The 57,671-nt window shown below is 72.3% G+C and carries 43 protein-coding genes, 1 pseudogene and 1 riboswitch (2 of these 45 only partly in view); of the genes and pseudogenes, 17 read left to right on the top strand and 27 right to left on the bottom strand.

Annotated features, from left to right (window positions below):
• Positions 1-50: the start of a cobalamin B12-binding domain-containing protein gene (locus ABZ386_RS27940; RefSeq protein WP_031119938.1), read on the bottom strand. It extends 370 nt beyond the left edge of the window; 50 of the gene's 420 nt are visible here — the first part of the coding sequence; its start codon is at positions 48-50; the stop codon falls past the left edge of the window.
• A gap of 542 nt (positions 51-592) precedes the next feature.
• Here ABZ386_RS27940 and ABZ386_RS27935 point away from each other — a divergent pair.
• Both ABZ386_RS27935 and ABZ386_RS27930 read left to right on the top strand, forming a co-directional pair.
• The gene (locus ABZ386_RS27935; protein WP_351337401.1) at positions 593-1,459 is read left to right on the top strand and encodes an alpha/beta fold hydrolase; all 867 of its coding nucleotides are present in this window, start codon (positions 593-595) and stop codon (positions 1,457-1,459) included.
• Positions 1,460-1,755: 296 nt separating this feature from the next.
• Positions 1,756-3,354, top strand: a complete 1,599-nt coding sequence (locus tag ABZ386_RS27930) for a peptidoglycan DD-metalloendopeptidase family protein (RefSeq protein WP_358966305.1) — start codon at positions 1,756-1,758, stop codon at positions 3,352-3,354.
• Between the two features lie 58 nt (positions 3,355-3,412).
• On the opposite strand, the gene pcrA is transcribed toward ABZ386_RS27930, so the two are convergent.
• Positions 3,413-5,914, bottom strand: a complete 2,502-nt coding sequence (gene pcrA, locus ABZ386_RS27925; RefSeq protein WP_351337408.1) for a DNA helicase PcrA — start codon at positions 5,912-5,914, stop codon at positions 3,413-3,415.
• Between the two features lie 312 nt (positions 5,915-6,226).
• Positions 6,227-6,397: riboswitch (cyclic di-AMP (ydaO/yuaA leader) on the top strand.
• An 8-nt stretch (positions 6,398-6,405) separates the two neighbouring features.
• Here pcrA and ABZ386_RS27920 point away from each other — a divergent pair.
• Together ABZ386_RS27920 and ABZ386_RS27915 are read left to right on the top strand one after the other, a co-directional pair.
• On the top strand, positions 6,406-7,572 hold the full coding sequence (locus ABZ386_RS27920; protein ID WP_358966302.1) for an NlpC/P60 family protein: 1,167 nt from the start codon (positions 6,406-6,408) through the stop codon (positions 7,570-7,572).
• A gap of 77 nt (positions 7,573-7,649) precedes the next feature.
• The gene (locus tag ABZ386_RS27915) at positions 7,650-8,594 is read left to right on the top strand and encodes a hypothetical protein (protein ID WP_358966299.1); all 945 of its coding nucleotides are present in this window, start codon (positions 7,650-7,652) and stop codon (positions 8,592-8,594) included.
• Here ABZ386_RS27915 and ABZ386_RS27910 read toward each other — a convergent pair.
• Positions 8,572-8,925 carry a hypothetical protein gene (locus ABZ386_RS27910; protein ID WP_031119944.1) on the bottom strand — a complete coding sequence of 118 codons (354 nt, stop codon included), beginning with the start codon at positions 8,923-8,925 and terminating at the stop codon, positions 8,572-8,574. The two genes, ABZ386_RS27915 and ABZ386_RS27910, sit on opposite strands and share 23 nt — an antisense overlap.
• A 423-nt stretch (positions 8,926-9,348) precedes the next feature.
• Here ABZ386_RS27910 and ABZ386_RS27905 point away from each other — a divergent pair, with 423 nt between their 5' ends.
• Positions 9,349-10,416 (top strand): NlpC/P60 family protein, encoded by a 1,068-nt coding sequence (locus ABZ386_RS27905; RefSeq protein WP_358966296.1) that lies wholly within the window; start codon positions 9,349-9,351, stop codon positions 10,414-10,416.
• Positions 10,417-10,456: 40 nt separating this feature from the next.
• Here the strand turns inward: ABZ386_RS27905 and ABZ386_RS27900 are convergent, their stop codons facing one another.
• Both ABZ386_RS27900 and ABZ386_RS27895 read right to left on the bottom strand, forming a co-directional pair.
• Positions 10,457-11,197 (bottom strand): response regulator transcription factor, encoded by a 741-nt coding sequence (locus ABZ386_RS27900; protein WP_114254843.1) that lies wholly within the window; start codon positions 11,195-11,197, stop codon positions 10,457-10,459.
• On the bottom strand, positions 11,194-12,486 hold the full coding sequence (locus tag ABZ386_RS27895) for a PspC domain-containing protein (RefSeq protein ID WP_351337422.1): 1,293 nt from the start codon (positions 12,484-12,486) through the stop codon (positions 11,194-11,196). The genes ABZ386_RS27900 and ABZ386_RS27895 overlap by 4 nt, the downstream gene beginning before the upstream one ends.
• Before the next feature lie 178 nt (positions 12,487-12,664).
• On the opposite strand from ABZ386_RS27895, the gene ABZ386_RS27890 reads away from it, so the two are divergent.
• Together ABZ386_RS27890 and ABZ386_RS27885 are read left to right on the top strand one after the other, a co-directional pair.
• Positions 12,665-14,266 carry a PspC domain-containing protein gene (locus ABZ386_RS27890; protein ID WP_358966294.1) on the top strand — a complete coding sequence of 534 codons (1,602 nt, stop codon included), beginning with the start codon at positions 12,665-12,667 and terminating at the stop codon, positions 14,264-14,266.
• Complete coding sequence (locus tag ABZ386_RS27885) at positions 14,253-14,495, top strand: hypothetical protein (RefSeq protein ID WP_351337428.1); 243 nt, start codon at positions 14,253-14,255, stop codon at positions 14,493-14,495. Before ABZ386_RS27890 ends, ABZ386_RS27885 begins: the two co-directional genes overlap by 14 nt.
• A gap of 40 nt (positions 14,496-14,535) precedes the next feature.
• On the opposite strand, the gene ABZ386_RS27880 is transcribed toward ABZ386_RS27885, so the two are convergent.
• Both ABZ386_RS27880 and ABZ386_RS27875 read right to left on the bottom strand, forming a co-directional pair.
• A complete protein-coding gene (locus tag ABZ386_RS27880) occupies positions 14,536-15,066 on the bottom strand; it encodes a DoxX family protein (protein WP_114254839.1) in 531 nt (176 codons plus the stop codon).
• Positions 15,067-15,438: 372 nt separating this feature from the next.
• A pseudogene (locus ABZ386_RS27875) lies at positions 15,439-16,674 on the bottom strand (hypothetical protein); the annotation flags it as partial.
• Between the two features lie 373 nt (positions 16,675-17,047).
• On the opposite strand from ABZ386_RS27875, the gene ABZ386_RS27870 reads away from it, so the two are divergent.
• Entirely contained in the window at positions 17,048-17,965 is a 918-nt protein-coding gene (locus ABZ386_RS27870; protein WP_358966292.1) for a DUF4429 domain-containing protein, read from the top strand.
• Between the two features lie 18 nt (positions 17,966-17,983).
• Here the strand turns inward: ABZ386_RS27870 and ABZ386_RS27865 are convergent, their stop codons facing one another.
• Complete coding sequence (locus ABZ386_RS27865; protein WP_114254837.1) at positions 17,984-18,778, bottom strand: class II aldolase/adducin family protein; 795 nt, start codon at positions 18,776-18,778, stop codon at positions 17,984-17,986.
• Between the two features lie 190 nt (positions 18,779-18,968).
• On the opposite strand from ABZ386_RS27865, the gene ABZ386_RS27860 reads away from it, so the two are divergent.
• The gene (locus ABZ386_RS27860; protein WP_351337438.1) at positions 18,969-19,442 is read left to right on the top strand and encodes a pyridoxamine 5'-phosphate oxidase family protein; all 474 of its coding nucleotides are present in this window, start codon (positions 18,969-18,971) and stop codon (positions 19,440-19,442) included.
• Between the two features lie 3 nt (positions 19,443-19,445).
• Here the strand turns inward: ABZ386_RS27860 and guaA are convergent, their stop codons facing one another.
• Positions 19,446-21,026 (bottom strand): glutamine-hydrolyzing GMP synthase, encoded by a 1,581-nt coding sequence (gene guaA / locus ABZ386_RS27855; protein WP_356501439.1) that lies wholly within the window; start codon positions 21,024-21,026, stop codon positions 19,446-19,448.
• Between the two features lie 330 nt (positions 21,027-21,356).
• Between guaA and ABZ386_RS27850 the strand changes: the two genes are divergently transcribed.
• Positions 21,357-21,638 (top strand): chorismate mutase, encoded by a 282-nt coding sequence (locus ABZ386_RS27850; protein WP_351337444.1) that lies wholly within the window; start codon positions 21,357-21,359, stop codon positions 21,636-21,638.
• 542 nt (positions 21,639-22,180) lie between these two features.
• Here ABZ386_RS27850 and ABZ386_RS27845 read toward each other — a convergent pair.
• Positions 22,181-23,320: a hypothetical protein gene (locus ABZ386_RS27845; RefSeq protein ID WP_358966289.1), complete on the bottom strand. Its 1,140-nt coding sequence runs from the start codon at positions 23,318-23,320 to the stop codon at positions 22,181-22,183.
• A 214-nt stretch (positions 23,321-23,534) separates the two neighbouring features.
• On the opposite strand from ABZ386_RS27845, the gene ABZ386_RS27840 reads away from it, so the two are divergent.
• Positions 23,535-24,515 carry an LAETG motif-containing sortase-dependent surface protein gene (locus ABZ386_RS27840; protein ID WP_351337449.1) on the top strand — a complete coding sequence of 327 codons (981 nt, stop codon included), beginning with the start codon at positions 23,535-23,537 and terminating at the stop codon, positions 24,513-24,515.
• Positions 24,516-24,620: 105 nt separating this feature from the next.
• On the opposite strand, the gene ABZ386_RS27835 is transcribed toward ABZ386_RS27840, so the two are convergent.
• From ABZ386_RS27835 to ABZ386_RS27805, 7 genes are all read right to left on the bottom strand, one after another.
• Positions 24,621-26,408: a GMC family oxidoreductase gene (locus ABZ386_RS27835; RefSeq protein ID WP_356614458.1), complete on the bottom strand. Its 1,788-nt coding sequence runs from the start codon at positions 26,406-26,408 to the stop codon at positions 24,621-24,623.
• A 17-nt stretch (positions 26,409-26,425) separates the two neighbouring features.
• Entirely contained in the window at positions 26,426-28,063 is a 1,638-nt protein-coding gene (locus tag ABZ386_RS27830) for a succinic semialdehyde dehydrogenase (RefSeq protein ID WP_355718734.1), read from the bottom strand.
• A gap of 137 nt (positions 28,064-28,200) precedes the next feature.
• Complete coding sequence (locus ABZ386_RS27825) at positions 28,201-29,967, bottom strand: serine/threonine-protein kinase (RefSeq protein ID WP_358966285.1); 1,767 nt, start codon at positions 29,965-29,967, stop codon at positions 28,201-28,203.
• 88 nt (positions 29,968-30,055) lie between these two features.
• Positions 30,056-31,234 (bottom strand): serine/threonine-protein kinase, encoded by a 1,179-nt coding sequence (locus ABZ386_RS27820; RefSeq protein ID WP_356671392.1) that lies wholly within the window; start codon positions 31,232-31,234, stop codon positions 30,056-30,058.
• Positions 31,235-31,326: 92 nt separating this feature from the next.
• The gene (locus ABZ386_RS27815) at positions 31,327-33,036 is read right to left on the bottom strand and encodes a serine/threonine-protein kinase (RefSeq protein ID WP_356501427.1); all 1,710 of its coding nucleotides are present in this window, start codon (positions 33,034-33,036) and stop codon (positions 31,327-31,329) included.
• A gap of 167 nt (positions 33,037-33,203) precedes the next feature.
• The gene (locus tag ABZ386_RS27810) at positions 33,204-35,774 is read right to left on the bottom strand and encodes a protein kinase (RefSeq protein WP_358966281.1); all 2,571 of its coding nucleotides are present in this window, start codon (positions 35,772-35,774) and stop codon (positions 33,204-33,206) included.
• Positions 35,775-35,927: 153 nt separating this feature from the next.
• The gene (locus tag ABZ386_RS27805; protein WP_358966278.1) at positions 35,928-38,015 is read right to left on the bottom strand and encodes a serine/threonine-protein kinase; all 2,088 of its coding nucleotides are present in this window, start codon (positions 38,013-38,015) and stop codon (positions 35,928-35,930) included.
• 170 nt (positions 38,016-38,185) lie between these two features.
• On the opposite strand from ABZ386_RS27805, the gene ABZ386_RS27800 reads away from it, so the two are divergent.
• Positions 38,186-39,229, top strand: a complete 1,044-nt coding sequence (locus ABZ386_RS27800; protein WP_355722282.1) for a serine hydrolase domain-containing protein — start codon at positions 38,186-38,188, stop codon at positions 39,227-39,229.
• A gap of 78 nt (positions 39,230-39,307) precedes the next feature.
• Here the strand turns inward: ABZ386_RS27800 and ABZ386_RS27795 are convergent, their stop codons facing one another.
• Positions 39,308-41,014, bottom strand: a complete 1,707-nt coding sequence (locus tag ABZ386_RS27795) for a glycerol-3-phosphate dehydrogenase/oxidase (protein WP_114254826.1) — start codon at positions 41,012-41,014, stop codon at positions 39,308-39,310.
• 271 nt (positions 41,015-41,285) lie between these two features.
• Between ABZ386_RS27795 and ABZ386_RS27790 the strand changes: the two genes are divergently transcribed.
• Complete coding sequence (locus ABZ386_RS27790; protein WP_358966275.1) at positions 41,286-42,494, top strand: nucleotide sugar dehydrogenase; 1,209 nt, start codon at positions 41,286-41,288, stop codon at positions 42,492-42,494.
• 448 nt (positions 42,495-42,942) lie between these two features.
• Here the strand turns inward: ABZ386_RS27790 and ABZ386_RS27785 are convergent, their stop codons facing one another.
• The 4 genes from ABZ386_RS27785 to ABZ386_RS27770 all read right to left on the bottom strand — a co-directional run bounded on the left by ABZ386_RS27785 (position 42,943) and on the right by ABZ386_RS27770 (position 47,523).
• Positions 42,943-44,067 (bottom strand): GuaB3 family IMP dehydrogenase-related protein, encoded by a 1,125-nt coding sequence (locus tag ABZ386_RS27785; RefSeq protein WP_114254824.1) that lies wholly within the window; start codon positions 44,065-44,067, stop codon positions 42,943-42,945.
• Positions 44,068-44,184: 117 nt separating this feature from the next.
• Entirely contained in the window at positions 44,185-45,687 is a 1,503-nt protein-coding gene (gene guaB / locus ABZ386_RS27780; RefSeq protein ID WP_114254823.1) for an IMP dehydrogenase, read from the bottom strand.
• A 149-nt stretch (positions 45,688-45,836) separates the two neighbouring features.
• Positions 45,837-46,424: a sigma-70 family RNA polymerase sigma factor gene (locus ABZ386_RS27775; RefSeq protein WP_010036508.1), complete on the bottom strand. Its 588-nt coding sequence runs from the start codon at positions 46,422-46,424 to the stop codon at positions 45,837-45,839.
• Positions 46,425-46,911: 487 nt separating this feature from the next.
• The gene (locus tag ABZ386_RS27770) at positions 46,912-47,523 is read right to left on the bottom strand and encodes a response regulator transcription factor (protein ID WP_003948568.1); all 612 of its coding nucleotides are present in this window, start codon (positions 47,521-47,523) and stop codon (positions 46,912-46,914) included.
• Between the two features lie 380 nt (positions 47,524-47,903).
• Here ABZ386_RS27770 and ABZ386_RS27765 point away from each other — a divergent pair, with 380 nt between their 5' ends.
• Entirely contained in the window at positions 47,904-48,233 is a 330-nt protein-coding gene (locus ABZ386_RS27765; RefSeq protein ID WP_031119978.1) for a WhiB family transcriptional regulator, read from the top strand.
• A gap of 94 nt (positions 48,234-48,327) precedes the next feature.
• Here ABZ386_RS27765 and ABZ386_RS27760 read toward each other — a convergent pair whose 3' ends face one another.
• A complete protein-coding gene (locus ABZ386_RS27760; protein ID WP_351337484.1) occupies positions 48,328-49,224 on the bottom strand; it encodes a LysR family transcriptional regulator in 897 nt (298 codons plus the stop codon).
• Between the two features lie 91 nt (positions 49,225-49,315).
• On the opposite strand from ABZ386_RS27760, the gene ABZ386_RS27755 reads away from it, so the two are divergent.
• Both ABZ386_RS27755 and ABZ386_RS27750 read left to right on the top strand, forming a co-directional pair.
• Positions 49,316-49,984, top strand: a complete 669-nt coding sequence (locus ABZ386_RS27755; protein ID WP_351337487.1) for an MOSC domain-containing protein — start codon at positions 49,316-49,318, stop codon at positions 49,982-49,984.
• A gap of 94 nt (positions 49,985-50,078) precedes the next feature.
• Positions 50,079-50,852, top strand: a complete 774-nt coding sequence (locus ABZ386_RS27750) for an SDR family oxidoreductase (protein WP_031119981.1) — start codon at positions 50,079-50,081, stop codon at positions 50,850-50,852.
• On the opposite strand, the gene ABZ386_RS27745 is transcribed toward ABZ386_RS27750, so the two are convergent.
• The gene (locus tag ABZ386_RS27745) at positions 50,821-54,366 is read right to left on the bottom strand and encodes a hypothetical protein (RefSeq protein ID WP_351337491.1); all 3,546 of its coding nucleotides are present in this window, start codon (positions 54,364-54,366) and stop codon (positions 50,821-50,823) included. The genes ABZ386_RS27750 and ABZ386_RS27745 overlap by 32 nt on opposite strands.
• A 94-nt stretch (positions 54,367-54,460) precedes the next feature.
• Here ABZ386_RS27745 and ABZ386_RS27740 point away from each other — a divergent pair, with 94 nt between their 5' ends.
• Positions 54,461-55,168, top strand: coding sequence for an ester cyclase (locus tag ABZ386_RS27740; RefSeq protein WP_355715509.1), 708 nt, complete (start codon positions 54,461-54,463; stop codon positions 55,166-55,168).
• Between the two features lie 72 nt (positions 55,169-55,240).
• On the opposite strand, the gene groL is transcribed toward ABZ386_RS27740, so the two are convergent.
• The 3 genes from groL to ABZ386_RS27725 all read right to left on the bottom strand — a co-directional run.
• Positions 55,241-56,866, bottom strand: a complete 1,626-nt coding sequence (gene groL, locus ABZ386_RS27735) for a chaperonin GroEL (protein ID WP_351337496.1) — start codon at positions 56,864-56,866, stop codon at positions 55,241-55,243.
• A gap of 116 nt (positions 56,867-56,982) precedes the next feature.
• Positions 56,983-57,291, bottom strand: coding sequence for a co-chaperone GroES (gene groES / locus ABZ386_RS27730; protein WP_031119986.1), 309 nt, complete (start codon positions 57,289-57,291; stop codon positions 56,983-56,985).
• A gap of 212 nt (positions 57,292-57,503) precedes the next feature.
• Positions 57,504-57,671: the end of a polysaccharide deacetylase family protein gene (locus ABZ386_RS27725; protein WP_351337500.1), read on the bottom strand. Its footprint extends 549 nt past the window's final position; 168 of the gene's 717 nt are visible here — the last part of the coding sequence; the start codon falls outside the window, past its right edge — the gene reads right to left on this strand; it ends in the stop codon at positions 57,504-57,506.

Raw genomic sequence — 57,671 nt, 5'->3', positions numbered from 1 at the left:
AGCCCCGGCTTGGCCACCACTACGCGGATCGGACCGGCTGCCACACCCATCACTGCCTCCATGAAGCGTCTACATCCATCCGTTCCGACAAGTACCGCACACATCGGACACGCCGTACATGCCGCACACACCGCACAGGTCCGCCACGAACCACCGGGGCAAGTGAACGAACGTTATCTCCAGGATCCCGTAACCGGCAGTTTCGCAGTGCGGACCGAGGGGGAAATCACACGATGGGACAAGCGCAAGGGGAGCCGCAAGGAGGTCGCCGTACCGCCGCGCCACCCACCACGCACCGCGGCGGTACGGCACTTCGGCGAAGGCAGACAGGGCACGCACGGCACGCAGGACCAGCACCGCACGCACAGCACGCAGGGCAGGCACGGCACAACGGCGGGGAGCCCCGTCACCTCACCGACGACGGAACTCGTCGCACCACCGGCGTCACCCACGCCACATGCCGCGCACAGCCCTCGCAGCTCACGCGGCTCACGCCGCCCGCGCGGTCATCGCCGGCCGTCTTCGCAGCAGCTTTCCACGAGAGCACACGGGGGGCGGAGCCGTTCTCCCGCGTGCCGACAGGAGGTCGGCCATGAAGGTCACCAGGGCGGCTCTGCCCTTTCTTCCGTTCTGCCAGCGCCTGGTGCCGAGCCGTCTGGCGGGACTCTCCATGGCCCTGCTGAAGGCCACCGCCCTGGAGATCGCCATCCTGGCCGGGCACCTCCTCCTCTACCCCTCCGGCATCACCCAGGAGCGACGAGCCCCCGTCCCGCCCCTGCCCACCGGGGACGGCGCCGCCCAACTGCCCACCCAGGCCAAGCCCCCCGTCGTCCTGCTGCACGGCTTCATCGACAACCGCTCGGTCTTCGTCCTGCTGCGCCGCAGCCTCGCCCAGCACGGCAGGCAGCAAATCGAGTCCCTCAACTACTCACCGCTGACCTGCGACATACGCGCCGCGGCCGCGCTGCTGGGCCGGCACATAGAGGAGGTCTGCGAGCGCACCGGCGCCCGGCAGGTCGACGTCGTCGGGCACAGCCTCGGCGGTCTGATAGCGCGTTACTACGTGCAGCGACTCGGCGGCGACACGCGCGTCCGGACGCTCGTGACACTCGGCACGCCGCACTCCGGCACCCGAGTCGCGCCACTGGCCGACGCGCACCCCATCGTGCGCCAGATGCGCCCCGGCTCACCGGTGCTCGAGGAGCTCACTCGGCCCGCCCCTGGCTGCCGTACGCACTTCGTCAGCTTCTGGAGCGACCTGGACCACGTGATGGACCCGCTGGAGACGGCCTGCATCGACCATCCCGATCTGTCGGCGCAGAACGTGCGGGTGACCGGCATCGGCCACCTCGCCCTGCCCGTGCACCCCGCCGTCGCCAACGGGATACGGCAGGTCCTCGACACGGCCCACCCGGGTGAACCGTCCGCCGGGCGCGCCGACGGCCTCACGGTGGCCTGACACCGGCCGGGTCCGCTCGCCGCTTCCACCACCCGGTCGGGCGACAGTCGGCGCCGGCCCGTCACACACGGCTCACAGACTCGTCATACAGGTGACGCACCGCATCGAAGCACTCACCAACATCGAACAAACCTCGAACACAGAGCCAAACTCGCGTCCGCAGTCCGCCAAAACACGGCCGAATGCCCGTTTCCTGCGCGCGTGAAACCTGCCGAAGATTGTCGTGCCCGCGTACCGCCGGGTACAGTCGCCGCACTGCTCTGGCAGCCCCTGTTGTCGAGGCGAAAGAGAAGTTGGTGAACGACCGTCACCCGTCGGGGACCATGACCCCGGCTCCGGCTTCCGACGCCGCCTCGGCGCACTACGCGTCGTACGGCACCCAGGAAGCCCAGTACGGCGACTTCACCACGTACGGCGACTACGGCGCCACCGGTTTTGACCCCGGTACGGACGGCTCCGGTTTCCCCGCCACCGGGCACGCCACCGCGAGCTTCGCCACGGACCCCCTCTTCGGCGACATGCCGGGCAGCGGCCAGGACACGGGCACGTACGACACCGGCCACTGGCCCACGGGCGGGCACGAGAACCCGCACTACGACGCCTACGCGGCCCAGCACCACGCCGCCTACGACACCGGCGTCTACGACACGACCTCCTGGACGGCCGAGCAGCAGCCGCTGTCGGTCATCCCGCCGCAGGCCACGTCCCCCGACAGCACGGGACAGTGGGACGCCGGCGCCTGGCTCCAGCCCGACCAGTCGGGCAACCCCGCCGACCAGACCCAGCAGTGGGAATGGGGCACGCAGGCCTTCGACACCGGCGCCTACGACGCCACGCAGTGGAACACCGACGGCGCGGCCACCGCCCCGGCCCCCGACGGCTACGAGCACCACGGCGAGTCCCCCGACGGCTACGAGCACCACGGCGAGTCCCCCGACGGCTACGAGCACCACGGCGAGCCCTTCGACCAGCGCGAGACCGCGACGTTCGAGCAGGTCGCCTACGACGAGTCCGCCGGGGCCGCCTACCACGACCCCGCCGCGGACGGCGGTGAACCGGCCGCCACCGGTGAACTCCCCACCGTCACCCCCCTCCTGGACGGCCAGGAAGAGGTCGCTCCGGCCTCGGGCTCACGCGCCGCCTCGCGCGCCGGGTCCCGTTCCCGCCGCCGTACGCCTCCCAAGCGCTCGGCGCTGCTGACCATCGCGGTGCCCTCGGCGTGTGTGATGGGCGTCGCCGGGATCGCCGCCGCCTCCGTCGGCAGCCTCACCGACGACGGTGCGGCGGAGGCGCACACGACCGCGGCGGACGCGCAGCCGGTGAAGCCGGCCGCCGCCAACAACAAGCTGGACACGCAGTTGCAGAGCCTCGCCGCCGGCGCCGACGACTTCGCCGACCGGGCCAGCCGGACGCAGGAGCGCATCGACCTCAAGGCCCAGCAGGCGGCCGAGCGGAAGCGGGCGGCTGAGGAGGCGGCCCGCAAGGAGCGGCTGCGGCCGAAGTTCGCCCTGCCGGTCGCACAGCACGGACTCAGCGCCTACTACGGCCAGTCCGGCATCAACTGGATGTCCCTGCACACGGGCATCGACTTCCCGGTGTCGTACGGCACGACCGTGATGGCCGCGACCGACGGCACCGTGCGCACGCAGTGGAACAGCGCCTACGGCAACATGATGATCGTGACCGCCAAGGACGGCACGGAGACGTGGTACTGCCACCTCTCCACGTACACGGTGCCCTCCGGTACGACCGTCAAGGCCGGCGATCCGATCGCGCGCTCCGGCAACTCCGGCAACTCGACCGGCCCGCACCTGCACTTCGAGGTGCGCCCGGCCGGTGGCTCGCCGATCGACCCGCTCCCGTGGCTGCGCAGCCACGGCATCAACCCGACGTAACGTCCCGGCAGCCCCCGCCGGTTGAGCAGACGGGGGCCCACGAGGTCACTTCACGGCGCTACAGCTTCTCCACCGGCGCGTACCGCAGCAGCAGCCGCTTCGGCTTCGTGTCGCCGAAGTCGATCGTGGCCTCGGCGTTCGCGCCCGTGCCCTTGACCGCGACGACGGTCCCGAGCCCGAACTGGTCGTGGGTGACCCGGTCCCCCACGGCCAGCGACACCACCGGCTTCTCGGCGGCGCGGCGCGTGGCGAAACCGGACGCGCCCGACGCCGACGACCGCGAGCGGGACGAGGACAGCGAGGACGCCACCGCCGAGACCGGCCCGGAGGAGGCGGGAGCGGTCGCCCCCGTCCGCTTCCACTCCACGTGGGCCGCGGGGATCTCCTCCAGGAACCGGGAGGGCGGGTTGTACGACGGCTGGCCCCAGGCGCTGCGCAGCGTGGACCGGGTGAGATACAGCCGCTCCCGGGCGCGCGTGATGCCGACGTAGGCCAGGCGCCGCTCCTCCTCCAGCTCCTTGGTCTGGCCGAGGGCGCGCATGTGCGGGAAGACGCCGTCCTCCATGCCGGTGAGGAAGACGACCGGGAATTCCAGGCCCTTGGCGGTGTGCAGGGTCATCAGCGTGATGACGCCGTCGCCGTCCTCCTCGTCGGGGATCTGGTCGGAGTCGGCGACCAGCGCGACCTGCTCGAGGAAGTCGGCCAGGGTGCCCCCCGTGGCGGTGGCCCCCGGGGTCTCCGCCTCCGCGCCGCGCTCCTGCTCGAACTCCATGGCGACGGCGGCGAGTTCCTGGAGGTTCTCGATCCTGGTCTCGTCCTGCGGGTCGGTGGAGGCCTGCAACTCCGCGAGGTAGCCGGTGCGCTCGAGGACGGCCTCCAGCACCGTGGCCGGTCCGGCGCCGGACTCGACGATGGTCCGCAGGTCCTCCATCAGCGTGTTGAACCGCTTGACGGCGTTGGTGGAGCGCGCGGCCATGCCGTACGCCTCGTCGACGCGCTTGAGCGCCTGCGGGAAGCTGATCTTCTCCCGCTGGGCGAGGGCGTCGATCATCGCCTCGGCGCGGTCGCCGATGCCCCGCTTGGGGACGTTGAGGATCCGGCGCAGCGGCACCGAGTCCTCCGGGTTGGCCAGGACGCGCAGGTAGGCCAGGACGTCCCGGACCTCCTTGCGCTCGTAGAAGCGGACGCCGCCGACGACCTTGTAGGGCAGGCCGACGCGGATGAAGACCTCTTCGAAGACACGGGACTGGGCGTTGGTGCGGTAAAAGACGGCGACGTCGCCGGCCTTGGCCTCGCCCGCGTCCGTGAGGCGGTCTATCTCGTCGGCGACGAACTGCGCCTCGTCGTGCTCGGTGTCGGCGACGTAGCCGGTGATCCGCGCGCCGGTGCCCGCGTTGGTCCACAGGTTCTTGGGGCGGCGGGACTCGTTGCGCTCGATGACCGCGTTGGCCGCGCTGAGGATCGTCTGCGTGGAGCGGTAGTTCTGCTCCAGCAGGATCGTCGTCGCGTCCGGGTAGTCCTCCTCGAACTGGAGGATGTTGCGGATCGTCGCGCCGCGGAAGGCGTAGATCGACTGGTCGGCGTCGCCCACCACGCACAGCTCGGCGGGCGGGATCTCGGCCTCGGGCGGCACGTCGACGGGGTGCTCGGTGGTGCCGACCAGCTCGCGGACCAGGGCGTACTGGGCGTGGTTGGTGTCCTGGTACTCGTCGACCAGCACGTGCCGGAAGCGGCGGCGGTAGTGCTCGGCGACGTCCGGGAAGGCGCGGAGCAGGTTGACCGTCGTCATGATCAGGTCGTCGAAGTCGAGGGCGTTCGCCTCGCGCAGCCGCGACTGGTACATCGCGTAGGCCTGGGCGAGGGTCTTCTCGAAGCCGTCGGAGGCCTGGGCGGCGAAGTCCTCCTCGTCGATCAGCTCGTTCTTCAGGTTGCTGATCTTGGCGCTGAAGGACTTGGGCGGGAAACGCTTGGGGTCGAGGTCCAGGTCGCGGCAGACCAGGGCCATCAGACGCTTGGAGTCGGCGGCGTCGTAGATCGAGAACGAGGACGTGAAGCCGAGCTTCTTGCTCTCCCGGCGCAGGATGCGCACGCACGCGCTGTGGAAGGTCATCACCCACATGGCGTTGGCGCGCGGACCGACGAGCTGCTCGACGCGCTCCTTCATCTCCCCGGCGGCCTTGTTGGTGAAGGTGATCGCGAGGATCTGGCCCGGGTGCACGCCGCGCTCGGCGAGCAGGTGGGCGATGCGGTGCGTGAGCACACGGGTCTTGCCGGAGCCGGCGCCGGCCACGATGAGCAGCGGGGAGCCGGAGTGGACGACGGCGGCGCGCTGGTTGTCGTTCAGCCCCTCCAGGAGGGCGGCCGTGTCCACGACCGGGCGTGGGGCGCCGTCGCGGTAGTAGGCGTCCCGGTCCGGCGGCACGTCGAACTTCCCGCCGAACAGATCGTCCGGAATCGACTCCGGAGCGTGATCGTCCTCGGGCGGCGGCGGGGGCTCGTCCGCGGGGCCCCGCTGGGCCTGGAGGTCCGCCAGGAAGCTGTCGTCAAAGAGGCTGCTCATCGCTCTCCGAGTCTAGGGCGCCCCACTGACAGCCCGCCGCCGCCCTGAGAACATCGCCCCGACCCGGGCCCCCGCCGACCACCCGGGGGCGCGTTGTCACCCTCCAGCGTGGCGTGATCACACCCCGCGACGGCATCACAATCGCGGATAACCCGTGACCAATCCCCCTTGATCGCCCACTCTCGGCGACGCCCATGAATAAGGTCACGAAAATGTATCGGGCATATCACCCATCAACCTTCACAGGAGCCACACGAGTTGGCTACGGTGCGAACGGGCCGCATGACCCCCACCGGCGAACGTCGCCGGGCCGCGCGGCCTCCGCCGAGTCCGGCGCGCCGCCGAGCAGCCGGAGCCGGGGACCCACCGAGACCTTGGGGTGAATCGGCCCGACTCCCCTAGCGGAGCAGGCCGTAGGGCAACCCTTCCGAGATACCCGCCCGAACCCGACAGCTAACCCGGTAGGCGGAGCATGGAAGGAGTCGCCTCCCTTGGCGTCGCACCGCAAGTCGCGTCCTACGGGTACGCGCGTGGCAGGCATACGGACCCCCGCCCTCGCAACGGCGGCCCTCACCTCCGTGGCCCTGCTGTCCCAGTCGGCCAACGCAGCCCCCGAGGCCGACGAGAAGCCCAGCCTGGAGGAAGTCGAGAAGAAGGTCGGCGACCTGTACCGCCAGGCCGAGTCGGCGACCGACAAGTACAACGCGGCCAAGGAGAAGACCGCGAAGCAGCGCAAGCGCGTCGACACCCTCCTCGACGACGTCGCCCAGCGCACCCAGAAGCTCAACGAGGCGCGGGAGGAGCTGGGTTCCTTCGCCGCCGCCCAGTACCGCACCGGCGCCTCCGCCCCGGACACGGCGACGTTCCTGCTCGCGGACACCCCGCAGGACTACTTCGACCAGACGCAGCTGATGGACCGGATGACCGGCCGTCAGAAGGTCGCGGTCGACGACTACGTCACCCAGCAGTCCGAGACGATGAAGAAGCGCCAGGAGGCCACGGAGAGCCTCACGACGCTCACCGAGTCCCAGGGCGACCTGAAGACCGCCAAGGCCACCGTCCAGCGGAAGCTCGCCGACGCACGCCAGCTGCTGTCGCAGCTGACCGCCGAGGAGAAGGCGCGACTGGCGGCGATCGAGAAGCAGAAGCAGCAGGAGGCCGCCCGCAAGGCCGCCGAGCTGGCCCGGAAGCAGGCCGCCCAGCAGCAGGCCCAGGACCAGGCTCCCCAGCAGCAGGAGAGCGGCTCCCCGGCGCCGGGCTCCGGCACCTCCTCGACCGCCCCGGCCGACTCCTCGTACGCCACCAAGGCCGAGAAGGCCCTCGCCTTCGCCCGCGCCCAGATCGGCAAGCCGTACGTGTGGGGCGCCGTCGGTCCCGGCTCCTACGACTGCTCCGGCCTCACCCAGGCCGCGTGGAAGGCCGCCGGGGTGACCCTGCCGCGCACGACCTACGACCAGGTGACCGCCGGCACCACGGTCCCCCTCTCCCAGGCCCAGCCCGGTGACCTGGTCTTCTTCTACGACGACGTCACCCATGTGGGCATGTACATCGGCAACGGCATGATGATCCACGCCCCGAAGCCCGGCACCTACGTGCGCGAGGAGTCGATCTACTACGACGGCGAGTCGGCGATCCACAGCGTGGTGCGGCCCGCCTGAGAAGTCCTGGACGTTTTTGAGGGGCACGCGCGCGTGCCCCTCTCGTCCTGTGCGCGGCGCTCTCTAGCATCGGGGCCATGTCCGACCCCTCCCCGTATGTCACCTTGTGGGCGACCTACGCCCTGACGACCGGCACCTTGTCGGTCGGTCTCGACTCGGCGGGGTACGAGGTTCTGTCCCGGATCGCCCTCGCCCTGGCCTGCGCGGGCTGGCTGGGGGCGGTCGCGCACGCCCTGCTGCGGCTGCCTCGGCCGGCCTGGCGGAGGGCATCGGCGGCGGCGCTCACCTGGGTGGCCGCGACCGCCGTCACCGGCACCGGCTTCTCCGCGGCCGGCCTGCAGCGCCCGGCCGCGGCGCTGCTGGCGCTCGCCGCGCCGCTCTGGGCCGTGCTGCTCGTCGCGGCGGCCAGGGAGCGGCACGGGACCGTGTTCCTGCGCTGCGTGGCCACCCAGGGCCTCGCCGTGCTCGGTGCCACGCTCGCCGCCGCCGAGTCGGTGGCCTGGCTCGCGCACGCGGCCCTGACGCTGTTCTGGCTGGGGCTCGTGCTCTACTGCCTCGCCCTGTTCCGCTTCGAGCCGCGGCAGGTGGCCGAGGGGCCCGGGGACCACTGGCTCCTGGGCGGGGCGCTCGCCGTCTCGGCGCTGGCCGGGGCGAGGCTCCTCAGCGCCGGCAGCGGCCGTCTGTACCTGTGGAACGACGAGGACCACGACGTCCTCGGCAGGGTCACCGTCACGCTGCTCGTGCTCACCGCGGTCTGCTGCGTGGCCCTGTTCACGGCGGAGCTCTTCTGGCCCCGGCGCCGTTACGACGGGCGGCGCTGGGCGACCGTGTTCGGCGCGGTCGGGACGGCGACGGCCGCCCTGGCGGTCGCCGCCGCCTTCGACGCCCCCTGGCTCGACGTCCTCGGGGAGGCACTGCTGTGGATCGCGGTGGCCGCGTGGCTGGGATGCACGGCCTGGACGGTCATCTCGACCCGGGCCGGCGCGCGGACGGGACGGGTCAGGTCCAGAGCACGGCGATGAAGACGTTCGCCGCGGTCAGCAGCCCGACCAGGCCGAACAGGCCCTTGTCCACCTTCTCGTCGTCGCGTTTGACGTAGACCAGGCCGAGGATCACGATCAGCAGGGCCAGCTTCACGCCGATCTTGATGTTGTTCACGGACTGGTCGTCGGCCTGGTTGAGGCCGACCAGGATCACACCGGTGACCAGCATCGTCAGCGCGCCGTGCAGCATCGCGGGGGTGTACCGGGCGGTGCCCGCGCCCATCGCCTTCATCTGGGTGAGGAAGCCGCCCAGGAGCGCGGCGATGCCGATGATGTGGAGGCCGACGAAGAGGTGGATGAGTACGTCCATGAGGCCGGAGCCTAATGAGGGCCCCGGCGCCTCCCGACACCGGCCCATCGATGCATATATGCGGCCCCATAGCACCCCATCACCGTCACTCGGGCACGAATCGACGCATCGGTCATCACGCTGAGTTAAGTCGACGACGCCGAGACCGGATCACGGTCGCATACGGTCACCGCCGGTCCTCTCGGGACAGTTCCGCGCACCTGCCCCCGCCCCGGCACGGCGAGGTTTAGCGTCCTCCACCAGGTGACCGGCTCCCCACCGCCGCCCGGGCCAGGGGCGGCAGTCGGGCACCACCGCCGAGAAGGTCCGGCGGCGGTCCGCTCCCCCCTGTGCGGGCCGTCGCCGGACGCGCAGGCCGCCCGTCCGCTCCCCCAGGCGGCCGTACGCACCCAGCGGCGGTCGAGGAAAGGACGTGGCCTGAAGGTGGCAGCGCACCGCAAGCCCCGACAGCGCTCGGCGAGCGGCAACACGGCCCGTACGGCCGCCACGATCGCACTCGCCAGCGCGGCGACCGCGACGGGCCTCGACGGGACCGGACACGCCGAACCACAGCTCACCCCCGGCCAGGTCAAGGCCAAGGTGGACAAGCTGTACCAGGAGGCGGAGGTCGCCACCGAGAAGTACAACGGCGCGAAGGAGAAGGCCGAGGCGGCGGGGCAGCGCCTGAAGGACCTCCAGGACCAGGCCGCCCGCGCGAAGGAACGGCTCAACTCGGCCCGCGAGGATCTGGGTTCGGTCGCCGCAGCGCAGTACCGCGCCGGCGGCCTCGACCCCGCCCTGCAGCTCGCCCTGTCCGACGACCCGGACCGCTACCTCGAGAACGCCGAGTTCGTCGAGCGGGCCGGCAACCGGCAGAAGGCCGCCGTCGGGCGCGTACGCAAGCAGCTCCGGGAGATCGAGCAGCTACGCGGGGCCGCCCACATCGAGCTGACGTCCCTGAAGTCGCGGCAGACGGAGCTGAAGCGGCACAAGAAGACCATCACCGGCAAGCTGGGCTCCGCGCGGCAGCTGCTGTCCCGGCTCGACGCGCAGGAACGTTCCAGGCTCGCAGAAGCGCCGGGCACCGAGCGCGCCTCACGCTCCTCGACGGGCCCGCGCGACCGCCTGGCCTCCCCCGGATCCGCCACCGCCCAGGCACCCAACGCCCGCGCGGCCGCCGCCGTGTCCTACGCCTACCAGAAGCTCGGCAGCCCCTACGTCTGGGGCGCGACCGGCCCGAACGCCTTCGACTGCTCGGGCCTCGTCCAGGCCGCGTACCGCGCCGCAGGCGTCTCCCTGCCCCGCACGACGTACTCCCAGATCGACGCCGGCCGCCGCGTCTCCCGCTCCGAACTCCTCCCCGGTGACCTGGTGTTCTTCTACGCCGGCATCAGCCATGTCGGCATCTACGTGGGCAACGGCCGGATGATCCACGCCCCCAACCCCTCCGCGCCGGTCCGGGTCGCCCCGCTCGACGAGATGCCGTACGCGGGTGCCACCCGGGTGGTCTGAGCCGGTCGGGCCACGCCCGGGTGGCCCGACCGCGCCGGCGTCACACCAGCCGGCGAGCCGTCGCCCAGCGCGTCAGCTCGTGCCGGTTGGAGAGCTGGAGCTTGCGGAGGACCGCCGAGACGTGCGACTCGACCGTCTTCACGGAGATGAACAGCTGCTTGGCGATCTCCTTGTACGCGTATCCCCGGGCGATGAGCCGCAGCACCTCGCGCTCGCGCTGGGTCAGGCGGTCCAGGTCCTCGTCGACCGGCGGCGCGTCCGTGGAGGCGAAGGCGTCCAGGACGAACCCGGCCAGCCGCGGCGAGAAGACCGCGTCGCCCTCCTGGACACGGAAGATGGAGTCCACGAGGTCCGTGCCCGTGATCGTCTTGGTGACGTACCCACGGGCCCCTCCCCGGATCACTCCGATCACGTCCTCCGCCGCGTCCGACACGGACAGCGCCAGGAAGCGGACCGGCTGCTCGGAGTCGGCCATCAACGCGGCGCAGCGGCGCAGCACCTCCACCCCGCCGCCGCCCGGCAGGTGCACGTCGAGCAGGACCACCTCGGGCCGGGTCGCGGTGATGACCGTGACCGCCTGGTCGACGTCCGCGGCCTCGCCGACGACCTCCACACCGGTCTGCTCGGTCTGCCCGATCTCGGCCTGGACGCCCGTACGGAACATGCGGTGGTCGTCGACGAGGACCACGCGCACGCGACGCCCGGTGCCGCCACCCGACTCCGCGGGCCCGGCCGCCTCCGCCGATCCCGCCGTACCGTTCGCCTCGGTGGGGTCGCTCATGACGTCTTCTCCGCCCTCTCCATCTCCAGCTCGACCTCCGTGCCGCCGTCGGGCACCGCGCGCAGTCGCGCCGTACCGCCGTTGCGCTCCATGCGGCCGATGATCGATTCTCTGACACCCATCCGGTCGGCGGGTATCGAGTCGAGGTCGAAGCCGGGGCCGCGGTCCCGGACGGACACGAAGACCGTCTTCCCCTCGACCTCGGCGAAGACCTGTACGGCTCCGCCCTCGCCACCGTACTTGGCGGCGTTCACCATTGCTTCGCGCGCGGCCTGCATCTGCGCGCCGATCCTCTCGTCGAGCGGGCAGTCGCCCACGACCACGACCTCGATGGGCACACCGTGCTTGTCCTCCACCTCGGCCGCGTTGCGCCGCACCGCGTCGGCGAGGGTCGTGGGTTCGTCGGCCTCGTCCTTGCCGGTGCCCTCCGGCTTGTAGAGCCAGGTGCGCAGGTCGCGCTCCTGGGCGCGGGCGAGGCGGCGCACCTCGTTCGCGTTCTCCGCGTTGCGCTGGATCAGGGTGAGGGTGTGCAGCACCGAGTCGTGCACATGGGCGGCGACCTCCGCGCGCTCCTGGGCCCGGATGCGCATCAGGCGCTCCTCGGAGAGGTCCTGCGTCATGCGGACGAGATACGGACCCGCCAGCAGCGTTATCCCCACGAGGACCGCGAGGGCCGCCTGCAGGACCGAACCGAGATGAGCGGCGGAGCCCTGCAGGACGAAGATGCCGGACACGCCGGCCGTCACCAGCAGCACCCCGCCCACCGAGCGCAGCAGCGTGACCGTGCGCCGGCGGCGGCCGACCTCGGCCCAGCGGGCCCGGCGGGCGTTGTCCGCCTGCCGCCAGACCAATGCGACGCCCGCGCCGACGAGGACGGTCGGCCAGAGGTAGGCCCTGGCGCCGCCGCTGAGGTTCACGTTGCCCACGAAGACCATGGCCACCACGACCATGAGGAGCAGGGCCACTATCTGGCCCTTGTCGGGCCTGCGCGTGACGAGTCTGCGCCGGCCGTCGGGCGAGGTCTCCGTCGTGACGAGGGAGGGCGGCTTCTGCGCCTCGACCCCGCCGACGCCGAGCGGGACGAAGAACCAGAACGCGGCGTACAGCAGCGCACCGAGGCCGTCGGCCATGAACAGGCCGATGAAGACGAGCCGTACCCAGATCACGGGCAGCCCGAGATGACCGGCGAGGCCCCGCGCCACCCCGCCCAGCCAGCGTCCGTCGCTGCTGCGGTAGAGCTTGCGCGGCGGCCGCGGTTCGGCGAGTGGCGCTGCTGCGGCTTCCGACATGCCATTGATGGTCACATGTGCGGCAGGCCGGAGCATCAGGGTCGACCCCGGAGACTCCCCTGATCTCCGCGGACCGGTCCGTCGAACGCTTCCCGAGCCATCCCTCAGGGCCGATATCAGGGTCCGGCCAGGGTCGTTCCGACTGCCGCCGCGACGCCGCGCCCGTCACCATGGACCCATGACCGATCACGAGCACGCCGCGACGGGTCCGGGACCCGGCTCCGGCCCGCGCCCCGCACCGGGCGCGGGGCCGCAGGATGCCGCGCCCGCCGCGGGCGCCGCACCCGCCGGCTCCTCCGCGCCCCCGGGCGCGCCCGGCCACGCGGACGCGGAAGAACAGGGAGGAGCACCCGCCGCACCCGAAGCACCCGGAACACCCAGAACACTGGGAACACCTGGAACATCAGGAACATCCAGCGCACCCGGAACATCCAGCGCCCCCGGAACACCCGGCGCACCCGAAGCAGCCCCTGACGCGGCCGACCCCGCCGCCGAACCGGCTCCGGCCGGCCCTCCTCACCGATTCCGCCGCGACCGCCGCCACAAGACCCTGGCCGGCGTCTGCGCCGGACTCGGGCGGCAGTGCGACATGGACCCGGTGATCTTCCGGATCACCCTCGCCGTGCTCTCCGCCACCGGCGGCCTCGGCCTCCTCTTCTACGGCTTCGCCTGGCTCTTCGTCCCGTACGACGACGAAGAGAACGAGGTGCGCAAGCTCCTCACCGGCCGCGTCGACGGCCAGGCTCTGACGGCCGTGCTGTTCGCGCTGGTCGGCTGCGGCGTGTTCCTGACCATGCTGAGCAACGGCGGGGTGCTGACCTTCGCCGTCGTCCTCTCCCTCCTCCTCGCGGGTGCCGGCTACTGGTCGCGCCAGCGCGGCGCCCCCAGTCCCGACCCCCTCGCCGCCCAGGCGGCCGCCGACGCCCCGCCGGAGCCCCAGGCCCCGCCGGTGCCCGCCGCCTTCCCCTCCTGGTGGCGCGACCCCATCGTCAAGGACGGCACCCACATCGGCGGCACGGGCTACCTCTGGGGTCCCCGTGACTCCCGCGACCTCGACGTGGCGGCGGCCATCAACATCAGCCTCGGCACCCAGCCCGGCGCCCGCGAGGACCTACCCGCCCCGCACACCAGGCCGCCCAAGCCGCGCGGCCCCCGCTGGATCGGCGGCTGGGTCTTCCTCCTGGCCCTGCTCGCGGGTGCCCTGGGCACGAACCAGACCTGGGACGGGCACCCGCTCGGCACCAGCCTGCAGACGGGCCTGTCCTGCGCGCTCGCCGTCCTGGGCCTGGGCATAGCGGTCAGCGCCTTCCTGGGACGGACGGGGGCGGGCTCCATCTTCCTGGCGATCATCACGGCAGGCCTGCTCGCCGGCTCTGCGGCCATGCCCAAGGACATCGGCACGCACTGGACGCGCACGACCTGGCAACCCACCGCGGTGGCGGACGTGCGGCAGCAGTACGAGCTGGGCGCCGGCGTCGGCACCCTGGACCTGACCCGGCTGGACGTGCCCGAGAGACAGACCGTCACGACGCGTGCCGACGTGGGCGTGGGCCAGGTCAAGGTGCTCGTACCGGAGGGCGTGACGGTGCGGCTCAGCGTCGACGTGGGCGTGGGCGACCTCCAGTTGCCGGGCGACGACAAGAAGGACGTGGACGTGAAGCCGGGCCAGCACAAGCAAATAACCCTCTCCCCCGCCGAGGGAGTCAAGAAGTCCGGCACCATCGACCTGGACCTCCAGGTTGGCATGGGACAGGCGGAGGTGACCCGTGCTGCGTCATGAATTCCAACCCGGGAAGCTGGTCGCCGGCACCGTCCTCACCCTGGTCGGCGTCCTCTACGCCGGTGACGCGGGCGGCGCCTGGGAGACCCCCTGGTTCGTGGCGATACCCCTCGTCGCGGGCGGACTGTGCCTGGCGGGCGCGGTGGCGCTCGTGACGGGCCTCGTACGCCGCCGCCGCACGACGGGCCGCACCACGACGGACGGGCCGGGCTCAGACCTGGCGGTGTAACGGCGAGGCACTACCCCGCCCACCGCACCAGCCCGTCGCGCTACCGGTACCCCGCCCTCCGCTGCCGTCGCCGGGCCCGCAAGGCGGCGTCCAGGGACAGCAGCGGGGCCCCCGCCAGGACGAGGGGGATCCAGGCCATGAGGTAGGCGAGGTCGTTGCCGTAGTAGTACGGATCGGAGGCCCAGCTCACGGTCAGCCACAGGCTGAGGGAGATCAGCGCTCCGCCGAGTGCGGCCAGCCGGGCGAACAGGCCGAGGAGGGTGCCGATGCCGACGGCCAGTTCTCCGAAGGCGATGGCGTAGCCGAAGCCGACGGGGTTCTTCAGGGAGAGGTCGACCAGGGCGGGGATGGCGGAGGAGTCGCGGACGGCACGCATCATGTCGCCGATCGATCCGGACCCGGCTTCCTTCATGAAGGCGCTGTCGGTGATCTTGTCCAGGCCGGCGTAGATGAAGGTGACGCCGAGGAAGACGCGGAGGGGAAGGAGGGCGTAGCGGACGGCCGTGTCCCGCCAGTCACCTCCGCCGCCGAAGTGGGGGGTGTGCGTGTCCGTTCTCGTACTGTGAGTCATCGCTGCTAGCCGCCTCTCGCCCGCCGGTGCCGAGACCCCCTCAACAGACCATACGTACGACAAACCGACCCGGCTCAATCCTGCGCGCGCGGCTTTTTCCCGACCTGCCGAGCCGAACGACCGCCGATGGCGGGTGCCGCAACCACGCGCGGCCCGCACCCGCCGGACGACGCGAGGGGACGTGTCGGGGGGTGTCCGCCCGCAGCGGTTGGCGCGTCAGCGAACGGTTAGTCGGTTCGCAAGTCGATCGCGCCGTTCCGAGGACGGACACCCCCCGGCGCGGCCCCGACCCACCCCCGGCGGCAGGCGCTACCGGCCGAAGCTCCCACCGGCACCCGCCACCCGCTCCCCCCGCCACTCCAGCTCCCCCTGTCACTCCGTCACATCCACCACATACCGATTCGTCTCCACCCCCGCCGCAGTAACCACCTGCACCTCCACCCGCCCCGGCTCCACATCCGCCGGCACCGGCACGGTCAGCAACGTGTCCGTCGGATTGCGGAAACCGCCCGGCACCGGCACCAGAGGCACATGAACATGCACGGCACCCACCCGCACGACCATCCGAGCCAGCCGGTCGGCCGCCTGCGCCCCCGGCGGTACGAACCCCGCACCCCGGATCTCGATGTCGTCACCCGTACGGATCGGCGCGTCCAGGTCCCCCGCCTCCCGCGCCCGAACGACGGAGAGGATGACCGGCCGGCCGCCCTCCGCGTACTTGCCCGCCAGGTACGTCGCCGCCGACACCAGCACCACCACCGCCAGCCCCCACGGCAGATCCGGCAACTGGTCCGGCCGCCTGGCCAGCCTCACCGCCGCGAAGACCAGGGCGACCCCGCTGATCACGACGTACTGGATATCCGCGAAGGTGCCCCGCCCGGAGTCGTCGGTCAGCAGGTCGGCCGCGCGCGGCCGGTCGGCCCGTACCTTCTGCAGCCGCTGCCCCAGGACCCGCAGCCCGACCACCCGCCGCACGAGGACGGCGATCCCGCACACCACGGCGAGCACGGTCACGACTCCGGCGCCGCGGGCGAGTTCCAGCCCGGAGATCAGCGCGTCCCGCTCCCGGTGCCGGGAGGCGGCGGCGAGCCGCCCGGCCAGCACGAGCACCGAGTACGCCACGAAGAGCACCCAAGCCGCGGCGACCGTACGGGAGGTGGACAGCCGGTTGTCCTCACCGATCACGGGCGCCAGCGCACCGCCCTTCGCCCGGTGGAACCACGACGCCGCGGTCAGCGCACCGGCCACCACCAGCGCCGCGGCCAGCCCGGCCGTGCGCGCCGACGTCCAGCCCGCGCCGACCGCGGTGAGGGCCTGCCCGAGCAGCAACAGCACGACGACGGCCCACACGACGCCCGCCGTGCGGCGCCACAGGCCGGTCAGCCAGGCCTGGCCTTCGGCCCGTCCGCGTTCGGCGACGAGTTCCGCGGACTGCGCGAGTTCCTCCGAGACCCACTGGCGGGAGGCCGAGGCGGAGTGGGCCACGGCGGCCGGCAACCCCTGCCCGGCCGCGAACTCGTCCCGCCGGCGCAGGAACGCGGCGACGGCGCGCCGATGCCCCTCGCGCGCCCCGTGGGGGCAGTCCCCGCAGGCGCACCCACCCCCATGGGGTTCACCCGGTCCGGCCCCGTGACCACCCCCGTGACCACCACCGTGACCACCCGCGTAACCCCCCGCGCGGCCACCGGAATAGCCACCCGCGTACCCGCCCCTGTACCCGCCCTCATACGCACCGGCACGCGCACCCGCGTACACACCCGCGTCCCCGCCGCCCTGCCCCGTCTCGCGCACCGTCACGCCCGACGCCCGCCTTCCCGCGACCCAACCACCGCCGGCCTTCCGGACCCCGGAAACACCGCTGTGCAACTCCCGTGCGACGACAGCGAATTGTGCCCTATACCACCCGGTCCGCGTCCGCCCGCTCTGGTCAACACGGGTGAAGTTCGGCGCGTCGTGTTGACCTGGCTGGGAGAATTCCCCTATGGCCGAGATCATCCAGCGTGACGGGACCTGGGCCTTCGACGGCAGCACGATCCGGATCACGCCCGGTCTGCACCGCTCCGTGCCGCTGTTCCGGCAGACGTACGGAGAGGTCGCGGTGCCGCTGGAGGCGGTGGCGGGGGTCGTCCTGGAACCCGAACGCAGGCGCGGACGGCTCCGGTTGCGGCTGCGCGAGGGCGCCGATCCCCTGCTCCAGGCGACGGGCGGCCGGCTGCCGGACGCGGCCGATCCGTACCGGCTGTCGGTGGAGGTCGACCGGACGGGGGTGGCCGAGTACGTCGCCGAGGAGATCCGCCGCGCGCTGCTCCTGGACCGGATACCGACGGAACCGGTGAAGGCGTATCTGCTGCCCGGCCCGCCGGTTCCCGTCTCGGTGCGCTCCTCGGACGGGACGGTCTCCTTCGACGGCTCACAGGTGCGGATCGACTGGAGCGACACCTCCGAGCGGGTCAAGCGCGCCACCGGCCCGCGGATCATCGACCTGGGCGACCTGGTGCGGGTCGAGTGGCTGCCGAACTCCGGCCACGAGGACGGCTTCCTGCGCTTCGTGACACGCGAGACGGTCTTCTCGAAGCTGCCGCCGGAGAAGGACCCGTACGCCCTGGACCTGTGGGGCAGCACCCGCCGCGATCTGCTCACGGCGCTCGTCGCCACGGCGGTCACGGCCCGGCTGCCGCACCCGTCGTCCCGCACTCCGGCAGGAAGCGACGCGCATGACCCGGCAGGAAGCGACGCGCATGATCCCGCCTCCCGCCCGGCACCCGGCCCGCCCCGCACCGCCGACCACCACGACGTACTGCTCCGCCGCCTGCGTGAGCTGGGCCGGTTGCACCGGGAGGGGGTGCTCACGGACGAGGAGTTCGCCCGCACGAAGGCGGTGGTGCTGCGCGGTTTCTGACCGCGCCGGCGCCGCTCCCTAGCCGAGCAGATCCGGCTCGCTCCGGCAGATGTCCTGCCACATCGGCTGGTAGTTGATCCACGCCACCAGGTCGCCGCCCAGCTGCTCGCGCGTCGCGACCGCCATCCGGTGGTCGATGCGGACCGGCCGCCCGGCCGCCTGCGCCGTCAGCTGCACCTGGCAGGACCGCTCCATGGACACGAACCACCAGGCCGCCGCGTCCACCGAGTCGCCGACGGTCAGCAGCCCGTGGTTGCGCAGTACGAGCGCCTTGCGGGAGCCGAGCACGGCCGCGATGCGCCGCCCTTCCTCGGCGTCGACGGCGACACCGGTGTAGCTGTCGTAAAGGGCGTGGTCCTCGTAGAAGGCGCAGCTCTCCTGGGTGATCGGCTCCAGCAGGTCGCCGAGGGCGGCGAGCGCCCGGCCGTGCACGGAGTGGCAGTGGGCGACGGCGACCACGTCGGGGCGGGCGGCGTGCACCTGGGCGTGGACGGTGAACGCCGCCTGGTTGACGTGGTGGCCGCCCTCGACGACCTGGCCGTCCTGGTTGGCGAGCACCAGGTCGTTCACGGTGACGTGCCGGAAGGGCATGCCGAACGGGTTGACCCAGAAGCAGTCGCTGTACTCCGGGTCGCGGGCGGTGATGTGCCCGGACACGCCGTCCTCGAAGCCGAGCCGCCCGAAGATCCTGAGGGCGCCGGCGAGCCGCTCCTTGCGGTGCCGGCGCTCGTCCTCGACCGACTCGTGCATCGGCGGCATGGCGAACCGCAGTCGGTCGGTGGGCAGCGGCAGGGGCGGGGTGGGCCCGTGCATAGGTCCTCCAGCGCTGGTTCTTCGTACGGGGCGGAAGCTACCGCCGCTCGGCCCGCGAAGGACAGAACCGTTTCGTGAAGATGAAACGCGCGCCCCCGCGAGCACCCTGCACCCACCCTTGTGCCCCCTGGCTCCCCGACCCCACGAATAGCCGACAGAGGATGTCCGGTTTGGGCGCCAGACTCTCCGTATGACAGCGAACTGGGCGGCTTTCGCCACCGCCGAACCGGACCTGGCCGGCACCGTCGAGAAGCGTTTCGGCGCCTACACGCACCACATTCTCGCCACGCTCCGCAAGGACGGCTCGCCCCGGACGAGCGGTCTGGAGGTGCGCTTCCTCGGCGGCGAGCTGTGGCTCGGCATGATGCCGGGCTCCCTGAAGGCGCTCGACCTGCGCCGCGACCCGCGCTTCGCGCTCCAGGCGAACCCCGGGGAGGGCACCGGCATGGGCGGCGGCGACGTCCGGATCAGCGGCCGGGCGATCGAGGTCGACGACGTGGAGACGAAGGCCGGATACGTCGAAGAGGTGGAACCGCCGGAGCCGTTCCACCTCTTCCGCACCGAGCTGACGGAGGTCGTGCGGACCTACGTCGAGGACGACACCTACCTCGTCGTCCAGGTCTGGAAGCCCGGCGAGCCCCTGCGCACGATCAAGCGCACGTAGGGGTCACTCCCACTCGATGGTCCCCGGCGGCTTGGAGGTGACGTCGAGGACGACGCGGTTGACGTCCTTGACCTCGTTCGTGATCCGCGTGGAGATCCGGGCGAGGACGTCGTACGGCAGGCGCGACCAGTCGGCCGTCATGGCGTCCTCGGACGAGACGGGGCGCAGGACGATGGGGTGGCCGTAGGTGCGGCCGTCGCCCTGGACGCCGACGCTGCGGACGTCCGCGAGGAGGACCACCGGGCACTGCCAGATGTCCCGGTCGAGGCCGGCCGCCGTCAGCTCCTCGCGGGCGATGGCGTCGGCCTCGCGCAGCAGGTCCAGGCGCTCCTTGGTGACCTCGCCGACGATGCGGATGCCGAGGCCGGGGCCGGGGAACGGCTGGCGCTGGACGATCTCCTCCGGCAGGCCGAGCTCCTGGCCGACCATGCGGACCTCGTCCTTGAACAGCTTGCGCAGCGGCTCGATCAGCTTGAACTCGAGGTCCTCGGGGAGGCCGCCGACGTTGTGGTGGGACTTGATGTTGGCGGTGCCGGTGCCGCCGCCGGACTCGACGACGTCCGGGTAGAGCGTGCCCTGGACGAGGAACTCCACGGCCGGGCCCTCGTCGGCGATGATCTCGGCCTGGGCCTGCTCGAAGACGCGGATGAACTCGCGGCCGATGATCTTCCGCTTCTCCTCGGGGTCGGAGACCCCGGCGAGCGCCTTGAGGAACCGCTCCTCGGCGTCCACGACCTTCAGCTGCACGCCGGTCGCGGCCACGAAGTCCTTCTCGACCTGCTCGGTCTCGCCCTTGCGCATCAGGCCGTGGTCGACGTACACGCAGGTCAGCTGGGAGCCGATGGCCTTCTGGACGAGGGCGGCGGCGACGGCGGAGTCCACGCCGCCGGACAGGCCGCAGATGGCGCGCTTGTCGCCGACCTGCTCGCGGATGGCGGCGACCTGCTCGTCGATCACGTTGCCCGTGGTCCAGGACGGGGTCAGGCCCGCGCCGCGGTAGAGGAAGTGCTCCAGCACCTGCTGCCCGTGCGTGGAGTGCATCACCTCGGGGTGGTACTGGACGCCGTAGAGCTTCTTCTCGTCGTTCTCGAAGGCGGCTACGGGCACGACGTCCGTGGAGGCCGTGACGGAGAAGCCCTCGGGGGCGGCGGAGCAGGCGTCGCCGTGGGACATCCAGACGGCCTGCTCGGCGGGGGTGCCCTCGAAGAGGGTGGACGAGGACTTCGAGACGTGCAGGTCGGTGCGGCCGTACTCGCGGGCGCCGGTGTTGTCGACGGTGCCGCCGAGGGTCTGCGCCATCAGCTGGAAGCCGTAGCACATGCCGAAGACGGGGACACCCGCCTCGAACAGCTCGCGGTCCAGGCGGGGGGCGCCCTCTTCGTAGACCGACGAGGGGCCGCCGGAGAGGATGATCGCCGCGGGGTTCCTGGCGAGCATCTCCTGGACCGGCATGGTGCTCGGCACGATCTCGCTGTAGACCCGCGCCTCGCGGACGCGACGGGCGATGAGCTGGGCGTACTGCGCACCGAAGTCGACGACCAGGACGGTGTCGGCGGCGTTGGCAGCGGGAGTCGCTGATGACACGGGGTGCCTTCCGGCGGTGGGGCGGGGGTCTTGTGCCACCCGATTCTACCGGGGGCGGCCGGGCACCTTCCGGGTGCCGGGCAGCCGCCCCGTCTCAGGATGCGAACCGGCTTGGACGTCTCCGGCGCGCGGTGCATACTTGCCCCCATGTTCAAGCACCAGACGTTCGTCTTTACCTATGGCACCCGGCCCGCCGGCTGCCATGGTCGTGCTGCTTGAGCAACTGACAAGCGACTTCCCAGGCGCCCCGGGCCGACAAGGCCCGGGGCGTCTGTCGTCGTCCGGGCCTTGCCGCCTCGGGGCAGCCCCTGACGACGAGGAGCCCCTCCCATGACCGCCATCGACGTGACCGGCGCCCGTACCCCCGAGGCCGCCGACGTGATCACCGGCGCGCGCGAGCGGATCGACGCGCTCGACGACCGGATCATCGGCCTGATCCAGGAACGGGCGGCCGTCTCGGCCGTCATCCAGGAGGCCCGGATCGCCTCCGGCGGCCGGCGCGTGAACCTCTCCCGCGAGATGGAGGTGCTGGGCCACTACAGGGAGGCGCTGGGCAAGCCGGGCACCGCGCTCGCGATGACCCTGCTGGAGCTGTGCCGCGGCAAGATCTGACCCGTGCGGGAATCGGCGTTCGCGGGACACACGTCCGCACCGCCCTCACCCGTACGGCGCGTGACCGTCCCCCGCGCCGCCTCGTTGGTCCCGGTGTCCGTGCCAGCCAGGCGCGGGCCCGAGAGAACCACGCGTGGCTCGCTGGAGCGATGAGACGTACGGATCGTGCCGTGCGTCGTGGGACCTCGCTCCAGGGATGTGACCGGACGGCAGGGGACAGCAGCCCGGTCACCCAAGAGAACGGTCGGCTCCGGGGACGCCCGGGGCCGACCGGCGGACATTGCAAAAATGCACAAGGCTGGGTCAAACGGTTGCGGGCGCCGCGTTCATCCAGCACGATGCGTATACAGCCCAAGTCCCTCGGCGGGCACCCGCATTGCCCGACTGCCAGAGGTCGAGACCAGCGGCGCAACCCCCCGGCGCCGCTTCCAGGCACCGGCGCTGCCCTGACGTCGGTGCTGACGAGAAGAAGGGCCCCGCGGCTCCACCCCGCGGGGCCCTTCGCTTCTGCGCCGACGGCCCTGCCCTCCGGACCCCCGGGCTCAGGTGCGGGTCACCGTCCCGCAGTCGTCGCGGTCGCCGTCGTCGATGTCCTTGCTCCGGTCGTACGGGTCCGTCGCCGGGCCGCTCGGGGCCGCGCCCGTCGGGCTGCTCGACGGGAACTCCGGGTGCAGGTAACCGTCGTAGACGAAGCAGGACGAGTTGCCGATCTCCTGGTCGTACTCCACGAGCAGCAGCCTGCCCTGGGTGACCTGGTACCGCGTCGCATCGGCGAGTTCGGTCTCGACGACCCGGCGCACGATGGTGCGGGTGACCTTGGTGGGGCCGTCGGCCCGCACGACCGGGTAGACGAAGGTGTAGTCGGCGCGCACCGCCACGCCCCCGTGCGTTCCCTTCCCGAACGTCATGCGGCCGCGTGTCTTGATCACGTCGCCGACGGGCCGCACCTCGTCGGGGTCGAAGCGGCTGAACAGCGTCACCGGGTCGTGGTTACGGCTCGGGGAGCGCAGGGCGGTGCCGAGTTCGTCGAGGAGTTCCGGCTGCTTGGGGTCGAGCACGGCGAGCGCGGCCTCGGGGCGCCCGCCCCGTACCGTCCTGGGGTCGAGGTTGGCGCCGACCAGCAGCTTCTTCGTCAGCTTCAGCGCCTGTTCCACACGGTCCGCGGGGACCGCGCCGACGGCCTTCGCGGGCGGCAGGACGATACCGGCCTCGCCGTCGGCCCAGCGCAGGGCCGGGGAACCCGCGAACGGCTCGTCCAGGGTGGGGGTGTCGGGGTCCGACGCGGCGGGCGGGGCGGTGGGTGCCGCGGTCTCGGCGGGCAGCGGCGAGGCCTCGGCCTGGGATCCCCCGGTGCCGAAGGGGTCGCCCGGCAGCAGCGACGGCTTCAGGGCCACCACCGCGACGGCTGCGGCGACGGTCACGCCGAGGGCCGTCCACAGCTTGCGGCGCCGGGCCGCGCGGCCGTTCATCTCCTGCCAGGCCGGACCCGTTCGCCAACCCGGCGGCAACTCGCCCCGGGCCTCCTGCTGCCGCAGGCGCTCCGTCACCATGCGCGCCCGCGCGGACGGCTCCTTGGGGGCGGAGGAACGGATGCCGCGCTCGGTGTCGCGGGTGAACTGCTCCCAGACGTCGTCGGGGAGCTGCGAGGCCGACGGCTGATCGTCGGACGGCTTTTCAGACACGAGGACCAGATCTAAGCCGGTGGTAAGCGCCTTCACAAGAAGGTCTTGAGTGTGACTCAGCCCACATAAGAATTCTGTGAATGTCAGCGCAACCATTCACAGGTTTCACAGATCAAACCTCTCGAACCAAGGGCCACACCCGCGCCCCACACGCGGAGGCCTCCCCCAACGTTCGTACCGCACCCCGCGGTACGCCGGACTTTCCGAGGTCTTCATGAAGCTTCGCCGCGCCATGGCAGCAGCGGCCGCCACGGCGGTCATAGCCCCGGTGGCACTGCTCGCGGCACCGGCCGCGTACGCGACCGACGAGACGACGCCCACGCCGAGCGCGTCGGTGAGCGAGTCCGCTCCCGAGACGTCCGCCTCGCCGTCGGTGAGCGAGTCCGCTCCCGAGACGTCGCCGTCGCCGAGCACCTCCCCGAGCGAGTCCGCTCCCGAGACGTCGCCGACGCCGAGCGCGTCCGCGAGCGAGTCCTCCCCGTCGCCCTCCGCCTCGGAGCCCGAGGAGTCGGAGTCCCCCGACCCCGAGCCCTCGGTCTGCGAGGACACCAAGGTCGACGTCAGCATCTCCGGTCTGCCCGGCAAGATCGCGGCGGGCAGCGGCTGGCACAAGTTCTCGCTGAACGTGCTCAACAACTCCGACTCCACGCTGAACGACCTCCACTTCTTCGCCGGGGCCTCCCCCGACAAGAACGGCGAGGAGCTGTTCTCCAGCAAGCAGGTCCAGCTCCAGGCCTGGGACCCCCAGGACAAGATCTGGGTTGACCTCAACGAGGACGGCTACGCGGTCGGCTACGTCGGTTCCACCGACGAGCTGCAGCCCGACTACGAGGTCAACATCCCGCTGCGCCTCAACGTCAGCAAGTCCGCCCCGGTCGGCGCCGGCTTCTCGCTCGGCGCGACGATCTACGGCGACAACGACGCCGAGTGCACCGGCGTCGGTGACGTGTCGTACAAGTTCCAGATCGTCTCCGCCGGTACGGACACCGACGGCACCAAGCCGCAGGAAGGCGGCAAGGCGCCCGTCACCGACGAGAAGCCGAGCGGCAACACGCCGGAGGTCACCGGCAGCCTCGCCGAGACCGGCTCCAGCTCCGCCCTGCCGATGATCAGCCTCGTCGGCGGTGCCGCGGTCGTCGCCGGTGCCGGCGCGATCTTCGTGGTGCGTCGCCGCAAGGCCGGCGCGGAGGCGTAAGACGCAGCGCCCCGTAAGGGGCAACGCCAAGCGGAAGAGGGACCTGCGCTCGGAGGGGGGCGCAGGTCCCTCTTCTGCTGTCCGTCTTTCTGCTGTCCGCTGCCGTCAGTTCTTCGGCGGCACCGCCGGCAGTCCCAGGAACGGCAGCCGCAGCGCGCCGAACGCCTCCGGCGGGACCGCCGGGGACTTCGGCTCGACCGGCTGCAGCCGCTCGTAGGCCGTGCCCTGCTTCGGCCGCGGGTCGGGCTCGCCCTTGTTGGGCCAGTACGACATCGCCCGTTCGGCCTGGGCGGTGATGGTCAGGGACGGGTTGACGCCCAGGTTGGCGGAGATCGCGGCGCCGTCGACGACCGAGATGCCGGGGTGGCCGTAGAGGCGGTGGTACGGGTCGATCACGCCGGTCTCGCGGGAGGAGCCGATCGGGCAGCCGCCGAGGAAGTGGGCCGTGAGCGGGGTGCCCATCAGTTCACCGACGTTGGAGCCGGCGAAGCCGTTGATCTCGGCGGCCAGCGCCGACGCGCTCTCGGTGGCGGCCTTGATCTGCTTGGGGTTGGGGGCGCCGTGGCCCTGGCGCGCGGTGAGCAGGCCGCGGCCGGCCCCCGACGGTTTCAGGTACGTCGTCAGGGAGTTGTCCAGCGACTGCATCACCAGGCCGATGATGGTCCGCTCCGACCAGCGCCGGTTGGACAGGGAGCGCAGCACCAGCCAGGGGTGTTTCGCCGCGTGGGCGAGGAAGCCCAGGACCCGTGAGGTGCCCGAGTTCGTCCCGGCGTAGGGGACCTGGAGGATGGACAGGCCGCCCATCGAGTTGGAGCCCTTGCCGTAGCGGACCGGCTCGATGTGGGTGTTCGCGTCGGGGTGGATCGAGGACGTGATGGCCACGCCCCGCGTGAAGTCGGCCTTCGGCGCGCCATGTGCCTTGCGGTAGCGCCGGTCGTCGGTCTGGGCGCCGACCAGGGCCTCGGAGTTGGTGCGGGTCAGCTCGCCCAGCCGGTCCGAGATGTACGGCAGCTGGCCGCCCGCCTTCATGCGGTGCAGCAGGGTCTGCGTGCCGTAGGTGCCGGCGGCCAGGACGACCCGGCGGGCCGTGTAGGTGCGGCCCTTGGCCTTGCGGCGGTCGTCGGTGGGCAGGGTGGCGACCGCGTACCCGCCGCGTGAGTCGTCGGTGACCGAGACGACCGTCGTCAGGGGGTGGACGACCGCGCCGGCCTTCTCGGCGAGGTACAGGTAGTTCTCGTTGAGGGTGTTCTTCGCGCCGTGGCGGCAGCCGGTCATGCACTCGCCGCACTCCGCGCAGGCCCTGCGGGCCGGTCCGGCCCCGCCGAAGTACGGGTCGGGCACCTCCTGGCCCGGCTTGGCCCTCACCGTGCCGTCGGCGTCCTCGCCGTCGCCGAAGAAGACGCCGACGGGGGCGAGGTGGAAGGAGTCGCCGCAGCCCATCCGCTCCGCGGCGGCCTTCAGATGGACGTCGGAGGGGGTCATGGTCGGGTTGAGCCGGACGCCGAGCATGCGCCGGGCCTGGTCGTAGTACGGCTTCAGCTCCTCCTGCCAGTCCGTGATGTCACGCCACTGCGGGTCCTCGAAGAACGGTTTCGGCGGGACGTAGAGGGTGTTGGCGTAGTTGAGGGAGCCGCCGCCGACGCCCGCGCCCGCCAGGACCATGACGTTGCCCAGCAGATGGATGCGCTGGATGCCGTACATGCCGAGTTTGGGGGCCCAGAGGTAGTTCTTGAGGTCCCAGGAGTTCTTCGGGAGGGTCTCGCGGGTGAAGCGGCGGCCAGCCTCCAGGACGCCTACCTTGTAGCCCTTCTCCGTGAGGCGCAGGGCGGTGACGGAGCCGCCGAAGCCGGAGCCGACGACGATGACGTCGTAGTCGTATGCGTCCTGAGGCACGTGCTCTCCTCGCTGAATCACCGGAACCGGAACGCCTTCATCAGGCGGAGGCTCCTGCTCATGAACCGGGCGTACTGCTCGTCGTCCATGCCCAGGGAGGGGGCCATCGGCAGGACCCGCTGGTGGGCGACCGTCTGGGCCTCGGTGTACTTGAGGATGCCCTCGGAGCCGTGGCGGCGGCCGAGACCCGAGTCCTTCATGCCGCCCATGGGCGCCTGGGCGCTGCCGTACGCGGGGGCGTAGCCCTCGTTGATGTTGACCGTGCCGGTGCGCAGGCGGGCGGCGACCTCCTGGCCGCGCCGGGCGTTCTTCGTCCAGACCGAGGAGTTCAGGCCGTACGCCGTGGCGTTGGCGCGCTCGACGACCTCGTCCTCGTCCTTGAAGCGGTACACGGAGACGACCGGGCCGAAGGTCTCCTCCGTGCAGACGGACATGTCCGTGCCGACGCCGTCGAGGATCGTCGGCTCGAAGAAGTACGGGCCGATGTCCGGGCGTGCCACCCCGCCCGCGACGACGGTCGCGCCCTTGGCGACGGCCTCCTCCACGTGCCGGGTGACGGTCTCCAGCTGTCGTTCGCCGACCAGGGAACCCATGTCGGCGCCGTACGCCAGGGACCTGCCGAGGCGCATGGCCTTGGTGCGGGCGGCGAAGCGCTGCAGGAAGGCGTCCGCGATCGACTCGTGGACGTAGAGCCGCTCGATGGAGATGCAGAGCTGGCCGGCGGAGGAGAAGCAGGCGCGCACGGCTCCGGCCGCGGCCTTCTCGATGTCGGCGTCCTCCAGCACCAGCATGGCGTTCTTGCCGCCGAGTTCGAGGGAGACGCCGACCAGCCGGGCGGCGGCGCCCTGGGCGACCTCGCGGCCGGTGCGGGTGGAGCCGGTGAAGGAGACGTAGTCGGCGTGCCGGACGACCTCGGGGCCGACGACCGGGCCCTCGCCGAGCACGACCTGGAAGACGTCGGCGGGCAGGCCGGCCTCGATCAGCAGGTCACGGGCCCACAGGGCGGTCAGGCAGGTCTCGGTGTCGGGCTTCATGACGACCGCGTTGCCCGCGACGAACGCGGGGAGCGCGTCGCCGACCGACAGCTCCAACGGGTAGTTCCACGGGGCTATCTGGCCGACCACGCCACGCGGGTGGCGCCGTTCGATGACCTTCGTGAGGGTCGGCATGGCGCCGGCGTGCCGCTTCGGGCGGAGGTAGGCGGCGGCCCTGCGGCCGTAGTGTCGGGCGGCGACCGCGACGGCCTGGACCTCTTCGTGGGCGTGCAGGCGGGCCTTGCCGGTCTCCAGCTGGATCAGGTCGAGCACCTCGGCCTGGCGTTCCAGCAGCAGGTCGTGGAAGCGGAGCAGGACGGCGGCGCGCTGCCGCACCGGGGTCTGCGCCCATACCGCCTGGGCGGCGCGGGCCAGTTCGAAGGCCCGCGTCACGTCCTCGGGCGTCGACTCGGGGAGGTCGGCCAGCTTCTCACCGGTGAACGGCGTGTGGTTGGCGGTACGACCGGAGCCGACCACGCCCTTGGTGAGCTGGGCGATCAGCTCGGGGGTCACCACGTCGGCGGCGGTGCGGGCGCCCTCCGGGGCGGGGGCGAGGGGGTTCGTACCGGTCTGTGCCGTGCCGGTCTCTGCCGTCTTCTCGGCGGCCTGCGCGTCCGTCATGAGGCGCAGGGTATGCCGCGGCGGAGCCTTTGGGTACCCGTCGGTAATACGGCTTCACCGACTGCACACACGACGCCAGTGGCTGCTGGCAACAAACGTGCTGATCAGGGCGTGGGGCGGTGGCGGGCCGACGTGATTCAGCCTTCCACGATTCCCAGCCGGTCCCGGGCGCCCTGGAACAGCGAGGTGCCCTCCTTCTCCTCCGGTGTGCCCCTGGGCATGTCGACGCGCAGTTCGTACATGCGGTCGTCGTCGGTGCGGACCATGACCTGCATGACCCGCCGGGGGGCCTCGTCCAGGTGGTAGGTGGTGTCGGCGATGGCGGCGTCGTAGGCCTGGACGCTGGTGCGGGTGTACCGCGTGCGGGCCTGTTCCCCCCAGGTGGCGTGCGCCTTGCGGGCCTCGTCCATCGGGGACCCCGGGGCCCTGTCCCACAGGAGGAGGCGGACCTGGACGCTGCCGCCCCGCGCATCGCCGTAGAGGGCCATGCGGGGCTGGTCGGTGGCACTGCCGGCTTCGGCGAGCCGGCGGTAGTCGGCCGGGAGGTGGAGCACGGCCGACAGATCCGGCTCGCGGTGCGCGGTCCAGGTGCCGCCGGGGCCGGGGGCGGTGGGGGCCGGCGTGGCGCCGACGGGGTGGTCGGTGGTCCCCGCGCTGCTGGTGTCGGCGAGCTGGGTGGCGGCCCCGATGCCGCCGACGAGCAGCGCGCCCAGGAGGGCGAGGGGGCCGGGGCGGAGGAGGTGGTGCTTCGGTGTGTCGTGGTCGACGGGCACAGACGGTGTGTCGTGTGCGGCGGGCGTAGACGGCGTGTCCTGCGTGACGGGCGCTGACAGCGTGTCGTGGTCGACGGGCACAGATGGCGTGTCGTGCTCGACGGCCTCCGGCGGTGCGGCCGTTCCGCCGCCGGGCCGTAGCGTGCCGGCGTCCTCCGACGACTCCGGCATCTCCTCTATCTCCTCGGCCTCCTGGCCAAGCTCCCGCACCGGCTCCCTCTCCGGCCCCCGCCCGGCCACCGCCTCCAGTTCCTTCGCGACTTCCTCGGCGTCCGGCCGCTGTTCGGGGTCCCGGGCCAGCAGCCGTACGATCAGCGGCCCGAGCGGTCCGGCCCGCTCCGGTTCGGGCGGCTCGGCGGCGAGGATCGCGGCGAGCGTGGCCTCCGGCGTGGTCCGGCGGAACGGGGACGCGCCCGCCACGGCGGCGTACAGCAGGACGCCCAGGGACCAGAGGTCGGAGGCGGGCCCGGCGATACGGCCGGACATCCGCTCGGGAGCGACGAACTCCAGCGAGCCGACCGACTCCCCACCGGCCGTGAGGGAGTCCTCGCCCCGCACATGGGCGATGCCGAAGTCGGTGAGGACGACCCGGTCGGTGCCGGTCTCCAGCAGCACGTTGGCGGGCTTGACGTCCCGGTGCACGATGCCGACGGAGTGCGCGGCGCGCAGGGCACCGAGGACCGCGAGGCCGATCCGGGCGGCTTCGGGCACGTCGACCGGACCGCGCCGGAGCGTCTCGCGCAGGGACTCGCCCCGGACCAGCTCCATGACGATCCAGGGCAGCCCGTCGAGCGCCTCGGCCGCGTCGAGTTCGTCGGGGCCCGAGGGCCGCGGGCGGTCGTCCGGCTGCTCCGCCTCGACGACCACGTCGTGGATGGTGACGGCCGCGGGATGGTCGACGCGGGCGGCGGCGCGGGCCTCGCGGTGGAGCCGGTGGGCGGCCCGCCGGTGGCTCTCGTCCTCCGGCTCGCCGGGCAAGTGGGGCTGTTTGACGGCGACTTCGCGCTGGACGAGTTCGTCGCGGGCCCGCCAGACGGTGCCCATCCCGCCGGAGCCGATGCGCTCGATCAGCCGGTACCGTCCGCCGACCAGCCGGCCCTGGGCGCCCGTCCCGCCCCCGTCGTTACTCATGCCCCATCAGTACCCTGCGAGACGGGGGATTGTCGACGCGAGTCGGTTCCGGGCGCCGGCAAGTCGTCCCCGGGCAGCTGACGGTGCGTCACCGGTGCGCGGAGGTGCTGGGGGACGCCGACCGGGTCGCGGGCGTCTCGGGTGCCGAACTCGTCGGTGTGGGGCCGCCGTCCCCGTCGCCCTCCCCCCTGAGCAGCGCCGCCGCGGACACCCCCGCCCCGGCCATCGCGGCGACCAGCAGCGCGGCCACCAGCACCCGCCGCGTGGGCTGCCGGAGGAACGACTCCTCCCGTTGGCCGCCCGGGGCGGGCCCGTCCGCCGCCGGCCCGGGCGGTTGCCGGTCCGCGATGTCCTGCGGCGGTGCGAGGCGCCGCCCGCGCGGGGCGTCGTCCCGCACCGTCGGCGCATACCCGGGCGGCGGCGCCTGCGGCGTACGGCCCGTGTCGCGGAAGGCCCGCAGCATCCGCTCCGCCCGGTCCGCGTCCAGCCGCCGGTCCGGATCGCGTTCCAGCAGACCCCGTACGACGGGCAGGAGCGGCCCGGCCTGCGCGGGCGGCTGGATGTCGCCGACCACGACCGCGTGCAGGATGCCGCCCAGCGAGTCGCGGTGGAACGGCGACTCCCCGCTCAGGGCCGCGCACAGCAGCGCGCCCAGCGACCACAGGTCGGACTCGGGCCCGGTCCGGGCCCCGGACATCCGCTCGGGCGCGGTGTACTCGGGCGAGCCGACGAAGGAGCCGTTCTCGGTGAGCGTGGGGGCGCCCTGCACCTGGGCGATGCCGAAGTCGGTGAGGACGACCCGGTCGGTGCCGGTCTCCAGCAGCACGTTGTCCGGTTTGAGGTCGCGGTGCAGCACCCCGGACGCGTGGGCGGCCCGCAGCGCGCCGAGCAGGGCGATGCCGATGCGCGCGGCCTCGGCGGCGTCGACCGGGCCGCTGGTGGCGAGCCGGTCGGCGAGCGAACCGCCCTCGATCAGCTCCATGACGATGTAGGGGCGATCCTCGTGCTCGACGACGTCGTGGACGACGATGATGTGCGGATGGCTCAGCTGGGCGACCGCCCGGGCCTCGCGCAGCGTACGGTCCCGCTGCCGGCGCGCCTCGGCCGCCGAGAGCGTCTCGTCGTAGGGGAGTTCCTTGACGGCCACGCCCCGGCCGAGCAGTTGGTCGGTCGCCCGCCAGACCACGCCCATGCCCCCGCGCCCGAGCCTCTCCTCGAGCCGGTAACGGCCCGCGATGACACGCATGTTGTGCCCCTCGGTCCCCATACGGCCATCATGCCCCACCGGACCGGACCGCTCCGGGGCGGCGACCTGCGGGTGGCCGAAACAGACAGCCCCGGGTCAGAGACCCCGCCCTCTCAGGAGGTCTTCTCCTGCCAGCCCTGCAGCACCGAGGTGAACTGCTTGCGCGCCTTCGCCCAGTCCGACGCCGGCGCGGACATGTAGAGCGCGTACTCGGTGCCGTCGCGGGCGATGTACGTCTCCTCGATGGCGCGGCGCGGCCCGGGGAACTTGCTGTCCTTCGCCTGCGCGGTCCAGGTGTACTCCCACAGGGCGCCTTCCCGGTCCCGGTAGATGTTGCGCTTCAGCGTGAGGCGCTTGTAGTGGACCAGGTCCTTGAGCTGCTCCTCCAGGTCGAGCTGGTGGGCGTAGGGGTCGCCGAAGTCCGGGGAGGTGTCGACGGCGATCCGGACGAAGTGCCGGCCGTCGTCGGGCGTGTAGTCGATCTGCCTGAGCTCGCCCTGCGGGCCGTAGAGCTGGCGCTTCCAGCCCTGGGGCAGGTAGAGGCTGAAACCGGCGGGGTCGTCGCGGCGGGTCCAGCCGGCGGGCACCGATCCGCCGGGCTGTTCCTTGGTCCGGGAAGCGGTCGAGCCGGACGCGGTGCCCGGCGTCTGCCGGCCCTCGTCCCACTGCTGCAGTGCCACGGCCGTGCCTCCGCCGATGATCGCCGCGAGCGCCACGACGAGGGCGAGCGTGCGCAGCCGGCGGCGCCGTCCCGGACCGGCGGGCTGCGGTCCGGTCGCCGTCGGACCGACCGTGGCGGGACGGCCCGCCGGCGTGCCTGCCGTGGGCGTCCCCGTCGTCGGTGCCCCGGCCGTCGGCGTTCCGGCGGTCGGGGTGCCGGCCAGCGGGGGGAGCGGGGTGCGGGTGTGGGACGCCGAGGGGGAGCCGGCCGGGCCCGTGCCGCTGTGGGCCTCCTGGTACGGCGTCCCTCCGTACTGCGTCGGGGCATACGCCTGCGCCCCGCTCGGCGGTCGTCCCTCCGCCGCCTCGGCCAGCATCCGCTCGGCCTCGGACGCGTCGGGCCGGCTCGCGGGGTCCTTGCGGAGCAGGGCGGTGATGACGGGCGCGAGCGGACCGGCGTGCCGGAGTTCGGCGGCCTCCTCCTCGACCACCGCCTGCATGGTGGTCAGCGGGGTGGTGCGGCGGAACGGGGACCGGCCCTCCACCGCCGTGTAGAGCGTCGCGCCGAGCGCCCACAGGTCGGAGGACGGGCCCGGGTCGTGGCCGCGCACGCGCTCGGGGGCCAGGTAGTCGACCGAGCCGACGACCTCCCCGGTCCGGGTGATGGTGGTGTCGCCCTCGATCTGGGCGATGCCGAAGTCGGTGAGCAGAACCCGTCCGTCGCGGCCGAGCAGGACGTTGCCCGGCTTGACGTCGCGGTGCAGGACGCCGGCGGTGTGCGCGGCACGCAGCGCCCGCAGCACCCAGAGGCCGACGCGCGCCGCCTCGCGCGGCTCGACGCGCCCCTCCTCCTTGACCGCGTCGGCCAGCGAGCGGCCCTCGACCAGCTCCATCACGATCCACGGGCGGCCGTCGTGCTCCAGCACGTCGTGCACGGTGACGACCGCGGTGTGGCTGATCCGCGCGGCCGCCCTGGCCTCGGCCCGGGTGCGGGCCAGCAGGATCGCCTGCTCACTCTCGGAGACGTAGAGGGCGGCCGTCAACTCCTTGATGGCCACCGACCGGTGCAGCACTTCGTCATGTGCACGCCATACCCGGCCCATGCCGCCACTGCCGATGGACTCGGCCAGCCGGTAGCGGCCCGCCACGAGCAGGCCCTGCATCTGATTCACGTTGCCCCGCAATGGTCTTGACAGGGTCAGCGTAAGGACCCGTGCTTTCCCAGGGAACAAGCGGGGTGCCACGGTGACCGCACTGTGACGGTTGTCGCCATCCGGGACGGGAGGGAAAGGTGAGGTGAACGCCGACGCACGGCAGGCGCCTCAGGGGATCATTTCGTCGCCCGGTACGTCGCCGCCGCCTGCTCGTACAGCCGCGTCACCTCGTCCCGCTCGGCCTCCGGGCCGCGCACCTGGACCACGTGGTACCGCCCGTCGACCAGCATCGCGAGGTTGCGCACATACAGCTCGCCGCCGTCCTCGCCGGTCCAGGTGAACTGCCCCTCGGCCATGGTCCGGCCGCCCACCTCGATCGTCTTCAGGCCCGTGGAGGTGGCCCAGCTGGAGTCCCGGTACGGCTGCAACTCGCGCTCCCGCTCCCGCTGGTAGGCCATCGGGTCACTGCCGTACTCCGACGCGCTGTCCCGGCCCGGTACGACGATGAGCCGGAAGTCGCCCTTCGCGTAGACGACCTGGCCGTCGCCGTTCCCCGGGGTGCGGTCCCAGCCCTTGGCCACGGCGACCTGGAAGCCGGCCGGGTCCTTGCGCAGCGTGAAGCCGTCACCGATGTCGGGGCCGGTGGTCTGGGTCTCGCCGGCACCGGCCGACGTCGACGGGCTCTTCCCGGGCGCGGGCGAGGTCTGGTCGGGCCGCGGCTCGCTGCTGGCGTCCGGCTCGGGCGCCTGGCTGACCTCGCCGGCGGCACCGGTGCGGTCCGCGCCCTCCGCGCCGTCGGTGTCCGACTTGGGCATGAAGAGCATGGCGTAGGCGATCGCGGCGGCCATCGCGAGCAGGACCAACAGGAGCAGGGTGCGGCCGAGGCGGTGCGGCGACCGGGACTCCTTGGCCCGCTTGTGCCGCCCGTGGTGCGCGGGCAGCCCGGCCCGCCGCCGGCGCACCAGCTCACCCCGGCGGCGTACGACGGGCAGCCGGCTGGCGTCGGCGGGCGGGGCCGGGACGACGTGCAGCCCGGCCTCCGGCTCCGGCGCCGAGCGCACCAGGGACCGCAGCCAGCCGCGCAGTTCCTCGAAGTCGAGGCGCTCGGTGGGGTCCTGACGCAGCAGGGACTCCACGACCGGCCGCAGCGGCCCGCACTCCTCCGCGTACGCGGGCGGTTCCGCGCACACCATCTGCACCAGCTCGGCCGTCGACTCCTCCGGGTAGGGCGCGTGGCCCTGCACGGCCCGGAAGAGCAGCGCGCCCAGTGCCCACAGGTCGGTGGCGGGGCCGATCGGCGCGGCCAGCTGCCAGTTCTCGTGGACGGGTCCGGCCTGCTCCGGCGCCCAGCGCTCGGTGACCGGCCCGACGACCGCCATCCGCGCCTGCCGGGCCCGCTCGGCGGCCAGGGCCGTGGCCGGACCGCGCCGGGGGGCGGGGGTGTCGGCGACCAGGTCGTCCCACCGCGTGGCCGCGGAGCCGTCCGGGGCCGGGGGGAGGGCCGCCTGCTCCTGGCCCTGCGCCGGGGGCGCGTCGCCCCGTCCGCCGCGGGGCGTGGCGCCGTGCCAGGCGGTCGTCCGGGGGGTGTCGCCCACGCCGTAGGGGTCGGCTATCCGCCCCGGCGGGGCCGCTTCGGGTGCCGTGCCCTGCCCGGGGATGTACGGCGACCGCGCCGAGCCGTTGCCGTGCGGCGCGGGACCGCTGCCCGGGGCGGGGCGGGCACCGGGCAGCGCCGCCCGGCCGTTCTGCTGCGCCTCCTGGACCCGGGCGGCGGCCCGGGCACCCGCCCGGTAGGCGGCGATCGCCCCGGCGCGCGCGGCCCGCGGGTCGCCACCGTCGTCCTCGCTCCGGCGCGCCGGCACGGCCGGTCCTCCGCCGGTGTCGGCTCCGGCCGTCGGCAGCCCCCTGGACTCCCGCGCCTCTATGGCGGCCCGCCGCGCCGCCTCGGGATCCCCCGAGCCACCGATCCCGCCGGGCCCACTGCCCCCGGCCGGACCTCCGGGGCCGCCGGCCCCGCCCGGGCCTCGCCCGCCGGCCGGACCGCCCCCGCCATGCGTCAGCCCGGCGGAACCACCGGACTGTCCCGGGCCACCGGTCGGGCCCAGCCCCTGCTCGGACTCCTCGAAGGCCGGCGGCGGCACCGGGTCGTACCCGCACAGCGCCTCTTCCGCCGCTCCCACCGCCAGCCCGGTCAGCATCACCCGGCCGTCGTCGCAGACGAGCACCGTCCGCGCGGTGATGTTCCGGTGCACCCAGCCGTGGGCGTGCAGCACCCGCAGCGCCATGAGCACGTCGGAGGCCACCTCGGCCGCCCGGTACGGCGTCAGCGGCTTCTCGGCGAGCAGCGCGGCCAGCGGACGCGCGGCCACCAGCTCACTGACGATCCACAGCGAACCGCCCTCGGCGAACACGTCGAAGACCTGGTCGAGCCGGGGGTGGTCGGGGATGGCCGCTGCGGCCTGCGCGGCCTCGACCGCGCGTCGCACCACCGGATCCGTGGGCCGCCGGGTACCCGGACGCGCGCCGGGCCGCCGCGCGCCCCCGTCGCGTGCCGTGAAGCCGTCGGGCAGCCCCTCCGCGTCGAGGACCTCGGCCTCGACCACTTCGGGCAACGGCACCTGCCTGACCAGGACTTCCTGTCCGCTGTAGGTGTCGAAGGCGCGGGTCTCGGTGAGTTCGTACTCGTCGGACGGCGGCAGCGGCAGGCGGTAGCGGTCGGCGAGTACCCGTCCCGCATAGTCGTCCACGGTGCCTCCCCCGGCAGCCTGGTCGGTCACATCCGTTCGCCCCACGGTCCGTTCCGGCTGCGTACGGTCCGCAAACATTTACGATACGTGCCGCAGGCAACCCGCATCGTGGGGATGCCAGATCTCACTCCCCAAACCCGGGGCGGCCCATGCTCAGGACTTGGGTTCGAAGGTCTTGGTGAGCGTCCGCCACGTCCCCTTGCGCAGCTCGCCGTCCCAGTCGGCGGCCTTCGCCGTGTACATCAGCGCGTACCCCTGCCGGTCGTCGACGACGAACCCACGGTCGATGGTCCGGTACTTCGTGCCGCTCTCGACGTAGGTGAACTCCCAGTCGGCCGTGTTCCAGCCGCGGTAGTCCACCTGCTCTATTCGGATCCTCTTGTACTGGGCGCGCTGCATGTAGCGCTCCTGGTTCTTCCAGTCCGCCACCGGGTCGCCCTTGGGCGTGGACGTCCAGGCGATGAGCAGCTTCTGCCCGTCGGGGCCGGTGAACCGGTCTCCGGCCGCACCCGTGGAGCCGTACTTCCACCCCTTCGGCAGCCCGATCGAGTACCCCTGCTTCCCCTGATGGGTCGACACCTCCGAGGTGCCCCCGCCACCGGAGCCGCCGGATCCCGCCCCGGCGCCGGCACCGGAGGAGCCGCTCGGCGTGCTGTCCGAGGCAGTCCCGGAGGGCACGGGCTGGGTCGCCGCACCGTCCGTACGCGTGTCGTCCTTCTCGTCGCCCTTGGTGTCGGCGCTGCCGGACGCGGTGGCCACGGTCTTGTCGCCGCTCCCGCCGGCCGCTCCCTTCGAGCCGTCGTCGTCCCCGCTGAGCGCTATGGCCAGGACGGTGCCGATCACGGCGAGCACCACGACCACCGCGATGATCATCAGGGTCCGCCGCGGCACCACGTCGGTGAGCGGCGCCCTGGGCACGGGCCGCGGCGGCAGGTCCGGCCGCGGCATCACGGGCCACCCCGAACTCTGCCCCCCGGACGGCGTCTTCGCCCCCTGCGCACCCCGCTCGCCGGCCCCGGCCACCGCACCCGAGGCCGCCGCCGTACCACCCGACTGCGCCCCGGACGCCCCCGCGCCCCCGCTCCGCGCCGCCCTGCCGTCCGGGCGGGAAGAGCCCGGGCCGGAAGAACCCGAACCGGAGGGGCCTGATCCGGAGGAGCGCGAGCCGGCCTCGGACTCGGTGGAGGCGGCGGCCGTTCCCGCCGCGGCCTTGCGCACGGAACGCAGCGCCCCGCGCAACCGCTCCCCGGCCTCCTCGCCCCGCTTGCCCGCGGAACCCCCCGCACCCGCCGAGCCCTTTGTGCCCGACGGCCCGCCCGGCTGCGCCGGCAGCGGCACGACCTTCGTCGCGTCCAGCGGCTCCGCCTCGGACGGCGCGGGCGCGTGGATGACCGCGTTCAGCAACGCCCGGGCGCCCGCGTCGTCGAGCCGCTTGGCCGGGTCCTTGGTGAGCAGCCCGTGGATGACGTCCTTCAGCGGGCCCGCGTTCTTCGGCTCCTCCAGCGGCTCGGTCATCACGGCCGTGAGGGTCGCTATGGCCGACCCCTTGTCGTACGGCGGTGTGCCCTCCACCGCCGCGTACAGCAGACCCCCGAGCGACCACAGGTCGGCCGCCGGGCCTGGCTTGTGCCCGCGCGCCCGCTCCGGGGAGATGTAGGAGGGCGCGCCGACGAGCATGCCGGTCGAGGTGATGGACGGGTCGCCCTCGACCTGGGCGATGCCGAAGTCGGTGAGCACGACCCGGCCGTCCTCGGCGATCAGCACGTTCGACGGCTTCACGTCACGGTGCAGGATGCCCTCGCGGTGCGCGGACCGCAGCACGTCCAGGACGGCGAGCCCGACCTCCGCGGCCCGCTTCGGGTCGAGGAGGCCGTCCTCCCGGATGACCTCGGCGAGCGACTTGCCCTCGACCAGCTCCATCACGATCCAGGGCCGGTCGTCCTCCTGGACCACGTCGAAGACGGTCACCGCGCTGTTGTTGCGGATCCGCGCGATCGCCTTGGCCTCGCGCAGCGTCCGCGTGATCAGCCGCCGCTTCTCGTCCTCGTCGATGTTGCCCGGGAACCGCAGCTCCTTGACGGCGACCGTCCGCCCCAGCGTCTCGTCCTCGGCCCGCCAGACCGTGCCCATGCCGCCGCGGCCGAGCACCTTGCCCAGCCGGTAACGCCCCGCGAGGAGACGCTCCCTGTTGTCCTGACGAGTGTCCTGACGAGATGTGCCCGCCCGCTCCGCCTCCGACATGCGTCCCCTCATACAACCCGCCCTGACAGAGCCTCCATTGTCTCTCACCCGACAAGTGCCCAGCGCCCAGGGGCCCCCTGGCGGACACCGGCCGGCCCGCCCGCCCCCAACCCGGGTGCGGCCCCCCGCGCGCCGCCTTGCATGATGGGCCCCGATCAGGGAGGAGCCTCATGCCGCCGTTTCGGACGCTGCTGGCCCTGCCTGTGTCCGTAGCCCTCCTCGGTCTGCCCCCGGCCGACTCCTCGGCTCTCTCGGCTCCTCCCACGAACTCCGTGCTGCCGCTGCTGGTGACCCGGGGCAGAGCCCCCGCCGCGGCCCTGCTGGCCCGGGAGGGAGCCACCACCCGCTACGCCCACGCCGGGCGGGGAATCGCCCCGTCGGACCACTTCCGGGCGGGCAGCATCACCAAGACGTTCATCGCCACGGTCGTGCTGCAACTGGCCGCCGAGCACCGGCTGTCGCTGTCCGACACCGTGGAGCAGCACCTGCCGGGTCTGGTCCGGGGAGCGGGCAACGACGGCCGCGCGCTGACCTTGCGTTCCCTGCTCACCCACACCAGCGGCCTGTACGACTTCACCGCGGCCACCGACGGAACCGTGCCCGTGACCGCCCGTCAGGCCCTGCGCATCGCACTCACCCACCCTCCGGCCGCACGCGGCCGCTTCTCCTACTCGAACACCAACTACGTCCTGCTCGGCCTGGTCATCGAACAGGTCACCGGCCACTCGTACGCCACCGAGGCCGAGCGCCGCATCATCACTCCGCTGCGTCTGACGGGCACCTCCTTCCCCGGATCCCGCTCCTCGCTGCCTTCTCCGCACGGCCGCGCCTACGCCGCCGACGGCACGGACGTCACCGATCTCGATCCGCGGGTGGCGGGCGCCGCGGGCGAGTTGGTGAGCACGCTCGCCGATCTGGACACCTTCTACGGGGCCCTGCTCGGGGGCCGGCTGCTGCCCCCGCGCTGGCTGCGCGAGATGCTCGACACCCGAGCCGCACACGGCGCGTACGGCATGGGGCTGTTCCCGGAGAAGCTTCCGTGCGGCACCACGGTGTGGGGGCACAACGGGCACATATCCGGCAGCTATGTGCGCGCCGCCGCCGGCGTCGACGGCCGGCGGGTCCTCACCTTCCGCGTGAACACGGACGCGATCGCAGATCCCGGCCTCGAACCCGCGTTGCTCGCGGCCGAGTTCTGCCCCCGCACCTCGTAGAACGACCGGGTCCCGAACGAAGCTCCCGCATCCCGACACCCGTTCGGGTGATATCCGCAGACAGCGCCCCGCAGCCGCTCACAACGGCACGATGTCCGGCGCCCCCAGCCGCGCGGCGTCCGCCGTCAGGTCGTCCGGCTGCCGCTGCGACTCCCGCTCGGCCTCCACCCGCTTCTCGTAGTGCTGGACCTCGCGCTCGATCTGGTCCTCGTCCCAGCCGAGCACCGGCGCCATCAGCTCGGCGGCTTCGCGCGCACTGCGCGTGCCGCGGTCGAAGGTCTCGATCGAGATGCGCGTCCGCCGGGTCAGCACGTCGTCCAGATGCCGCGCCCCCTCGTGCGAGGCCGCGTAGACGATCTCGGCGCGGAGATAGTCGTCGGCCGCGGGCAGCGGCTCGCCCAGCGACGGGTTCTCGGCGATGAGGTCGAGGAGTTCCTCGGCCATCGCCCCGTACCGGTTGAGCAGATGCTCCACGCGCACCACGTGGAGTCCGGTCCGGGCGGCGATCCGGGCCCGCGCGTTCCACAGCGCCCGGTAGCCCTCGGCGCCGAGCAGCGGCACGTCCTCGGTGACGCACTCGGCGACCCGCATGTCCAGCCCGTGCACCGCCGCGTCCACCGCGTCCTTGGCCATGACCCGGTACGTCGTGTACTTGCCGCCCGCCACGACGACGAGCCCGGGCACCGGATGGGCGACGGTGTGCTCGCGCGACAGCTTGCTGGTGGCGTCCGACTCGCCCGCGAGCAAGGGCCGCAGGCCCGCGTACACGCCCTGGACGTCGTCCCTGGTGAGCGGCACCGCGAGCACCGAGTTCACATGCTCCAGCAGGTAGTCGATGTCCGCGCTGGAGGCGGCCGGGTGGGCCTTGTCGAGGTCCCAGTCGGTGTCCGTGGTGCCGACGATCCAGTGCCGGCCCCAGGGGATGACGAACAGCACGGACTTCTCCGTGCGCAGGATGAGCCCGGTCGTGGAGTGGATCCGGTCGCGCGGCACGACCAGGTGGATGCCCTTGGACGCCCGGACGTGGAACTGCCCGCGCTCGCCGACCATGGCCTGCGTGTCGTCCGTCCACACGCCGGTGGCGTTGACGACCTGCTTGGCCCGGATCTCGTACTCGCCGCCGCCCTCGACGTCCTGCACCTTCGCCCCGACGACCCGCTCGCCCTCGCGCAGGAAACCCGTCACCCGCGCGCGGTTGGCGGCCTTGGCGCCGTACGCCACCGCCGTGCGCACCAGGGTCGCCACGTAGCGGGCGTCGTCCATCTGGGCGTCGTAGTACTGCAACGCCCCGACCAGGGCGTCCTTCTTCAAGCAGGGCGCCACCCGCAGGGCGTGATTACGCGTCAGGTGCCGGTGCATCGGCAGCCCCCGGCCGTGCCCGCGGGCCATGGACATGGCGTCGTACATCGCGACGCCCGACCCCGCGTACAGCCGCTCCCAGCCCTTGTGCTGCAACGGGTACAGGAACGGCACCGGCTTCACCAGATGGGGGGCGAGCCGCTCCAGCAGCAGGCCGCGCTCCTTCAGGGCCTCGCGGACGAGCGCGAAGTCGAGCATCTCCAGATAGCGCAGGCCGCCGTGGATGAGCTTGCTGGACCGGCTGGAGGTGCCGGACGCCCAGTCCCGCGCCTCGACCAGGCCCGTGGACAGGCCCCTGGTCACGGCGTCGAGCGCGGTGCCCGCACCGACCACGCCCGCGCCCACGACCAGCACGTCCAGCTCGCGCTCGGCCATCGCTGCGAGTGACTCGGCGCGCTGCGCCGGTCCGAGTGTCGCTGTCCTCACCGCTGCCTCCCGCTCATCGGTCGCGCCGACCGCACCCGTCGGGCGCAGCCCCGTCCGTATCCCCCTGCCCAAATTCTGACCGGGTTGCCCGACTTCAGCCACCACGGGCCCTCAGCCTGTGGACAACGGTCACGGAACACTCACCGAAACTCGGCCAGCCAATCCCGCATATCGGTCATATTTACTCCTAGTCTGACATTGCGCTCGCCCGTCCTGTCCACAGGGCTTGCGCACCTGTCCCACTTCGGCTATCGGGAAGGACGGCCACGCCATGCCCGCAGATCTCGCCGTCATCGGACTCGGCCCGTACGGCCTGCCCCTGGCCCAGGCCGCCGTCGCCGCCGGCATCCCCACCCTGGGGTACCGGACCGGCCCCGAGGCCGGCTCGCTCAGCCCCGCGGAACTGCGCCGGATGCTCTCGGGGGGCTTCCGGCCGACCACCGCCCCGGCCGAGCTGGGCCGGGTGCGCACGGCGGTCATCTGCGCGCCGACCCCTCCGGGTGCGGACGGCGGGCTCGACCTGAGCCGGCTGGAGGCCGCAGCCCGCACCCTGGCCGCCCATCTGCGCCCGCACACCACCGTGATCCTTGAGTCCCCTGTGCACCCGGGGACGACGGAGGAATTCCTCCGTCCGCTGCTCGAAGAGGGGTCCGGCCTGCGCGCGGGCCGCGACTTCCACCTCGCGTACTCCCCCAGCCGTGTCGACCCCGGCAACCGCGACGTCACGCCCGCCACCACCCCCAAGGTCATCGGCGGCCTCACCCCGGCCTGCACCGAGTCGGCCGCCGCGTTCTACGGCCGGCTGACGGACAAGGTGGTACGCGCGCGTGGCCCGCGCGAGGCGGAGACCGTGCAACTGCTGGAGACCAACTACCGGCATGTGAACATCGCCCTGGTCAACGAGATGGCGGTCCTCTGCCACGACCTCGGCGTCGACCTGTGGGACGTCATCCGCTGCGCGGAGACCAAGCCGTTCGGCTTCCATGCCTTCCGCCCCGGGCCGGGCGTGGGCGGCCACTCGGTCCCCCAGGACCTGACGAGCCAGGCCGGCCGCGGCCTGCGCATGGTGGAACTGGCCCAGCAGGTCAACAGCCGCATGCCGGGCTACGTCGTCCAGCGCGCCGCCACGCTCCTCAACGAACACGGCAAGTCGGCCCGGGGCGCGCGCGTGCTCCTCCTCGGCGTTACCTACAAACCCGACCTCGCCGACCTCCAGGGCACCCCGGCCCAGGAGATCGCCCTGCGCCTGATGGAACTGGGCGCCTCGGTCAGCTACCACGACCCCCACGTCCCCGCCTGGAGCGTCCTCGACCGCCCGATCCCCCGCGCGGACTCCCTCTACGAGGCAGCGGCCGACGCGGACCTGACGATCCTCCTCCAGCAGCACCGCACGTACGACCTCCAGGGCCTGTCGGTGAAGGCCCAGCTCCTGCTGGACACACGGGGGGCGGCGCCGACGGGGGCGGCGCACCGGTTGTGAAGGGGGGCGTGCGGGGTGCGTGAACCCTGGGAGCTGGTGGCATGCGGCGCACGGCGCGGGTACCTTACGGAAACAGGCGGAGCCCACCGCAGAGGCCACTGCGGCAGGCTCCTGGATGGATCACGGAGTGTCCGCCCCTAGTTCTCATGGGGGCGGCCGCTCACCATCCGAAAAGCCGCAAGATCCACCTCCCCCGGCACTGCACCATCCGAAGACGGAGTCGGTCCCAGCGGGTGGGCTTGCGGTGGCGACCCATGGGCGCCCCCTTCCACGACGCCGCCCAGTGGCCCGGTGAACGGCTCGTCACCTCACCGACCCGAACGGCCCAAAGGCAACCGTGCGCCCCCCTTCGGCACACGCGCCCGGCCAAGTCATTTTGGGTATGCGAAAGGGCCCGCCCACTCCCCAGAGTGACCAGGCCCTTCTCTGCGTGAGGACGCCGGGCGGACTACCGCCGGTGCTGCGAATCCGCCACCGTCACCTCGACCCGCTGGAACTCCTTCAGCTCGCTGTAGCCGGTCGTGGCCATGGCCCGCCGCAGGGCGCCGAAGAGGTTCATCGAGCCGTCGGGCGTGTGGGACGGGCCCGTGAGGATCTCCTCCAGCGTGCCGACCGTGCCGAGGGCGACCTTCTTGCCGCGGGGCAGTTCCTCGTTCACGGCCTCCATGCCCCAGTGGTGGCCCTTGCCCGGACCGTCGGTCGCGCGGGCCAGCGGGGAGCCCATCATGACCGCGTCGGCGCCGCAGGCGATCGCCTTGGGCAGGTCGCCGGACCAGCCGACACCGCCGTCCGCGATCACGTGCACGTACCGGCCGCCCGACTCGTCCATGTAGTCGCGGCGGGCCGCGGCGACGTCGGCGACGGCCGTGGCCATCGGGACCTGGATGCCCAGCACGTTGCGCGTGGTGTGCGCGGCGCCGCCGCCGAAGCCGACCAGGACGCCCGCCGCGCCCGTGCGCATCAGGTGCAGGGCTGCGGTGTACGTGGCGCAGCCGCCGACGATCACCGGGACGTCCAGCTCGTAGATGAACTGCTTCAGGTTCAGCGGCTCGTGCGAACCGGAGACGTGCTCGGCGGAGACCGTCGTGCCGCGGATGACGAAGATGTCCACGCCCGCGTCGACGACGGCCTTGGAGAACTGGGCCGTGCGCTGCGGGGAGAGCGCGGCGGCCGTGACGACGCCGGAGTCGCGCACCTCCTTGATGCGCTGCCCGATCAGTTCCTCCTTGATCGGCGCGGCGTAGATCTCCTGCAAGCGCCGGGTCGCGGTCTCCGCGTCCAGCTCGGTGATCTCGTCGAGCAGCGGCTGCGGGTCCTCGTACCGCGTCCACAGGCCCTCGAGGTTCAGCACGCCGAGGCCGCCCAGCTCGCCGATGCGGATCGCGGTGGCCGGGGAGACGACCGAGTCCATGGGGGCGGCCAGGAACGGCAGCTCGAAGCGGTAGGCGTCGATCTGCCAGGCGATCGAGACCTCCTTCGGGTCCCGCGTACGGCGGCTGGGGACGACGGCGATGTCGTCGAAGGCGTACGCCCGGCGGCCGCGCTTGCCGCGCCCGATCTCGATCTCAGTCACGTTGGTGGCCTTTCCCTGATGCGTTTCAGCGTCTTCCAGTATCGCCGACGGGTACGACAAGGGCGGCCCCGGTGCGTCCGGGACCGCCCTTGTCCGAGCCTCACGCGCGCGTGCGGGTCACTTGGTGCTGTAGTTCGGCGCCTCGACCGTCATCTGGATGTCGTGCGGGTGGCTCTCCTTGAGGCCCGCGGAGGTGATCCGCACGAAGCGGCCCTTGGACTCCATCTCCTCGATGGTGGCGGCGCCCACATAGCCCATGGTCTGGCGCAGGCCGCCGACGAGCTGGTGCAGCACGTTGGCCAGCGGGCCGCGGTAGGGCACCTGGCCCTCGACGCCCTCGGGCACGAGCTTGTCGTCGGAGGAGACCTCCGCCTGGAAGTAGCGGTCCTTCGAGTACGACCGGCCCTGGCCGCGGGACTGCATGGCGCCGAGCGAGCCCATGCCGCGGTACGACTTGAACTGCTTGCCGTTGATGAAGAGCAGCTCACCGGGCGACTCCTCGCAGCCCGCGAGCAGGCTGCCCAGCATCACGGTGTCGGCGCCGGCGGCGAGCGCCTTGCCGATGTCGCCGGAGTACTGCAGGCCGCCGTCGCCGATCAGCGGGATGCCCGCCGGACGGGCGGCGAGGGACGCCTCGTAGATGGCGGTGACCTGGGGGACGCCGATGCCGGCGACCACGCGGGTGGTGCAGATGGAGCCGGGGCCGACGCCCACCTTGATGCCGTCGACACCGGCGTCGATGAGCGCCTGCGCGCCGTCACGCGTGGCGACGTTGCCGCCGATCACGTCGACGGAGACGCTGGACTTGATCTTCGACATCCAGCTGAGGGCGTTGCTGTTGTGGCCGTGGGAGGTGTCGACGACCAGGAAGTCCACACCGGCCTCGGCGAGGGCCTGGGCGCGCTCCAGCGCCTCGGGGCTGGCGCCGACCGCGGCACCGACGAGCAGGCGGCCCTCGGCGTCCTTGGCGGCGTTCGGGTACTTCTCCGCCTTGACGAAGTCCTTGACGGTGATGAGGCCCTTGAGGACGCCCGCGTCGTCGACCAGCGGCAGCTTCTCGATCTTGTGCTTGCGCAGCAGCTCCATGGCCTCGACGCCGGAGATGCCGACCTTGCCGGTGACCAGCGGCATCGGGGTCATGACCTCGCGCACCTGGCGGGAGCGGTCCGTCTCGAAGGCCATGTCGCGGTTGGTGACGATGCCGAGGAGCTTGCCGGCCGGGTCGGTGACCGGGACGCCGCTGATGCGGAACTTGGCGCACAGGGCGTCCGCCTCGGCGAGCGTGGCCTCCGGGTGCACCGTGATGGGGTCGGTGACCATGCCGGACTCGGACCGCTTCACCAGGTCGACCTGGTTGACCTGGTCCTCCACGGAGAGGTTGCGGTGCAGGACGCCGACGCCGCCCAGCCGGGCCATCGCGATCGCCATGCGCGACTCGGTGACCTTGTCCATGGCGGCGGACAGCAGGGGGATGTTCACCCGGACGTTGCGGGAGATGCGGGACGAGGTGTCGACCGCGTTCGGGAGCACCTCGGATGCACCCGGCAGCAGCAGCACGTCGTCGTAGGTCAGCCCGAGTGTCGCGAATTTACCGGGCACTCCGTCGACGTTGGCAGTCATGACACCTTCCCCAAATGGCCTTGATCGGTGCGGATGTCCATGCTAACGGGAAGGACGACTGTCTCATTCCACGGTTCCGGCCCGCACCGGGCTTCGTATGTTCCTACGGAAGCGGCGTACCGCCTGTTCAACGAAGGGCCGTCCGAGGCCTACTGCTCGGCCAGCGCCCGCAGCCTGCTCAGCGCCCTGTGCTGCGCCACCCGGACCGCGCCGGGTGACATTCCCAACATCTGGCCCGTCTCCTCGGCCGTGAGCCCCACCGCGATCCGCAGCAGCAGCAGCTCCCGCTGGTTCTCGGGCAGGTTGGCCAGGAGTTTCTTGGCCCATTCCGCGTCACTGCTGAGCAGGGCGCGCTCCTCCGGGCCCAGGGAGTCGTCCGGCCGCTCGGGCATCTCGTCGGACGGGACGGCCGTCGAGCCGGGGTGGCGCATCGCCGCGCGCTGCAGGTCGGCGACCTTGTGGGCGGCGATGGCGAAGACGAACGCCTCGAAGGGGCGCCCGGTGTCCCGGTAGCGGGGCAGCGCGAGGAGCACCGCCACGCAGACCTCCTGGGCGAGGTCCTCCACGAAGTGCCGGGCGTCGCCCGGGAGGCGGGACAGACGGGTGCGGCAGTAGCGCAGCGCCAGGGGGTGGACATGGGCGAGCAGATCATGCGTGGCCTGCTCGTCCCCGTCGACGGCGCGGTGGACGAGCGCGCCGATCGCCCCTTGGGCATTGACCGCCTCGTCGTCGCGCATCGGTCCATGGTGCCTTGCGGCCGCCGGGTCCGCGGCACCGCGCCCGTTGTTGTGCACCGAAGCGTTATGAGCAGGTGCGCCGGAACTCATCCCCTGCGCCCTCCCCTTCCGCTCGACCGACTCGTCCCCGAGGAACTCCACACCCTCAAGGATGCGGCATCCGCGGCGAAACGAGCAGCGGGCACCCGGCGAACCCCCGGTCCGACCCCGCCCACCTGGCTTTCCGTGCCCTCATCGCGACCGCGACGACCTGCGCGGTCGCCCCTCGGGCCTGCCGTTCGGATCATCCCGGGGACGTGGGTCGTCGGCCGCACCCTCCCGGGGTCTCGACCTCGCCCGGGCGGGGGCAGGGCCCCGCCGGCGGTGTCGCCGGCCGCCGGCTTCCGCACGCGCGCGTACGGCTCGCGCGGGGGCATCCGCGTGCCCCCGCTCTCCGGCCCGCGCCGGATGCCGCGCGCCGAAGCCGGCCCGATCCGAAGGACAGGCCCTAGCGCACCAGACCCCACCGGAAGCCGAGCGCCACGGCGTGGGCCCGGTCCGAGGCGCCGAGCTTCTTGAACAGGCGCCGGGCGTGCGTCTTGACGGTGTCCTCGGAGAGGAACAGCTCGCGGCCGATCTCCGCGTTCGAACGGCCGTGGCTCATGCCTTCGAGCACCTGGATCTCACGCGCCGTGAGCGTGGGCGCGGCGCCCATCTCGGCGGAGCGCAGCCGGCGCGGGGCGAGCCGCCAGGTCGGGTCGGCCAGGGCCTGGGTCACCGTCGCGCGCAGTTCCGCGCGGGAGGCGTCCTTGTGCAGATAGCCGCGGGCACCGGCGGCGACGGCGAGCGCCACACCGTCCAGGTCCTCGGCGACGGTGAGCATGATGATGCGCGCACCGGGGTCGGCGGACAGCAGCCGCCGGACCGTCTCGACGCCGCCCAGTCCGGGCATGCGTACGTCCATCAGAATCAGGTCCGAGCGGTCGGCCCCCCAGCGGCGGAGGACTTCCTCGCCGTTGGCCGCCGTCGTCACGCGCTCGACGCCGGGCACGGTCGCGACCGCGCGGCGGAGCGCCTCTCGGGCAAGCGGGGAGTCGTCGCAGACGAGGACGGAAGTCATGGCCGCCCTCCGCAGCTGATGCGCGTCACCTTGAGCCTCCAGGCTGGTACGAAATCGTCACCTGTGCGGTCGACCGTCTCGGACGCCCGCCCGAGCGCTTGTTCCTTCAACCGCCTCGCACTCTCAACGACGGTCACTCGAAAGAGTTACGGGGCCGGCTGCCATCTTCGGCACTCTACGTGAGGGCACGGACACGGTGCAGATATGCGCTCCAGACCCTCGAACTTTCATCACAACCTATGCCCCATTCAGACCCATTTCTTCCGCTTTGGCAGTGTCTGGAGCTAGATTCGCAATGAGTCATATTTTCATCTCCTTAGATCGTAGTTGTACGGTCATGGACACCGGATCCGCCAAGAACGGCTACAAGGGGTCACGTAATGGCAGATTTCTCCCGCCTTCCCGGACCGAACGCGGACCTGTGGGACTGGCAGCTGCTGGCTGCCTGTCGCGGGGTGGACAGCTCGCTCTTCTTCCATCCGGAGGGCGAGCGCGGTGCGGCCCGGAGTGCTCGCGAGAACTCGGCCAAAGAGGTCTGCATGAGGTGCCCGGTGCGTGCCGAGTGCGCTGCCCACGCGCTGGCGGTGCGCGAGCCGTACGGCGTGTGGGGCGGACTGACCGAGGACGAGCGCGAAGAGCTCATGGGGCGGGCGCGCAACCGGCTGGTGTCGGCGTCGACATCCGGCGGACACGCCGCCTCGAACAACTGAAGGAACGTTTCTGCAAGACAGGCACGCGCACGCGTGCCGTTGGTTTTTGACGCGCGTGGGCTGGTTTTTGACGCGCGTGGGCCGCGCCAGGGCCCTAGCGGCGAGCGGCGCGCGCCAGCTGGTCGAGGGTCGCCGACACCGCCGGGACCTGCGCGAGGTCGGGCAGGGTGAGCGCGACGATCTCCCGCCGCACCGCCGGCTCAAGCGTCACGGTGCGTACTCCCCGGGGCCGCACCGACTCGACGGCCAGCTGGGGCAGCACGGCCACGCCGAGTCCCGCCCCGACCAGGCCGACGACCGCCGGGTAGTCGTCGGTGGCGAAGTCGATGCGCGGGGTGAATCCGGCCGCCGCGCACACCTCGACCAACTGACCCCGGCAGCGCGGGCAGCCCGCGATCCACGACTCCTCGGCCAGTTCCCCGATGGCGACGGACTCCGCGCCCGCCAGCCGGTGCCGTTCCGGCACGAGCGCGACGAGCCGGTCGGTCAGCAGGGGCCGTACGACGAGGTCGTCCCACTCCCCGGCGCCCGCCGCCCCCTCGTAGCGGAAGGCGAGTGCCACGTCGCAGTCGCCCTCGCGCAGCAGGCCAACCGACGCGGGGGGCTCGGCCTCCTCCAGGGAGACGCGGGTGCCCGGGTGCGCCGCGCGCAGGGCGGCGAGGGCCGTGGGCACGAGCGTGGAGCTGCCGCTGGGGAAGGAGACCAGCCGGACCCGGCCCGCGCGCAGCCCGGCGATGGCGGCGACCTCCTCCTCCGCGGCCGTGAGCCCGGCGAGGATCCCTGCGGCGTGCCGCACCAGGGCCTCGCCGGCCTGGGTCAGGCGCATCTCGCGTCCGGTGCGGATCAGCAGCGGGGTGCCGACGGACGTCTCCAGGGCCTTCATCTGCTGGCTGACGGCGGGCTGCGTGCAGCCCAGCTCGCGGCCCGCGGCGGAGAAGGAACCGGTGGCCGCGACGGCACGCAGGACGCGGAGGTGACGAGCTTCGATCACCCTTCGAGGATACGTCGGTGATAAGTGACCCTTTGCCAATGTACCGAATAATGCGTCGACGCTTTGAGGCCCGGTCCCTTACCGTGCGGGCATGAAGCTTCTGTCGGTGAATCTGGGCCGTGCCGAGCCTGTGCCGTACACGGACAACCCCGAGGGTGTGACCGGGATCGACAAGCGGCCGGTGGCAGGGCCCGTGCGGGTGTCGGCGCCCGGGCCCAAGGGCATCGGCGGCAGCGGACTGGCCGGGGACGCGGTGTGCAAGCTGGAGCACCACGGCGGCAACGACCAGGCGGTGTACGCGATGGCCCGCGAGGACCTGGACGAGTGGGAACGCGAGCTGGGCCGGACCCTGGCCGACGGCGCGTTCGGCGAGAACCTCACGACGGCGGGCCTGGACGTGTCCGGCGCGCGGATCGGCGAGCGCTGGCGCATCGGGCCCGAGGTGGTGCTGGAGGTCACCTCCGGACGGATCCCGTGCCGCACGTTCCAGGGCCATCTGGGCGAGAAGGGCTGGGTGAAGCGGTTCACGCAGCGGGGTGCGCCGGGGGCGTATCTGCGGGTGATCGAGCCCGGGGAGATCCGCGCGGGCGACCCGGTCGAGATCGTGCACCGGCCGGACCACGACGTGACGGTGGCCCTGCAGTTCCGGGCGGTGACGACGGAGCGGACGCTGCTGCCGCGGCTGCTGGCGGCCGGCGAGGCGCTGCACCCGGAGCTGCTGAGGACGGCGCGGGAGTACGTGGACGAACACGGGGCCTGACGACGGCTCACCACGCCGGTCTCCACCGACCCTTCACCCCGGACGGCCCCGCGGGGAAGCGGACGTGGACAGTCCAGGTCACTAACCTTCTGCCATGACAACGGCTCTGATTACGGGATCGACGGCAGGCATCGGAGCCGCGTTCGCGCGGCGACTGGCGGCCGACGGGCACAACCTGGTGCTGGTCGCCCGCGACACCAAGCGGCTGAGGGAACAGGCGACCGAGCTGCACGACCGGCACGGCATCGAGGCGGAGGTGCTGACGGCCGACCTCGCCGAGGACAAGGGCATCGAGGCGGTGGCCGACCGCCTGGGCGACCGCAAGAACCCCGTCGACCTGCTGGTCAACAACGCCGGCTTCGGCAACAAGGGCCGTTATCTCGAGGTGCCCATGGCCGACGAGCTGCGGATGCTGAAGGTGCACTGCGAGGCGGTGCTCCGGCTGACCTCGGCGGCGACGGAGGCCATGCGGGAGCGCGGCCGCGGCGGTGTCGTCAATGTCGCCTCGGTGGCCGCGTTCGTCCCGCGCGGCACCTACGGCGCGTCCAAGGCGTGGGTCGTGCAGTTCACGCAGGGCGCGGCCCGCGACCTGGCCGGCAGCGGCGTACGGCTGATGGCGCTCTGCCCCGGCTTCGTCCGCACGGAGTTCCACGAGCGGGCCGGCATGGGCACGGACAACATCCCGAGCTGGATGTGGCTCGACGCGGACAAGCTGGTCGCGGCGGCGCTGCACGACCTGGCCCGCGGCAAGACGCTGTCCATTCCGGACCCGAGGTACAAGGCGCTGATGGGGGCGGCGAAGCTGGTGCCGCGGGGGGTGCTGGGGGCGGTTTCATCTAAGACGGGGCGGAAGTACGGGCCGCAGTAGGCCGGTCGTAGCGCGTCGACCGGCCGAGCACGTCGACGATCAGCGGTACGGCCTCGGGCTCCAGGCGGACGATGGCCGGCAGCACCTCCTGGAGGGTCTCGTGCCGCAGGGCCCGGGCGACCAGCGCCCGACCGCGGGCGGGCTCGACGACGGGGGCGAGCGCCACCCATGCCCGGACGAGAGCGGAGGCCGGTGCGTCCGCGGGCCGCGCGTCGGCCGCGTCGAGAGCGCGAGCCACTTCCTCGGCGTGGGCGGGCCGGCCGGCTTCCACCAGCATCGTGACCAGAAGCGCCTGGTTCCGTTCCCAGCCCGGGCGACGGGTCAGTTCCCGTGCGCGCTCGTACTCCCCGGCCTCCACCAGCGCACTGACGACCGCGGTGCTGAATCCGGGCGGGCCGTCGTCGAGCCGGGCCAGCAGTCGCTCCCCCTCCTCGGTCCTGCCGAGCGTGAAATAGGCGCGGAGGAGGTCGGGGGCCACCCAGAGCGTGTGGCGCTCCCCAGGGGACACGGCTTCAGCGAAGGCGTCCTCGGCCGCCTGCCGGTCGCCCGCGGCGGCGAGAGCCACCGCGATCCGGGCCCGGCAGCGCGCCCGGAGACCGGCGTCCGTCACGTCGCGGGCGAGTGAGACGGCCTGTTCCACCGCCCCGGCGTCGGCCAGTGCGACAGCGATCTCGGCGCGCGGGTGATCGCGCAGGCGGTCGTCCAGGCCCGCCACGAAGGCGAGGGCCCGGTCGAACTCCTTCGCCGCGCACAGCCGCTCGATCAGGGGCGTGAGCGCGAAGGCACCGCCGGGACGGTTGCCCAGCCTACGGACCAGTTCCTCGGCGGCGTCGAATCGGCCGGCATGCGCCAGCGCCTGCGCCATCCGTCCCGCCCAGACCTGCTCACCCGGGTCGTCGGGGTCCACCAGGGCGGGTACGCCCACCCGGTCCAGCACGGCCCGTGCGGCGTCGCCGAGCCCTGCCTCGGCGAGGATGATCGCGGTGTGCGCCGGGTGAAGACTCCCGCCCCGCCCGGAGCGCCGGATCTCGGTCTCCGCCCGAGCGACCAGCTCGGCCAGTTCGTCGGGAGCGCGGCCGGACACCACGGCGCCGCGGACGAGCGCTTCGTGGCCGTCGGTCGAGCCGAGCGACCTGGCCATCTCGAAGGCCCGGTCCAGCTCACCCGCTCGAGCCCGCCCTTCGATCACGCCGCAGAGCGCGACCGCGCCGGGCTCCGTGGCCGTGTCCTCCCCGGCCAGCCGCTCCGCGCGGTCCGTCTCCCCCGCCCGGATCAGCGCGTCGACGACGGCGCGCACGGCCGTGTCCCGGGCCTCCTCGTCGGTGAGGTCGCGGGCCAGCCGCTCGGCCTCCTCGTGGGCCCCCGCCTCCGCCAGCCCCTCCACGATCGCCGGCACCGCGCCCGAGCGCACGGCCGGGTGCTCGATCCGCTCGGCCAGTGCTTCCGCGCGCGCCCCGTCACCCGTCGCCGCCAGGGCCCGGACGACCCCTCGCAACGCCCATCCGCGCGCGGCGGCATCGTCGTGCAACAGGGCGGCACGCTCCGCCCGGTCGAACTCGCCGAGATCCGCGAGCGCCTCGACGACCTCGATGAGCAGGTCGGACGGGGTCAGTGCGGCCTCGACCGCCGTGAGGAGAGCCTCGGCCCCGCCTTCCCGTCCGGTCCGTCGCAGCACTCCGGCGATCCGCGCCAGCACCAGGGGCCGTGCCGCGTGGTCCGCGTGCTGAGCCAGCGCCTTCGCCCGGTCGAGGTGGCCCGCCTCCGTCAGAGCCGCTGCCGCCGCCGCGAGACCGAGACCCCGTACCAGGTCGTGATCCTGCCGACGGCACAGCTCCCCGGCCCGGTCGAAGGCCCCCGCGGCCACCAGGGACCGGACGAGGTCGACCAGCAGGTCCACGCGCAGGTCGACGCCGGCCACCGTGGTGACGAGGCTCTCGGCACGGTCGAACAGCCCGGCCTTCGCCCAGCCGCGGCTCACCTCCACGAGGGCGAGGTCCCGCTCCTCGTCGATGTCGTAGTCGAACGCGTACCGCTCGGCCGCCTGCTCCGCCTCCTCCAGCAGCCGCACGGCCTCGGCATGCTCACCGGCGTCCAGCACCACGGCCGCGACGTCGGCCAGCGCCATGGCCCTCCAGTCGAGGCTCGGGATGCTGCGCGCGAGCGCCTCCGCGCGACGCACCCGGCCGAGGACGGCCCAGGCCCAGGGGAAGGTGCGGGTGACGGAGTCGTTGCGGTGCTCCAGTTCCTCCCGTCTCAGCGAGAGCCGGACCAGGTCCGTCAGGTCGGGTACGCCCGCCTCGGCCACCATCTCCTCGGCGTTGCGGATCTCGGCGAGGGCCGCCGCGTCGCCGCCGGTGACGTCGAGCATCCGGTCGTGGCGTACCGCGTCCACGGCGCAGTCGACCGCGCGCCGCAGGTCCCGTGCCTCGCGCAGGAGCCCGAAGTAGCCCGCCAGCAGGTAGTCCGGCGTTCCGTCCGGCCATCCCCGGTCCCGCCAGGTGTCCGCCCAGGCGTGCAGTCGCGCCCGGCGGCGGTCGAGTTCGGCGGTGCCGAGCATGTCCAGCGCCCGGCGCTGCAGCTCCTCGTGAGCGAGGAGGTACACGTTCAGCCGGACGCCGAACGTCCGCCCCGCCCTGGTGCGCAGCACGTCCCGCACCCGGTACGGGACCTCCCCGGTCAGCGCGGACAGGTCCTCGGCCGTCAGGCCGCCGTTCGCCGCTGTCACCAGTGCCAGCAGGTCGTACTCCAGGCCGCCGGCCTCGATCAGGCGCTTCAGCTCGCGTTCCGCCTCGGCGCGGATCGTCCGGGCGTACGGGGAGGGGGCGAGCGCGCTGACGATCGCGGGGTCGCGCAGGGGGTGGTCCTCCGGCACGTCGACCGGCAGCGGCGGGTTCCGCCGGCCCGCCACCAGGACGCGCATGCCGGACTCCGGGAGGGCGGGGAGCAGGCCGGCGATGCTGTGGGCTTCGGGGCCGGTGGTGACGCCGCGGTCCTCGTCCAGGCCGTCGAGCAGCAGGACCAGGCGCTCGCCGCGTTCGGCGCAGGCGCGGGCGGCGGCCCTGTACAGGTGCAGGAGGTGGGCTTCGCGGGTCGCCTTGGTCAGCAGGGCCGGCAGGTCTTCGCCGGCCAGTTCGGCGAGCTGTTCCAGTACGACGTCGACGTACGCCGCGACGTCGTTCTGGGCGCCCAGGCGGGCCGTGACGAAGAACGGCACGATCCTGACGCCCGCGGGCGGGTTCAGCGCGAACCACGACAGCAGCGCCGTCTTGCCCGCCCACGCCTCCGCGCGCCACCAGGCGTACGCCGGGCCGGAGTCGGCGGTGCAGAAGGCCGCCAGCTCGGCGAGTTCCCGCTCGCGGCCGAGCAGTTCGGCGGGGGCGATCCTGCGGACCTGCTCCCAGTACGCCGAGCGCACCTGCCGGGTGAAGAAGAGACGGTTGTGGTCGCCGGTGACGGCCAGCCAGACGTCCCGCCCCGCGGCCACCGACCGTTCCCACCGCTTCCCCCACAGCATGCGGTCATGATGCCAAAGGCCAGGAGGCGACGAGCGGTCCTCGTTGGGACAATGGTGCTGTTCAGCCGGACCCAGGGGGGCCGGAGGCGAGGCCATGACCTTCGTACAGCTCATCGAATGCAGGACCAGTCGGCTCGACGAGATGAACCGGCTGATGGACCGGTGGGTCGAGCAGACCAAGGGGAAGCGGACCGCGACGCACAGTGTGGTGGCGAAGGACCGGGCCGACGCCTCGCACATCGTGGAGATCGTGGAGTTCCCGTCGTACGAGGACGCGATGCGGAACTCCGGGCTTCCGGAGACCGACCGGATCTTCCAGGAGATGGTGGCGCTCTGCGACGAGGAGCCCACCTTCACGGATCTCGACGTGGTGCGGGACGAGCAGCTCAACGCGGCCACCGCGCGCCGGTTCTTCGAGCTGGCGCCCGGCCAGGGTGGCGCGCCGCCCCTCAACGACGTGTTCGTCGAGGGCTACCACGACCACGATCCCGCCAATGTGCAGGACGTGATCGGGCTGGACGCGGTGCGGCGCGAGCTGGAGGTCTGGCGGGGCGGGTTCGACTTCTCGTTCACGGTGGAGGACCAGCTGGCGCAGGGTGACCGGGTGTGCACCCGGTGGACCTGGCGGGGGCACCACAAGGGCGAGTTCCTCGGGATCCCGCCGACCGGGAAGGACGTCACCATGACCGGGACGACCATCCACCGCTGCACGCCGGACGGGAAGATCGCGGAGGGCTGGTGGCAGTACGACCGGCTGGGGCTGATGCAGCAGCTCGGGGCGCTGGACCCGCTGGAACTGTGACCCTGCCCGGGCACGAGGGAAGCCCCCGTTCCGCGCTCGGCGGTACGGGGGCTTCCGTCAGAGGTCGGTGCCTCAGTGGGAGTGGCCGTGGCTGTGGCCCGCGGCGGCCGGCTCCTCCTCTTCCTTCTTCTCGACGACCAGGGTCTCGGTCGTGAGCAGGAGGGAGGCGATGGAGGCGGCGTTCTCCAGGGCGGAGCGGGTGACCTTGACCGGGTCGATGACGCCGGCCTTGATCAGGTCGCCGTACTCGCCGGTGGCGGCGTTGTAGCCGTTGCCCTTGTCGAGCTCGGCGACCTTGGAGACGATGACGTAGCCCTCCAGGCCGGCGTTCTCGGCGATCCAGCGCAGCGGCTCGACGGCGGCCTTGCGGACCACGGAGACACCGGTGGCCTCGTCGCCGGTCTTGTCGAGGTTGCCCTCGAGGACCTTGACGGCGTGGACCAGGGCGGAGCCACCACCGGAGACGATGCCCTCCTCGACCGCGGCGCGGGTCGCGGAGATGGCGTCCTCCAGACGGTGCTTGCGCTCCTTGAGCTCGACCTCGGTGGCGGCACCCACGCGGATGACGCACACGCCGCCGGCCAGCTTCGCGAGGCGCTCCTGGAGCTTCTCGCGGTCCCAGTCGGAGTCCGTGGTCTCGATCTCGGCCTTGATCTGGGCGACGCGGCCCTGCACGTCGTCCTTCTTGCCGGCGCCGTCGACGATGGTGGTGTCGTCCTTGGTGACGGTGACGCGGCGGGCGGAGCCGAGGACGTCCAGGCCGACCTGGTCGAGCTTGAGGCCGACCTCCTCGGAGACGACCGTGGCGCCCGTGAGGACGGCCATGTCCTGCAGCATCGCCTTGCGGCGGTCGCCGAAGCCGGGGGCCTTCACCGCGACGGCGTTGAAGGTGCCGCGGATCTTGTTCACGACCAGGGTCGACAGGGCCTCGCCCTCGACGTCCTCGGCGATGATCAGCAGCGGCTTGGAGGCGTTGGCCTGGATGACCTTCTCCAGCAGCGGCAGGAGGTCCGCGATGGCGGAGATCTTGCCCTGCGTGATGAGGATGTAGGGGTCGTCCAGGACGGCTTCCATGCGCTCCTGGTCCGTCACGAAGTACGGCGACAGGTAGCCCTTGTCGAAGGCCATGCCCTCGGTGAAGTCCAGCTCCAGGCCGAAGGTGTTGGACTCCTCGACGGTGATGACACCGTCCTTGCCGACCTTGTCCATCGCCTCGGCGATGAGCTCGCCGACCTGCTGGTCCTGGGCGGACAGCGCGGCGACGGCGGCGATGTCGGACTTCTCGTCGATCGGGCGCGCCGAGGCGAGCAGGTCGTCCGAGACGGCCTTGACGGCGGCGTCGATGCCCTTCTTCAGGGCGGCCGGGGAAGCGCCGGCGGCGACGTTCTTCAGGCCCTCGCGCACGAGCGCCTGGGCGAGCACGGTCGCGGTGGTCGTACCGTCACCCGCGATGTCGTTGGTCTTGGTCGCCACCTCCTTGACCAGCTGGGCACCGAGGTTCTCGTACGGGTCCTCGACCTCGACCTCGCGGGCGATGGTCACACCGTCGTTGGTGATGGTGGGGGCGCCGAACTTCTTGTCGATGACGACGTTGCGGCCCTTGGGGCCGATCGTCACCTTGACCGTGTCGGCAAGCTTGTTGACGCCGCGCTCGAGGGCGCGACGGGCGTCCTCGTCGAACTTCAGGATCTTCGCCATGGGAGCGTGAGCCCTCTTCCGGAATCTGGGTTAAAGGCACTGCGCCCCGGGCGCCCGGCTTCTTATGTGTCGCGGGGGGCCAGGGGCGCAGCTCAAAGCAATGTGCTTCGGGTGAATTACTTCTCGACGATCGCGAGGACGTCGCGGGCCGAGAGGACGAGGTACTCCTCGTTGTTGTACTTCACCTCGGTGCCGCCGTACTTGCTGTAGAGCACGACGTCACCGACCTTGACGTCGAGCTCGACGCGCTTGCCGTCCTCGATGCGGCCCGGGCCCACGGCCAGGACGACGCCCTCCTGGGGCTTCTCCTTGGCGGTGTCCGGAATGACCAGGCCCGAGGCCGTGGTCTGCTCGGCGTCCAGCGGCTGGACCACGATGCGGTCCTCGAGCGGCTTGATGGCAACCTTGCTGGCGGTCGTCACGATCCGACCTCCCCCTTCGGAGATCTCACGGGGTTAACTGTCTGAGGTGGCGACCAGGTGGATCCGTCGTCGCGGGTGCCGGACCTGCCCGTCGCTGTGTTGGCACTCTCCTTCGTCGAGTGCCAGAGCCGAGACTATGACCGTGATTAGCACTCGGTCAAGCGGACTGCTAATTGCGAGCGGCGCGTCGGCCAGGCGGCCTCGTCGAGTGGCCCCTACAGGTAGTCCTCCAGCCGCCCCACCCGCAGCCCCTTCCCCTCGATCTGCCGCAGCAGTCGCACCGTCCGTTCCGTCAGGGTCGCGGACGCGTCGCCCGACGGGACGGAGACGATGTCGCCGGGGCGCAGACCGGGCCCGCCCCGCCGGTAGGTCAGAGCGCCGTC

The organism is Streptomyces sp. NPDC006140 (assembly GCF_040628815.1).
GTDB lineage: Bacteria > Actinomycetota > Actinomycetes > Streptomycetales > Streptomycetaceae > Streptomyces.
The sequence above is the reverse complement of the archived record's forward strand: the minus strand, read 5'-3'. Positions and strand labels throughout refer to the sequence as shown.

What these genes read in the sequence shown, in the direction of transcription:
- ABZ386_RS27880 (WP_114254839.1), bottom strand. Translation starts at nt 15,066, where the DNA reads ATGACTCACAGTACGAGAACGGACACGCACACCCCCCACTTCGGCGGC.
- ABZ386_RS27790 (WP_358966275.1), top strand. Translation starts at nt 41,286, where the DNA reads ATGCCCGCAGATCTCGCCGTCATCGGACTCGGCCCGTACGGCCTGCCC.
- ABZ386_RS27745 (WP_351337491.1), bottom strand. Translation starts at nt 54,366, where the DNA reads ATGCTGTGGGGGAAGCGGTGGGAACGGTCGGTGGCCGCGGGGCGGGAC.
- guaB (WP_114254823.1), bottom strand. Translation starts at nt 45,687, where the DNA reads ATGACTGCCAACGTCGACGGAGTGCCCGGTAAATTCGCGACACTCGGG.
- ABZ386_RS27895 (WP_351337422.1), bottom strand. Translation starts at nt 12,486, where the DNA reads ATGTCGGAAGCCGCAGCAGCGCCACTCGCCGAACCGCGGCCGCCGCGC.
- ABZ386_RS27830 (WP_355718734.1), bottom strand. Translation starts at nt 28,063, where the DNA reads ATGACGGACGCGCAGGCCGCCGAGAAGACGGCAGAGACCGGCACGGCA.
- ABZ386_RS27755 (WP_351337487.1), top strand. Translation starts at nt 49,316, where the DNA reads ATGAAGCTTCTGTCGGTGAATCTGGGCCGTGCCGAGCCTGTGCCGTAC.
- pcrA (WP_351337408.1), bottom strand. Translation starts at nt 5,914, where the DNA reads ATGAGCAGCCTCTTTGACGACAGCTTCCTGGCGGACCTCCAGGCCCAG.
- ABZ386_RS27825 (WP_358966285.1), bottom strand. Translation starts at nt 29,967, where the DNA reads ATGAGTAACGACGGGGGCGGGACGGGCGCCCAGGGCCGGCTGGTCGGC.
- ABZ386_RS27870 (WP_358966292.1), top strand. Translation starts at nt 17,048, where the DNA reads ATGGCCGAGATCATCCAGCGTGACGGGACCTGGGCCTTCGACGGCAGC.
- ABZ386_RS27800 (WP_355722282.1), top strand. Translation starts at nt 38,186, where the DNA reads ATGCCGCCGTTTCGGACGCTGCTGGCCCTGCCTGTGTCCGTAGCCCTC.
- ABZ386_RS27805 (WP_358966278.1), bottom strand. Translation starts at nt 38,015, where the DNA reads ATGTCGGAGGCGGAGCGGGCGGGCACATCTCGTCAGGACACTCGTCAG.
- ABZ386_RS27770 (WP_003948568.1), bottom strand. Translation starts at nt 47,523, where the DNA reads ATGACTTCCGTCCTCGTCTGCGACGACTCCCCGCTTGCCCGAGAGGCG.
- ABZ386_RS27865 (WP_114254837.1), bottom strand. Translation starts at nt 18,778, where the DNA reads ATGCACGGGCCCACCCCGCCCCTGCCGCTGCCCACCGACCGACTGCGG.
- ABZ386_RS27890 (WP_358966294.1), top strand. Translation starts at nt 12,665, where the DNA reads ATGACCGATCACGAGCACGCCGCGACGGGTCCGGGACCCGGCTCCGGC.
- ABZ386_RS27815 (WP_356501427.1), bottom strand. Translation starts at nt 33,036, where the DNA reads ATGCAGGGCCTGCTCGTGGCGGGCCGCTACCGGCTGGCCGAGTCCATC.
- ABZ386_RS27740 (WP_355715509.1), top strand. Translation starts at nt 54,461, where the DNA reads ATGACCTTCGTACAGCTCATCGAATGCAGGACCAGTCGGCTCGACGAG.
- ABZ386_RS27765 (WP_031119978.1), top strand. Translation starts at nt 47,904, where the DNA reads ATGGCAGATTTCTCCCGCCTTCCCGGACCGAACGCGGACCTGTGGGAC.
- ABZ386_RS27900 (WP_114254843.1), bottom strand. Translation starts at nt 11,197, where the DNA reads ATGAGCGACCCCACCGAGGCGAACGGTACGGCGGGATCGGCGGAGGCG.
- ABZ386_RS27840 (WP_351337449.1), top strand. Translation starts at nt 23,535, where the DNA reads ATGAAGCTTCGCCGCGCCATGGCAGCAGCGGCCGCCACGGCGGTCATA.
- ABZ386_RS27910 (WP_031119944.1), bottom strand. Translation starts at nt 8,925, where the DNA reads ATGGACGTACTCATCCACCTCTTCGTCGGCCTCCACATCATCGGCATC.
- ABZ386_RS27775 (WP_010036508.1), bottom strand. Translation starts at nt 46,424, where the DNA reads ATGCGCGACGACGAGGCGGTCAATGCCCAAGGGGCGATCGGCGCGCTC.
- ABZ386_RS27750 (WP_031119981.1), top strand. Translation starts at nt 50,079, where the DNA reads ATGACAACGGCTCTGATTACGGGATCGACGGCAGGCATCGGAGCCGCG.
- ABZ386_RS27850 (WP_351337444.1), top strand. Translation starts at nt 21,357, where the DNA reads ATGACCGCCATCGACGTGACCGGCGCCCGTACCCCCGAGGCCGCCGAC.
- ABZ386_RS27860 (WP_351337438.1), top strand. Translation starts at nt 18,969, where the DNA reads ATGACAGCGAACTGGGCGGCTTTCGCCACCGCCGAACCGGACCTGGCC.
- groL (WP_351337496.1), bottom strand. Translation starts at nt 56,866, where the DNA reads ATGGCGAAGATCCTGAAGTTCGACGAGGACGCCCGTCGCGCCCTCGAG.
- ABZ386_RS27820 (WP_356671392.1), bottom strand. Translation starts at nt 31,234, where the DNA reads ATGGGGACCGAGGGGCACAACATGCGTGTCATCGCGGGCCGTTACCGG.
- ABZ386_RS27935 (WP_351337401.1), top strand. Translation starts at nt 593, where the DNA reads ATGAAGGTCACCAGGGCGGCTCTGCCCTTTCTTCCGTTCTGCCAGCGC.
- ABZ386_RS27915 (WP_358966299.1), top strand. Translation starts at nt 7,650, where the DNA reads ATGTCCGACCCCTCCCCGTATGTCACCTTGTGGGCGACCTACGCCCTG.